Source organism: Rhizobium ruizarguesonis, from assembly GCF_012349115.1.
In the GTDB taxonomy this organism is placed as follows: domain Bacteria; phylum Pseudomonadota; class Alphaproteobacteria; order Rhizobiales; family Rhizobiaceae; genus Rhizobium; species Rhizobium ruizarguesonis.
Map to the genome: position 1 here is coordinate 114029 of NZ_PQIG01000002.1, position 54626 is coordinate 168654.

Genomic DNA, 54626 nt, shown 5'->3' on the forward strand with positions numbered 1-54626 from the left:
TTGCTTGGCGCCTTCGGCCCTGAGGATCTGCGCGTTGCGCGAGCCTTCGGCCTCCAGCACCTGCGCCCGCTTCTCGCGCTCGGCCTTCATCTGGCGGGCCATCGCATCGACGAGGTCGCGCGGCGGCTGGATATCCTTGATCTCGACGCGGGTGACCTTGATGCCCCAGGGATGCACGGCCTCGTCGACGACGCGCAGCAGCCGGTCGTTGATCGCATCGCGGTTGGAGAGCAGTTCGTCGAGATCCATCGAACCCATGACCGAGCGGATGTTGGTCATGGTCAGATTGAGGATGGCGTTTTCGAGGTTGGAGACCTGATAGGCAGCCTGGGCGGCGTTCAGCACCTGATAGAAGGAGACGGCATCGGCCGAAACCGAGGCATTATCCTTGGTTATCACCTCCTGGGTCGGCACGTTCAGCACTTGCTCCATCACGTTCAACTTGGCGCCGACGCGCTCGATGAAGGGGGTGATGAGGTTGAGGCCTGGCTCCAGCGTGCGAGTATAACGCCCGAAGCGCTCGATCGTATAGCGGTAGCCCTGCGGGACTGTCTTGATCCCGGCAAAGAGCACCAGGATGACGAAGATGACCAGCACGATCACGACGATGTCGAAGCCGCCGAACAGCATGAAAAATTCCTCCTATCGGCGCATGCGCGCCTGCCCAACTCATGTGGTGAGTTAGCACGTTCTTTGCGAGGAAGAAATGATGGCACAACCGGCTAGCCTCCAAGCGAAAAGGAGGTTCCGTTTCGTCTAAGTCATTGGGCTGTTTCCAGTTCCTCGTCCGATGCTGCTTTCTGAAGACGGTTTCTCAGACCCAGCCCTGCAATTCGCGGCGGACGACCTTTTCCAGCACCTTCATGCCGTCCTCGCCGTCGTTAAGGCAGGGAATATGCGCGAACTTCTCGCCGCCATTCTCGTGGAAGGAATGGGCGGCCTGTTCGGCAATCTCCTCCAGCGTTTCCAGACAGTCGGAGACGAAGCCGGGATTGATGACGGCGATGCGCTTGACGCCGTCCCTGGCGAGCTTCTCCACCGTCTTGTCGGTGTAGGGCTGCAGCCATTCCTCCGGCCCGAAGCGGGACTGGAAGGTGACCATGAAGTTTTCCGCGTTCAACCCGAGCCGCTCGCGCAGCAGCCGGCCGGTCTTCTGGCATTGACAGTAGTAGGGGTCGCCCTGCTTGAAATAGGACATCGGTATGCCGTGGAAGGAGGCAAGCAGCATCTCGGGCTTCCAGTCGAGGGTCGAAAGATGCCTTTCGACCGAGGCGGCGAGCGCCTCGATATAGGTCTCGTCGTCATGATAGGCGGGAACGGTGCGCAGCGCCGGCTGCCAGCGCATCGAGAGCAGCTTCTGGAAGGCCTTGTCGTTGACGGTGGCGGTCGTCGCCGCGGCATATTGCGGATAGAGTGGGAAGAGCACGATGCGGTCGCAGCCCTCTTCTTTCAGCGCGTCGATGCGCGAGGCGATCGACGGGGTGCCATAACGCATCGCCCAGTCGACCTTGACGTTATCAAGATCCTTCAGGCGCTCGGCCATCAGCTCCGACTGGTTGCGGGTATAGGTGCGCAGATAACTTTCGTTCCTCTCCTTGTTCCAGATCAGCTCGTAGGCCTTGCCGACCTTCTGCGGGCGGATGTTGAGCACGATGCCGAACAGGATCGGATACCACTTCCAGGGCGACCATTCGATGACGCGGCGATCGGTCAGGAATTCCCTGAGATAGCGGCGCATCGAGGTATAGTCGGTGCCGTCAGGCGTGCCGAGATTGACCAACAGGACACCGACCTTGCCTGACTTGACGACCGGATGGTCCGCCGGGCGGAGTGAAATATCTGCTGTCATTCTGGCCCCAACACTCTTTTGTCCCGTCGGCTCATACGCAGCCCCGAGATCGTGGTTCACCCTATAGAAAGAAAAACCGGCCCGGGAAACCCCGGACCGGCCAGTGGCATCGGGACAAATCGTCTTACTTGGCGGGGACCTCGATCTCCTTGCCGACCGTCAGGTGACGCGGGTTCGGCTTGCCATTGGCATCCGAAAGCTTCCGCCACATCGTGCCGTCGCCATAGAAGGTCACGGCGAGATCCCAGAAGGTGTCGCCCGCAGCGATGACATGGGTGGAAGGCGTCGTTGCGGCAGGTGCGGAGGCTGCCGGTGCCGGCGCTGGTTCAGTAGCGGGCGCCGGTGTTGCTGGTGCCGGGGCAGCGGGTGCCGGCTCGGTGGATGGAGCAGGAGCAGCGGGCGCGGGGCTGGGTTCGGTAGAGGGGGCCGGAGCAGCCGGTGCGGCAGGCGCCGGCTCGGAAGCGGAGGGAGCAGGCGCTGCCTGCGCCAGTTCGGTGACGCGGCCATCCGTATATGGCTTGTAGGGCGAATGCGCAGCGACATATTCGGCGGTCACGTCGGCAAGGTCCGGACCGTAATCATAGGCGTTCTTGCCTTCCTTAAAGATCGAATAGCCATCGCCGCCGGCTCGCATGAAATTGTTGGTGGCGACTTTGTAGGTCTTGGCGGGATCGATCGGAGCGAAATTGTCGCCTTCCTTCACCTGGACATCGCCGACGCGGCTGCCGACAGGCTTCGACTGGTCGAAGGCGAACTTCAGGCCGGCGACCTGCGGGAAGCGCCCAGCGCCCTGGTCGATCTGGCTGACGCCATTTTCGAGCGCTTTGACGACATCTGCGCCAGTCGTCTCAAACGTAGCGAGCGTGTTCTGGAAAGGCAGGACGGTGATGACCTCGCCCTGGGTGACCTCGCCGCCGTCGATCGAAGCGCGCAGGCCGCCGCCGTTCTGGACGGCGATGGTGACGCCCTGGTTCTTGGTGCGATCGAGCATGGCGTCGGCCACCAGATTGCCCATCGAGCATTCCTTGACGCGGCAGACCTTGCGGTCGCCTTCGATCGGGCTTTCGGAGGAGCCGATCACCTTCTTGCGCAGTTCTTCTATCGGCTTTGCGAGTTCGGCGATACGGGCAAGGACAGCCGGATCAGGCGCGAAGGTGGAATCGATCAGGATCGGATCGCCCTTGGCATCTTTGACGACGCCGCTATCGTCGAAATTGACGACGAGATCGCCGAGATACTTGCTGTAGGAGGCAGCCTGGACGACCGGCACTTTATAGCCGCCGGGATTGTCGACCATGGTCGGATAGGGGCCTTCGGCCTTGGGGTCGGTGTTGGAGAGCAGGCTATGGGAATGGCCGCCGACGACGACATCGACATCCGGGATCTTGGCGATCAGGGCGAGATCGCGGGGGTAACCGACATGGGTCAGCGCGATGATCTTGTTGACGCCCTTGCCCTTCAGATCCTGAACGGCCGCGGTAATGCTCTGGACGTCATCGGCGATCGTGACGTTCGGGCCGGGGGAGGAAAGCTCTGCCGTGTCATTGGTGACGGCGCCGACGATACCGATCTTCTGGCCGGCGACATCGAGCACCAGCGAGGGCTTTATGCGGTCGCCGAGCTTGGAGGCGGCTGTCGCCTTGACATTCGCCGTCACGACAGGGAACTGCACCTTGTCCAGGAAGGTCGCAAGCCCGTCCTCGCTGTCGTCGAATTCATGATTGCCGACGGTCATGGCGTCGAACTTCATCAGGTTCAGGAACTCGGCTTCGGCTGCTCCCTTGTAGGTCGTGTAGAAGAGCGAGCCCTGGAAATTGTCGCCGGCATTCATGAGGAGGACGTTCTTGCCGGATAGCGCCTGGCGGCGCTGATCGATCGCGGTCTTCAGGCGGGCAGCACCCCCGAAGCATTCCTTCTTGCCTTCCTCTTCGGCCGAGCAGGTGGAGTCGAACTTGTTGATCGATTCGATGCGCGAGTGGAAATCGTTGATATGAAGAATATTGAGTTCGTAATCTGCAAAGGCGGCGCCCGTGCTCAGCGCCAGCATGGACGCGGTCAAAAGACCGAAGCTGAAAGACTTCGTCATCCCTGTTCTCCTGATTGAGGCGAAAGATCCCCCTGATCCCTCGCCGATCCCTTACATCGTGTGCCGGGGCGGTTTCCCGGCCTGCGGATGTTCCATCAGACGATGCACGACCGCAAGAGAAAGCTGGGCCAGGCGGGACGCTTTCCAAGGGGGCAGGGCAAAAAAGCCGGGCTGCTTATCCCCGGCATTCGCCGTCGGCGGCGTTTCGGTAGAGTTCGTGCACGGCCTCCGCAATATTCGGGACCGTCGCGAGCGCAATGATCAAGCAGAGAAGGGAAACGAGGCGATGAAAGCGCCGGCCGGCCCGATGAGCAAGGAGCGCGCCTGCACCATAGATCAGGACTGCCGGCACGGCGAAGATCAGCACCTGCAGCGGCCCGTCGCAATCGGGAGCGGCGATGCCCTGGGCGCGATATTCGTTGGCCGGCGAAACGACCGCAATTGCCGCAAGCGGCATGGCGAGCAGCAGGACGAGGTAAAAGGCGAGGGCCCGCATGCTGTGCTCAGCCTACCGCCTCATCGTTCAGCCGCGGCGAGAAAGTGTGAACTGTGCGCCGGAATCGGAGGTGCAATTGAGCTGGCTCGGGTTGACGAGGGCGCAATTGACCTTGGACTGGGTCTTGCGCACCAGCGAGGTCATGTTGATCTCCACGAGGGTCGGTGAGGTATTGATATAGGTGCCCGAGGCAAGAAGCTGGTTGCTGTCGGTCGTGCGGGTGGTGAAAGTACCGCCCTGGAAGGTGGAAACGATGCCGTTCGGATCGCTCCAGTTGCCTTCCACGCCGGTGGCGGCGGGCGCGGTTGCAACCGGCAGGCGACGCGGCTCTGATGAAACGCAGGCGGCTAGAGCGGCCGCTGCACCGACAAGAACGAGACCAGTTCTGATTTTCATAAGGCTTCTCCCGGCGAATCGGCGCGGCGGACAGCCGCCAAGTTCGGGCAAAACATGGCGCGCGCCCGGCATGAAGGCAAGCCTTGGTGGGGCGGCGAACGGCATTTAGACAGCCGGCGTTACAAAAATGCCCGCCTTGCGGCGGGCATTGTCAAAGCCGTGCAGGCGTCCTCAGCGAACCAGAATGTTCCTGAACTGCCACGGATCCTTGGTGTCGATATCCTCGGGGAAGAGGCCCGGACGGCCGTCGAGCGGGGTCCAGTCGGTGTAGTGGCCCTCGACCGGGCCGAGATAGGGCATCTGCACTTCGAGGCAGCGCTTGTAATCGATCTCGTCGGCTTCGACGATGCCGGCATTCGGGTTTTCCAGCGCCCAGACCATGCCGGCGAGGACGGCTGATGTGACCTGCAGGCCGGTGGCGTTCTGGTAGGGCGCGATGCGGCGGGTTTCTTCCAGCGACAGGCGCGAGCCATACCAATAGGCATTCTTCTCATGGCCGTAGAGCAAGACGCCGAGTTCGTCGATGCCGTCCTCCAGCTCGTCCTCGTCGAGAACGTGATGGACCGGCTGCGGCGTGCCGCCATTGCCGAACATTTCATGCAGCGAGAGCACGGCGTCGTTGGCCGGATGGTAGGCATAGTGGCAGGTCGGGCGGAAGGTCACTTCGCCGTCCTTGTCGCGAACGGTGAAGAAATCGGCGATCGAGATCGACTCGTTGTGGGTGACGAGGAAGCCATATTGCGGGCCGGGAGTCGGGCACCAGGTGCGCACGCGGGTGTTGGCGCCCGGCTGCTCCAGGTAGATCGCCGCCTTGTTGCCCTTCTTGTGCTTCTTGGCGTTCTTCGGCATCCATTCTTCATGCGTGCCCCAGCCGAGTTCGGCTGGCTGCAAGCCTTCGGAAATGAAGCCTTCGACGGACCACGTGTTCCAGAAGACGTTGAGCGGCTTCGGATGCTTGGTGCGCTGGGTGTCGCGCTCGGCGATGTGGACGCCCTTGACGCCGAGCTTCTTCATGAGCTTTGCCCAGCCTTCGCGATCGTGCTGGTCCGGTTCGTCGAATTTGAGGCCGGTATCGTTGGCGAGGTTGACGAGCGCCTGCTTGACGAACCAGGAGACCATGCCCGGATTGGCGCCGCAGGTGGAGACGGCGGTAGCGCCGCCCGGGTTCTTCGCCTTTTCCTTGCGCATGGTTTCGCGCAGCGCATAGTTGGTGCGGTCGGCGTTGCTCATGCCCTTGTCGAAATAGAAGCCGAGCCAGGGTTCGACGACGGTGTCGATATAGGGAACGTCGAGTTTGCGGCAGAGCTTGATGATGTCGAGCGAGGAGGTGTCGACCGAGAGGTTGACGCAGAAGCCCTGGCCTTGGCCTTCGGTCAGCAGTGGCTTCAGCAGTTCCTTGTAATTGTCCTTGGTGACATGTTCCTTGACGTGACGAACGCCGTGCTTGCGCAGAATCTCCATGTCGGAGGGCTCTTCCCGCGGATCGATGACGACCATCCGGCTCTTGTCGAATTTGAAATGGCGCTCGATCAGGGGCAGGGTGCCGCGACCGATGGAGCCAAAGCCGATCATCACGATCGGACCGGTAATTTCGGCATATACCGGATAGTTTTGTTCCGTCATTCTTTTCTCCTGTGGAAGGCGACGAAGGCGTTCAGCCCGAAGAATTATTTTGAAATTGCCGCAGAGATTGCGAAGTGACCGGCTCTAACCATAAAATGGCGTCACAATAAAGGGCGTTGACAGGGAAAGGCCAAATATCGAGCGGTGATAGAGGCCGGCGAAGCTGTCCTGGGGACCGGCAGTCCGCGTGGATTCGAGCTCTTTCAGATGGGCTGCGAGATCATCCATGATCGGCTCCTCTAAATTCAGCCCTTCAGGATTTCCAGTCCGTCGACCGCCGTCGTGACGGCAAGCTCGGTGATTTCGTATTCGGCGACGCCATGGAGGGTGAAGGGATCGGCGGCGACATAGGCCTCAATCGCGGCGCGCTCGCCGATTGCGAGGATGACGCCGCCGGTACGCGGCACCTTGCGGCCGGAAGCCAGAAACCAGCCCTTGGCATAACCCTCTTTCACCCAGGCCATGTGTGGCTCCATGTGCCTGTCGGCTTCATCGTTGGGTTTCACATAGGTGAGCGAGAGAATGAACATGGTCAGCTCCTGACGAGGTTTGCGCGGATCAGGCCGCGCAGCGAGTTGCCGATATAAAACGTGCCGGCATCGAGATCGGCAAGCGTGATGCGGCCGACACGGGCCTGGCGCCGGCAGATGAGCTCGGTGCGCAGCACGCCGGCAAGCAGGCCGCAGGAGATGGGCGGGGTGCGCAGAATGCCGATTCCATCGTCCAGGAAGATCGAGGTGATGGTGCCCTCGCAGACTTCATCGCGTTCATTCAAAAGGATGACTTCGTCGGCCTCGGCGGTCGTATATTCGGCGCGTGCGGCCTCGTAGACGGCACGGCGCGTGGTCTTGACGCGCAGCAGTCTGTCGGCGGAATTCAGACGGGTGTCGGCGAGACGGACGATCCAGGTAGTATCGGGCGCCAGGGGCACAAAAGCGGCGCTCGTTACCTCGATACGGCCTTGCGCGTCGAAGGTCAGGCGGATGCGTAGCGGACCGGCAGCACCTGCAACGGCTTCGTCGAGCCTGGCCGCCGCCGCGATCGGTTGCGGGAAGCCAAGGCGACGTGCGGAGCGGGAAAGCCGGGCGAGATGCAGCCGCAGCCGGATGAAGCCCTCGCCGGGCTGCCAGCGCAGCGTCTCGATCAGCGAAAAATCGATCATCGCGCAATCCATTGGTCGCCGACAGCGAAGCGGGCCTTGAGCAGGCATTCCTCATATTCGGCCTCGGCGGTCGAATCGAAGACGATGCCGCCGCCGACATTGAAGACGGCCCTGCCGCCCTCAAAAAGCGTGATGGTGCGGATGGCGACGGAGAAACGCATGGCGCCGGTGGGCGAGATCATGCCGATCGCGCCGCAATAGGCGTCGCGCGGGGCATCCTCGAGCGCATGGAGGATTTCCATTGCCCGCATCTTTGGCGCGCCGGTGATCGAACCGCAGGGGAAGAGTGCGGAGAAGATGTCGCGGATCGAAAGATCGGGGCGGAGCCTTGCCTGGACATGGCTCACCATCTGGTGGACGGTCGGATAGGTCTCGATGTCGAAGAGCTTCGGGACGTCGAGCGTGCCGACCTCGGTGATGCGGGAGATATCGTTGCGCAGCAGATCGACGATCATGCGGTTTTCCGCCTGCGTCTTGATATCGCTGCGCATCGCCTCGATGATCTCGGCATCCTCGGCGGCAGTCGTGCCGCGTTTTGCCGTGCCCTTCATCGGATGGGTCTCGATCCAGCCCTGTTCATCGGTGCGGAAGAAAAGTTCGGGCGAACGCGAAAGGATAATCGGGCCGCCGAGATCGACCAGTGCGCCGTATTTAACCGGCTGGCGTTCGATCAGCGACCAGAAGGCGGCACGGGGATCGCCGTTCCAGCGGGCCTCGACCGGCATGGTGAGGTTCGCCTGATAGGCGTCGCCGAGCCGTAAGTGCTTGTGGAGGCGGTCGAAGCGCTCCTTATATATAGGGAAATCCCAGGCGGCTTTCGGAGCGGTGAGGAATTCCTCGTTTTCGAGGCGCTGTTTTGGCTGGGCAAGCGGATGCGTATCCGGCTGCGGAGCGTCGAAGACGCCGAAACAGATGAGCGGGGTGTCGCGATGTTCCCTGGCGAAGGGAGCGAGTTTTTCCTCGAAGAGGTATCCGGCCTCATAGGCCATGTAGCCGGCAAGCCATTTGCCTGCGGCCTTGGCCTGCTCCATCCGGGCAAGGCCTGCAAAGAACTCGGCGCGCGTCCTGGCAACGATGATCTCTGCCGGCTCGGCAAAGAGCATCACCTGTCCGGTCACGTCGTCGCGGAAGAGAATAGTGGGTTGGGTTTCGGCCATCGGCGGCGTCTTTTCTTGGAGCGCGATCCTTCGTCCGCCTGCCGGCGCCTCCCCCCGCTTGCGGGAAGAGGTTTGGCGTGGGGACAGGGCTGATCAGGCCGCTCTATCTAACGCTTCCAGCTCATCGATCAGCCCTTCGATCATCGACAGGCCCTGGCTCCAGAACGACGGATCGGTGGCGTCTAGGCCGAAAGGCTTCAGCAGTTCCGAGTGGTGCTTGGTGCCGCCGGCCCTCAGCAGTTCGAAATACTTCTCCTGGAAGCCTTTCTCGGCTTTCTGGTAGACCGCATAGAGCGAATTTACCAGGCAATCGCCGAAGGCATAGGCGTAGACATAAAAGGGCGAGTGGATGAAATGGGGGATATAGGCCCAGTAGGTCTCGTATCCCTCGGAAATGCTGATCGCCGGCCCGAGGCTTTCCGACTGGACGGAGAGCCAGAGTTCGCCGATGTCGTCAGCTGTGAGTTCTCCTGATTTGCGGGCGGTGTGGAGCTTGCGCTCGAATTCATAGAAGGCGATCTGGCGCACGACCGTGTTGATCATGTCCTCGACCTTCTGGGCAAGCATCGCCTTGCGCTCGCGTTTGTCGGTGGTCTTTTCCAGCAGCGCGCGGAAGGTCAGCATCTCGCCGAAGACAGACGCGGTTTCGGCAAGCGTCAGTGGCGTCTGGCACATCAGCGCCCCTTGTGCGCCGGCGAGAACCTGATGCACACCGTGCCCGAGTTCATGGGCAAGCGTCATCACATCGCGCGGCTTGCCCATGTAATTGACGAGCACATAGGGATGGGCCGAGGGAACCGTCGGATGGGCGAAGGCGCCTGGCGCCTTGCCGGGACGGACCGGGGCATCGATCCATTGTTCGTCGAAGAAGCGCCTGGCGATATCCGCCATCTCCGGGGCAAAATTGCCATAGGCCGACAGCACCGTATCCTTCGCCTCCGGCCAGGAGATGATGGCGCTGGAGGTTTCCGGAAGGGGCGCGTTGCGGTCCCAGAAATTCATCTGCTCCATACCGAGCCATTTCGCCTTCATCTTGTAATAGCGATGCGAAAGGCGGGGATAGGCTTCGCGGACGGCCGCGGCCAGCGCATCGACGACCTCGCGCTCGACACGGTTTGCCAGGTGGCGGCTGTCGGCGATGTCCTCGAAGCCGCGCCAGCGGTCGGCGATCTCCTTGTCCTTGGCAAGCGTGTTGGTGATCAGCGTGAAGGTGCGGATATTCGCCTTGAAGGTTTCAGCGAGCGCCATGGCCGCCTTGCGTCGCGCCTCAGGATCCTTTTCCTGCAGCCTGTTCAGCGCTACTTCGAGCGGCACTTTCTCGCCATCGATGTCGTAGCGAAGTTCCGCCATGGTTTCGTCGAAGAGGCGGTTGAAGGCGGCGGCCGATGTCATCGACTTCTCGAGGAAGAGCTGTTCCAGCCTGTCGTCGAGCTGGTAGGGCTTGTCCTTCCTGAGGTCGAGCAGCCAAGGGCGATAGTGTCCGGCGGCGGGATCATTCACCATGCAGGCGTCGATCACCGTGTCGTCGATGCGGTTCAGTTCCAGCGCGAAGAACAGGAGATGGCCGGAAAATTCGGTGATCTTGGCCTGCACGTCGCCATAGAGCTTGCCGTTTGTCGGGTTGGTGGTGTCGGAGAAATAGGTGAGGCCGGCAAAGGAGCCGAGGCGGCCGATGATGTCGTCCAACGCCTCATATTCCTTCAGGGCCGCGCCGATGCCCTCAGCGCCGGTCTTCGCTGCCGCCTCCGTGAGTTTGCCCTTCCACTTTTCTTCAAAGGCGATTGCGGCCTTGCCGGCCTTTTCCATGTCGGCGACAAAGGCGGTGGAGGTAGCGGAGGGATAAAGATCCTGCAGCTTCCAGACCGGCAGATCGCCGAGCGCCGGGTCGGCGGCCCCAGCTGGCACTGCTGGAGATAAAAGAAGGCCGGCGTGCGGGAGCTTGATTTTCATGGACGCAATTCCTCTCCACTTTCATAACAGGTCTGATTGTCTACCGCATCGGCCCGAAAATCGGAATCGATTTTCGGAAAGCACGATGCGTCGATTCAAAGTGTTACAGCGTCCTTTGCGCGTCTGAAAAGACGCGCGGCGCTGTAAGCGCGCTAACGCCTCGCATCAAGGGGTTTTCGGCGCATGAAAGGCGTCGCTTCGGCACCAAAATGACCCGTTCCAATCGTTAAAATGCAATTGTTTCTCAAAACTGGATGTTCAAGCCTTCCTGTCAGAGTGCGCTTTATGGTTTCGCATGAAGTGAGGCGACAATGACCGGTTACAATGAGCTCAAGGGAGCAGGGCAAATCCTCGTGGTCGAAGACGACCCCGTGCAGCGCCGTCTGCTCAAGAACGCAATCGAGCGTCACGGCCATGTCGTGCACCAGGCGGAAAACGGCCGCATCGGCCTGGAAATGGTCAAACGCGACAGCGGCCTTTTCAACGTCATCGTACTCGACCTGATGATGCCGGAGATGACCGGCCTCGAATTCCTCGATGCGCTTCACGAATTCGGCACGCAGATCCCCGTCATTGTGCAGACGGGGCAGGGCGGCATTGAAACGGTGGTGCAGGCAATGCGCGCCGGCGCCTTCGATTTCGTCGTCAAGCCGGTCTCGCCCGAACGCATCGCCACTTCGATCTCGAACGCGATGAAGCTCGACCAGCGCGAAGTCAAGGCGCGAGCCGGACGCCGCTCGCGCTCAGGTTCGGTTGGCTTCGACGATATCGTCTCGGCAAGCCCGGCGATGCTCCGCGTTATCGATCTCGCCCAGCGGGCGGCTCAGTCCAACATTCCCGTCGTGCTCGAAGGCGAATCCGGCGTCGGCAAGGAGCTGGTGGCGCGCGCCATCCAATCCGGCGGCGACCGCTCGAACAAGCCTTTCGTCACCGTCAATTGCGGGGCGATCCCGCATAATCTGGTCGAGAGCATTCTCTTCGGTCACGAGAAGGGTGCGTTTACCGGCGCGACCGAGCGCCACATCGGCAAATTCATGGAAGCCGATGGCGGCACCATCTTCCTCGACGAGATCGGCGATCTGCCGCTCGAAGTGCAGGTAAAGCTCTTGCGTGCCGTGCAGCAGGGCGAGATCGAGACCGTCGGTGCGCGCACCGCGCACAAGGTCAATGTCCGACTGATCTCGGCGACCAACAAGGATCTGATCGAGGAGGTCAAGAACGGCCATTTCCGTGAGGATCTCTATTATCGCCTCAACGTCTTCCCGATCACCATTCCGGCGCTGCGCAAACGCAAAGAAGACATTCCCAATCTGGTGCGCGTCTTTGCCGAGCGCTTCTCCAGCGAGCAGAAGAGTGGTCGCCGCATGACGGTGAATGCCGGCACGCTGGCGTTGCTGACCGCCTATGACTGGCCGGGCAATATCCGCCAGCTTGAAAACGCGATCTTCCGCGCGGTCGTTCTGGCCGAAGGGCCCGAGCTGACCGAAGCGGATTTCCCGCAGATCGCCGCCCAGCTTCCGGAATACGATGTGGTGGATCACCTGGCGCTCGTTGCCGACAATACCGGCCTCGATCCCGACGATGGCTATGGCGAGGACTTCAGGGCGTCGATGTCGGGAGAGGTGCACCACCGCCTGTCCGAGGCTTCGGAAAACGCGATCGCCAGCGTCAATCCTGCCGGAGACGTGCGCAGGCTTGCCGATGTCGAGGAGGAACTCATCCGATTCGCGCTCAAATTCTACCGTGGACAGATGAGTCAAGTAGCGCGCAAGCTTGGTATCGGCCGGTCCACACTTTATCGCAAGCTCAAGGACTACGGCATAGACCCTGACAATCCCCAGAAAGATGCGGCTTAAACGCTTTTTGTTAAGATTAAGGCAACCACGTTTTGTTACTAGTCATAAACCACTTGTTAGTGGCGCGTTCACTATGTAAAGAAAAGGTTGATCATGTGTGGCATTTTTGCCATCGTGTGACCGCATTTGACAGTCATCTGAGACAGTACGGGACATTGTCTGTCTGACGGGGATCGAGTTGCCGAATCTGAATGGGAATTCCAAGCCTTCGCGCTTGAGCTGGCGTTTGTTGTGCGCCGACATCTGCGGAAAGGCAATAAGGACGGTAGCGGCCGCCCTTCTTGCGCTCGCGGTTTCCTCACCGGTATTCGTTAGTACGCCTTCGCAGGCAGCGGGCGACACCCGCAGCCTCAAGCTCTATTTCATTCATACCGGCGAAAAAGCCGTCATCACCTACAAGCGTAATGGCAAGTTCGACCCCAAGGGTCTGGAGCAGCTGAATCGCTTCCTGCGCGACTGGCGCAAGAACCAGCCGACGAAAATGGACCCGCGGCTGTTCGACCTGATCTGGGAAGTCTATCGCCAGAGCGGTTCGAGGGACTACATCAACGTCGTCTGCGGTTTCCGTTCGCCGGGAACCAACGAGATGCTGCGTGGCCGCTCGCGCAATTCCGGCGTCGCCGAAAAGAGCCAGCATATGCTCGGCAAGGCGATGGACTTCTTCATTCCCGACGTCAAGCTGGCGACGCTGCGCGGCATCGGCATGAAGATGCAGGTCGGCGGCGTCGGCTTCTATCCGAAGTCGGGCTCGCCCTTCGTGCACATGGATGTCGGCGGCGTTCGCGCCTGGCCGCGCATGAGCCGCGACGAGCTGGTTCGGCTCTTCCCGAACGGCAATACCATCCATATTCCGGCCGACGGCAAGCCGCTGCCGGGCTACCAGCAGGCGATGGCCGACTATAAGCGCCGCGTCAGCGGCACGCAGATCCAGATCGCCAGCGCTTCCGAATCGGCGCCGAAGCACAAGACGCTGTTTGCCGCGCTCTTTGGCGGCGGAGCCGACGAGCAGGAAGACGAGACGGACGATTCCACCCCTGTTGCCGTTGCCAAGGCGACGCCGCCGAAGGCCGAGCCTGCCCCTGTCGAGCCGCAGCAGACCGAAGTCGCGGATGTGAACGCGCCGGTGCCGCAGGTTCGCCCGGCGTTCAGCAACCAGCCCGCCGGCAGCGAAGTGGCGAGCGCGCTCGTAGCGCCGCCTTCGGGTAATGCCGCACAGCAGGCTCTTGCGGCCGCCCTTCCGGTCGATCAGGTCCAGCCGCAGCAGTTCGCCGACCTCAGTGCCTACAGCATTCCGGTTCCCTCGCTTCTCGGCCAGCGCCGCGCGCCTGGTGACGCCGAGGTCGCGTCGACCGATCCCATGCTGACGGGCGCAAATGGGCTGCCGGTTCCGACGCCGGTCGAACGCCCTGCCGTTGCCGAGAACCTTCTTGCCGCGGCCGATGCCGATCCGGAGGCAGAAGCCGACGAAGCCGATCAGGACGCGCTGTCTCCTGCCGTGGCCGATGCACTCGACCAGCAGCGGAACGATAGGGAAAGCCAGATCGCGTCGAAGGCGCCGCCGCAGACGGTTGAGCAGGCGATCAACGCAGCGATGACGCAAAAGGCGCCTGCCGCAAAGCCGCCGCTCGAACTCGCAGCATTGGCGCCGATGACCAAATCGGCAAGCTTTGGCGATAGTTTCGACGAACCGGCCGCCGAAAGCGCCGTAGCGCAGGGGCTTCCTGCCAAGGGTGGTCGCCCGACGCAGAAGGAAGCCGCCGCAGCGGATGCCAGCCGCACGACGGTGCGCACCGAGCCGAAGCTGACGGAAAAGATGATCTCGCAGTGGGCGCTCACCAATGCCCGCCTGGAAATGGCCTCCAAGCAGGTCAAGGCGCCGCGGTTCGTCAGCCAGACGATGCGCGCCCAGCCGTCCGCCGTCTATGCCGAGGGCTTCAACGTCAAGACCGCTTCGGTCGACCCGGCCCGCTTCAGCGGCACGGCTGTGAATTTCATGGAAGTGCGCAAGTTCAATACGAACTGAGCCTGCCGATTATGGAAATATCGAAAACCGCCGGAGCGATCCGGCGGTTTTTCTTTGGCCGCTTCGACAGGGTAAGGTCACTGTTTAACCGGCGCGTTCTTCGCAAAAGAAAAGCCGCCGAAAGGCTCGGCGGCTTGTCGACATCGGCGATCGCGGCGGATCAGCCTTCCGGCGGGGCCTCGATCATGCCGAGCGCGTGCAGGTAGGTGTCGAGGATTGCTTCCTCTTCCATGCGCTCCTGCTCGTCCTTCTTGCGCAGCGCCACGACCTTCTTCAGGATCTTGGTATCGAAGCCCATTCCCTTGGCTTCGCCATAGACGTCCTTGATGTCGTCGGCGATGGTCTTCTTTTCTTCTTCCAGCCGTTCAATGCGCTCGATGAAAGCGCGAAGCTGATCGCGGGCGACGCCATGAGCATCAGACATCGTGTTCTCCTGGTTTTTCGATGATCGATTTTGGATGCCAGTGACTGCCGCGAAGCGGCGTCACGGTCAAGCCTGTTCGGGGCCAGCCGAGCTATTTGTGTGGGTTGTTCAGTTCAAAAGCAGCTTTTTGCACAGGTGAGGCCTCGTTCTGGTGAGGATTTTTCCAGTCCTCATAGGGCATGCCATAGACCATCTCGCGCGATTCGTCCCTGGTAACCGCGACACCTTCGGCCTCGGCGGCTTCGCGATACCAGTTCGACAGGCAGTTGCGGCAGAAGCCGGCCAGATTCATCAGATCGATGTTCTGAACGTCGCTGCGTTCGCGAAGATGTGCGACGAGGCGGCGAAAGGCGGCGGCCTCGAATTCGGTCTGTTGTTCCTTGTTGAGCGCGGTCATCTCGCTTCCTTTCGTTAAGTGGGGCCTTTCGTTCAATAGGGGCCGGTGCGTGACTGGTGAACGTCGTATTCGTGCAAGGCGGGATCGGCATTCATCGCCGCAAAGATCGGCGCCAGGCGTTCGGCCCATGCCGATATGCCGGTCTGGTCTCCGATCAGATCCTGGCGCACTTCGAGCAGTGCATGCGGAATGCCTGTGATCATGCAATGGCGGTACATGGTATCGCCCTTCAGCGCGCCGTCATAGGGTTCGTTTTCGCCAACGGCGAGATCGGGATCGGCGCGCAGCATGTCAAGCAGCGGGCCGACAGCGCGATGGTCGCTGTCCCAGAGGACGGCAGCGTGCCAGGGACGGGGAATGCCTTTCCAGGCCGGCGTGAAGGAGTGCAGCGACAGCACCAGCGGTGCCCTGCCAGTGGCAATCGCCACGCTGTCGATCGTTGTGGCCACGGCATGGTGATAGGGGCGATGGAAGGTTTCGACGCGGTAGTCCCACTCCTGCGGCGTAATTGGATGGTTGCCTGATATGACGGCGCCGTCGGAGATCTTCATGATCAGCGTCGGATCGTCTTCGCCGCGGTTCGGGTCGATCAGCAGGCGCGAAAAGCCGCCGAGCACGGCGGGAACGCCGAGCCTTGCCGAGAGCTGCCGCGTCAGGCCCTCGATGCCGATGTCATAGGCGATGTGGCGGGCGAAGGCCGCGTCGGGAAGTCCCAGCCGGCCATATCGCGCGGGAAGGCGGTTCATCGCGTGATCTGCGAGGATCACCATGCCTTTGTCATGTTTGCCGGATAGGATTTCGAAGGATTGGAAGTCGTCCATCAGGGAATTGCCGTTTGTCATTGCGCCGTCGGGGGCAGTGATCGCATGCGCCTGCGGCGGGTTCAAGCGCGGCAGGCGGGGAGAGGTTGAGCCGGACCCTCGACAGGTGGTTATGAAAGGAAATATAATCGATTAGCATTGCGTTGACTTTCGCTTGACGGCGGCGCAAGAAGACACGGATACGAATAACCGTGGAGCTATTTGGGAGCCGTGTTGATCCAAGCCGCGCCAAGTTTCCTCACGCGGTCCGGGCCGCTGGTCCGTCTCGCTCTGTTCGCTCTTGCAGCCGCCATGCCGTTTTTCATCGCAGATGCCGCACGCGCCGATTTTCGCGTCTGCAACGGAACACAGAATCTCGTCGGCGTCGCGATCGGATACCGGGCCAAGGATGGCTGGGTGACGGAGGGCTGGTGGCAGGTGCCGGCAACGACCTGCGCCACGCTGATCGAGGGAGAATTGCAGTCGCGTTATTATTACCTCTACGCAGAGGACGCCGCCCGGGGAGGACGATGGACGGGTGACGTGCAGATGTGCGTGGCGGAAAACGAATTCAAGATCACGGGTGTGCAGGATTGTTATGCCCGCGGTTACCAGAAGATGGGATTCAAGGAATATGATACGGGCCGCCAGGGTAGCTGGATGGTTCAGCTCTCCGACACCCCAGGGACGCAAGAAAGCCAGAATTGATGAAGCGTAATCGCAAAATTAAAATCCTCGCCACCCTCGGGCCAGCCTCCGCCGAGGAATCGATGATCGAGAAGCTGCATCAGGCTGGTGCCGATGTCTTCCGCATCAATATGAGCCATGCGAGCCACGACGTGATGCGGACGCTTATCCAGCGCATCCGCTCGGTCGAGGCGCGTTCCGGCCGGCCGATCGGCATTCTCGCCGACCTCCAGGGACCGAAACTGCGTGTGGGCAAGTTCGTCGACAGCAAGGTGGACCTGAAGCCCGGCCAGACCTTCACGCTCGACAACAACGAAGCGCTCGGCGACCAGAACCGCGTCTATCTGCCGCATCCCGAGATCCTGGAATCGGTGCAGCCCGGCCACCGCCTGCTGATTGACGACGGCAAGCTCGCCTTGCGCGCAGAAAAATGCGACGGCAAGAGCATCGTCACCACAGTTATTTCGGGCACGCGCATCTCCGACCGCAAGGGTGTCAGCCTTCCCGATACGCTGCTCGGCGTCGGCGCTCTGACGGACAAGGACCGTGCCGACCTCGATGCCGTGCTCGCCACCGACGATGTCGACTGGGTGGCGCTTTCCTTCGTCCAGCGTCCCGACGACCTTGCCGAAGTGCGCAAGATCGCCCGTGGCCGTGTCGGGTTGATGTCGAAGATCGAAAAGCCGCAGGCTCTCGAGCGCATCGAGGAAATCATCGAGCTCTCCGACGCATTGATGGTCGCCCGCGGCGATCTCGGCGTCGAAATGCCGCTCGAATCGGTTCCCGGCATCCAGAAGCAGCTGATCCGCGCCTGCCGCCGTTCGGGCAAGCCGGTGGTCGTTGCCACGCAGATGCTGGAATCGATGATCTCAGCGCCGGTGCCGACACGCGCCGAAGTTTCCGACGTCGCGACCGCCGTCTTCGAAGGTGCGGATGCCGTCATGCTCTCGGCCGAGTCGGCCTCGGGCGACTATCCCGTCGAAGCCGTCGCGACGATGGCGTCGATTGCCACTGCCATCGAGCGCGAGCCGCATTATCCCGGCATCATCTATGCCCAGCGTGCCCAACCGGAAGCGACCGGTGCCGATGCGATCTCGCTTGCCGCCCGCCAGATTGCCGAGACGCTGAAGCTGTCGGCGATCGTCTGTTACACCTCGTCGGGCACGACAGGCCTCCGCGCCTCGCGCGAGCGTCCGCAGGTACCGATCCTGGCGCTGTCGCCGATCATCAAGACGGCACGCCGCCTTGCCATCGTCTGGGGCCTGCATTGCGTTGTCACCCATGACGCGACCGATCTCGACGACATGGTCAACCGCGCCTGCCGCATCGTCGCGGACGAAGGCTTCGGCAAGCCGGGCGATCGCATCATCATCTCGGCCGGCGTGCCGCTCGGCACGCCCGGCGCCACCAACATGATCCGCATTGCCTATATCGGCTCGGACGGCCAGAGCGGCGTCTGATCCAACCGCATGCCTTCGAAAGCCCGCTGCCTGGAGAGGCGGCGGGCTTCTTCGTTGACGGACGGCATTGCCAAGCTTGGCGGCGCGTGCAAGTTTCGGTCGCTGGAGCAGGACATGCTCTGGGTTCGGAGGAGCATCATGGATATCGTCACGCTTCTGGCTTTTGCAGCCGTTTCCTTTGTCGGCATCGCGACGCCGGGGCCAACGGTGCTGCTGGCGCTGACCAACGGTTCTCGGCATGGCCTGCGCCGGGCAGTTGCCGGCATGATCGGCGCGGTGCTGTCCGATTTCGTGCTGATCGGCGCCGTCGCGATCGGGCTCGGTGCGCTGCTCGCCGCATCGGAATTCTGGTTCTCGATGCTGAAATGGGCGGGTGCCGCATATCTCGCGTTTCTCGGTATCATGCTGCTGCGCTCGAAGGGCACGATCGATGCGGCGTTGAAGTCCGGGGCGGCTGCGGGTGCGACATCGCCCTTCTCGATCGGACTGAAGAGCTTCATGGTCGCGGCGACCAATCCGAAGGGTTATCTGTTCTTCTCGGCTTTCCTGCCCCAGTTCATCCACCCGACCATGCCGCAGGCGACGCAATATATGCTGCTCGCCCTTGTCTTTGCCGCGCTCGATTTCCTCATCATGTTCGGCTACGCCTTCTTCGGCTCGCAGGCGGTGCGTTTCCTGAAAACCTCAGGCGCCATGTGGCTGGAGCGAGCCTGCGGTGGCGCGCTGCTGGCGCTTGCCGGCTCGCTGGCCTTCTATCGCCGGGCAACCGTCTGAGTTCAGGGTTGAGGCAGGGATAGGTGGCCGACGCGATAGGCCTGGGTGTGCTCGCCGATCTCGGGAATCTCTCGCCATAACCTGAAGCGTACCCTCGTCCAGCTCGTCGGTTCGAAGCCGGAAACGGAGGCGAGTGCGCCGCCTGTCGTCAGGTCTGCTTCGGCCGCCGCGCTTTCGGCGCGGCGAATATCGCCGAGCGGCGCGTAGGGCTGCGTCTGCAGGACATCGCGTGTGGCGAACCTGGCCGAGGCGATATCGCGCGAGATTTCTGCCTGCCAGACGATCCAGGTCCTCACCTGCGGCCAGCCGAAGGCGCCGGTCAGCGTCTCAAAGCCCGGACCGCAGAGGAAGTCGCTTGCCCCTTGCGGCCTCTGCCAGAGATAGAAGGGCGCATAGAGATTGTCGTGGCTGCCGAACTCTCCCTTGCGGGCGCTGAGATAGGCTTTGAAACCGAGATTGGGAAAGCCGTCGAGCAGCGGACCTTTGTCGCGGATGCGGCGGTCGATGACCGACATGTCGTAATCGGCGGGCAGGGCGAAGCTGTACTGCATGGTGATCATGACTGTCCCTCCACCGGCTGCAGCCATTCGACGATGCCGCCGTTTTCCACCGGTTGAATACTGATATAGCTGAAGGGGCTGTCACCGGCCGCGCCATGCCAGTGGCGCTCGCCGGGCGCAAACCAGACGGCATCGCCGGCACGCAATGTTTCGACCGGGCCGCCCTCGTTTTGCGCCAGCCCGTAGCCCGAAAGTACATAGAGCAGTTGGCCTCTGGGATGCGTGTGCCAGCGGGTGATGGTGCCGGGTTCGAGCGTGGCGCGCATTGCGGTGTTCTCGCCATCGGCGCCGCCTTCGAGCAACATCTCGACCCAGAAAGGCGAAGTTGCGACGCCCTCAGGCGAGCGGATTGCCCTGCCGGGGCGCTTGACAGTCATGGTCTTCGGGTTCGAAGCGCTCATTGTCGGCCTCCGACCGCACGAAGCCGCCAGTCTGCGTCGGTCATCTGGGCAATACCATTGCCGAAGGACCAGTCTTCCGGTGCGCTGGTGCTGATGACGATCATCACGTCCTCGGGCCGGAGGCCCGGCGATTGCGCCAGGAGATCGGCGAGCCGCCGATAGAGCGCTGCCTTCATCTCGCCGGTGCGAGGCCTGCCGATCGTGATCGAGATATAGACGAAATCGTCGGAGCGCGGGCCGGCAAGATAGCTGCGGTCGAAGATCAGCTCGTTCCCGTCATGCTGGTGGATGGTCTGGAAGCGGTCGTTTTCGGGCACGTCGAAGGTCTCGACCAGGGCGCGCTGGATGTTATCGGCCAGCGCCGCGAGGTAGTCCGGCGATTTGCCTTTGCGAAGGGAAATGCGAACGAAGGGCATCGGGATCTCCATGGTTCAGGCCGTCCGTCGGCCTTGACAGCAGAACCATCGCACGGCACGATGATACCGAAAATCAGAATTTTCTGGATTAATGATCCTGAAAAATGGGATTATAGAATGCGACGGACGATCTTTGATCTCGAGGTGCTTCGAACCTTTTCGACCGGCATGGAACTCGGCAATTTCGCCAAGGCGGCCGAGCGGCTCGGGCGCTCGACCTCGGCAGTGAGTGCGCAGCTGAAGAAGCTGGAGGAACAGGCGGGTACGCCGATTTTCCGCAAGGTGGGTCGCGGGCTGGCGCTGACCGATGCCGGCGAGACGATGCTCGGTTATGCCAGGCGACTGCTGGAGCTCAACGACGAGGCGGCTGCGGCCGTGCACAGCGTCGAGCTGGAAGGCTGGGTGCGGCTCGGCCTGCAGGAGGACTTCGGCGAGACCCTGCTGCCTGATGTGCTCGGCCGCTTTGCGCGTGCCCATCCGAAGGTCCGGATCGAAGCGCGGGTGGTGCGCAATGCCGAGCTGCTTGAGCGCGTCACATCGGGCAAGCTCGATCTGGCGCTTGCCTGGAGCGATGGCACGCTGACGGCGCATTGCGAGAGGATCGGCGAAGTGCCGATGCGCTGGATCGGACCTTCCGAGGGGCCGCCGGGCTGGCAAGCCGCAAGCGGCGAGCCGATGCCCCTCGCTTCGCTGGAGGCGCCATGCCTGCTGCGCAGCGCGGCGACCAAGGCGCTGGATGAGGCGGGCATTTCCTGGCGGCTCGCCTTCGTCAGTCCGAGCCTCGGCGGTCTCTGGGCCGCGACGGCGGCGGGCCTCGGCCTCACCATCCGCACGCCGATCGGCCTGCCGGCGAAGGTCCGGCCGCTGGCGCCGGGGACAATCGGCCTGCCTGATTTGCCGAAGCTCGGCCTGGTCCTGCATCGGGCGGAAGCCGAACCGCAACCGGCTGCGGCGCGGCTTGCCGAACTCGTGCTTCAGTCGGTGCATGGTGCGCTGCGCGAGGTGGTGGCCTGACATCTCGGCATTGACCCCTCGGGTGCAAGCCTGTAGCCTCGAACCGCTATGAAGACGTTCATCCTCAATATCGCTTCGGTCTTCTTCTTGAGCCTCTAAGGCTCTGCCTTCGGGCATCAGAAGATGCGGCCGCTGCCCAGCCTTTGCGGCTGGCGCGTTGCCGTGGACCGTAACGACCCTGCGTCTGGCCAAGGACAGAGCCGGCAGGATTGGCGATAGAGAGATATGTCATGACATCAGATGTTTATCCGGCGGCGCTGCGTGCCGCGCAGATCGAGCAATTCATCGAGGACGGTTTCGTCAGGATCGACGACGCTTTTCCCCGCGCATTGGCCGGGGAAGCTCGTGCCATCATGTGGCGCGACATTCCCTTCGATGCGGATGATCCAAGGACGTGGACGCAGCCAGTCGTGCGGCTTGCCGGCTATGGCGGCGGGCCGTTCGAGAAAGCCGTCAACACGCCGGTATTGCATTCGGCCTTTGATCAGCTCGTCGGCAAGGGGCGCTGGGAGCCGCGCAATGGACTTGGCAGTTTCCCGGTCCGCTTTCCCCATCCCGATGATCCCGGGGATGCCGGTTGGCATGTCGACCTCAGCTATCCCGGCGCGGATTCCAATCCGAATGAGCAGCGGGACTTTTCCGCCTGGCGGGTGAACATCACCTCTCGCGGGCGGGCGCTGCTGATGCTCTTCCTGTTCTCGGATGTCGGGGAGGAGGATGCACCGACCCGTATCCGCGTCGGCTCGCATCAGGATATCGCACGCCTTCTGGCGCCGGCGGGCGAAGCGGGGATGGGCCACCTTTGGCTGGAGCATGTCGGGGAAGAGCGGCCGCTGGCGTTGGCGACAGGCCCGGCGGGCACAGTCTATCTATGCCATCCATTCCTCATCCATGCAGCGCAGATGCATCGCGGCAAGGAGCCGCGTTTCATGGCGCAGCCCGGCCTTGCGCCTTCCGAACCTCTTCGGCTTGAACGGCAGGACGGCGCCTATTCGCCGGTCGAGATCGCAATCCGCCGGGCGCTTCAGGACGGTTAACGAGAACAGGATGCATCCTGCCGCCTACAGCGCCGCGCGTCTTTTCAGACGCGCAAAGGACGCTGTAGCACTTTGAATTGCTGCATAATTTTATCCTTAAATCGATTCCGATTTAAGGAATTATGCAGTAGGCAGGGTGCATCACATTTGCAATTCCTGTAGGGCTGCGCGCCGGATTGCCTGCGGCGGCTGGCCGAAGGCGCGCAGGAAGGCGCGGCGCATGCGCTCGCGATCGGCAAAACCGGTTTCGCGGGCAACGACATCGATCGGGTGGCGGCCCTGCTCCATCATCAGGCGGGCCGCTTCCAGCCGCAGGTTCTCGACGGCCTTGGCCGGCGATTGCCCGGTTTCGGCGCGGAAGGCGCGGCTGAACTGGCGGGGGCTGAGATGGGCGGCTTCCGCCAGCTCCTCCACCGAAAGCGCCGATTTCAGATTGCTGCGGGCGTGGGCGAGCGCATTCTGGATGCGGTCGGATTTGGGCTCCAGTTCCAGAAGGGCGGAAAATTGCGACTGGCCGCCGGCGCGGCGATGATAGACGACGAGCGTGCGGGAAACCGCGCGTGCCACATCGAAACCGTGATCCTTCTCGACCATCGCCAAAGCCAGATCGAGACCGGCCGTCATGCCGGCGGACGTCCAGACGGAACCGTCGATGATGAAGATCCGGTCCTCTTCTATCTTTATCTTGGGATAGCGGCTTTGCAGCTCGCGGGAGACATACCAGTGCGTCGTCGCGCGGCGGCCGTCGAGGATGCCCGCTTCGGCAAGAAAGAAGGCGCCGGTGCAGATCGACGCCAGGCGACGTGTGACGGGCAGGGCGGCGCGAACGAAGTTGGTTTCCGCCGCATTCGGCAGTCTGATACCGGGCGCTCCCGCCACGATCAGCGTGTCGAGGGCCGGGTCCCCAAAGGCCTCCGTCTCCATCACCATGCCAAGCGAATTGGCAATCGGCCCGCCGTGTTCGGAGAGATAGCGGACCTCGTAAACCTTTTCCTCGAGTTCGATATTGGCGAACTCGAAGGCCGAGACGGCAGCGAGGCTCATGATCTGGAAGCCGGGATAGAGAAGAAAGCCGATTTGCTGCATGACCATCGCGTCCTGAAAAGAGGATGTCCTTAAAGGTGGTATATATGACATTTAGGACATTCGCAATCGGGCGTAAGACTCTCCTCAAGCGCAAGGCATCGGGCCGGCGCATGCAAGGAGACAGATTATGACACAGGAACATAAGGGCACGGCGCTGGTAACCGGCGCATCCTCGGGCATCGGCGCAATTTATGCTCACAGGCTGGCAAAGCAGGGCTACGACCTCATCATCGTCGCCCGCAACGGCGATCGGCTGAAGGCGTTGGCAAGCCGGCTGACTGATGAGACAGGACGGACGGTCGAGACCGTCGTTGCCGATCTCGGCGACAGGGCAGACCTTGCCCGCATCGAAGGCATGCTGAAGGAAGACCGGAGCATCACGCTTCTCGTCAATAATGCCGGCGTCGGCGGAACGGCACCGCTGCTTGCCGCCGATGTCGACAAGATGCAAGAGATGATCGAGCTAAACGTCACAGCACTGATGCGGCTGACCTATGCCGCCGTTCCCGGCTTCGTCACGCGTGGCGGCGGCACGATCATCAATATTGCGTCCATTGCCGCGATCGCGCCGGAGCTCCTGAACGGCGTCTATGGCGGTACGAAAGCCTTCGTGCTCGCCTTCAGCCAGTCGGTGAAGCATGAGCTGGCGGAGAAGAACATCCGCATTCAGGCCGTGCTGCCTGGCGCTACTGCGACGGAATTCTGGGACATCGCCGGCACGCCGGTCGAGCATCTGCCGAATGAGATCGTGATGTCGGCGGAAAACATGGTCGATGCGTCGCTTGCAGGCCTCGAGCAGGGCGAGTTCGCGACGATTCCGTCGCTCGAAGATGCCGGCCAGCTTGCAGCTTACGAGCAGGCGCGCCAGGCACTGATGCCGAACCTATCTCGCACCGCGCCGGCGAAACGCTACAAGATCGCATAACGATCACAGATAGAAACCATCCGCGGCTCTGCTGCGGATGGTCGATGGCGTTCAATTGAACGATTTTCAGCTGAACCGTTCCAAAGCCATGGCGAAGATATCGGAATCGACATTGCCGCCCGAGGTGACGGCGATGACCGTGTCGCTTTCCAGGGCGTCGCCATGGAAGAGGGCGGCGGCGAGCGCCACCGCGCCGCCGGGCTCGACGACGATCTTCAACCGCGAGAAGGCGAGTGCCATGGCGCGCAGCGCCTCCTCGTCGGTGACGACGATGCCGGCGCCGGCGAGGCGCTTGAGGATCGGGAAGGTGATGTTACCCGGCTGCGGCGTAACGATCGCATCGCAGATCGAGCCCGATACCGCCGCGTTGCGTTCGATCCTGCCGGAGGCGAGCGAGCGGGCGGTGTCGTCGAAATCCCTGGGCTCGCAGGGACGCACGCGAAAGCCGGGAGAACTGGCTTCAAGGGCGAGCGCGATGCCGGAGGTCAATCCGCCGCCGCCGCACGGAACCAGGACTTCAGCTGATGTCACGCCTTCCTCTCCAGCCTGCTCGGAGATTTCAAGACCGGTCGTGCCCTGACCGGCGATGACAAGCGGTTCGTCGAAGGGCTTGATCAGCGTCAGGCCACGCTCGGCCGAAAGTCTCGCGCCGATCTCGTCGCGATCCTCGTTGACGCGGTCGTAAAGCACCACTTCGGCGCCGAAGGCGCGGGTGTTGGCGATCTTCAGCTTCGGCGCATCGCGCGGCATGATGATGACGGAGGGGACATTGTGCAGCTTGGCCGCAAGCGCAACACCCTGGGCGTGGTTGCCAGAGGAGAAGGCGATGACACCTTTGGAGCGCACGGCCAGATCGAGGCCGGAGACGGCCGACCAGCCGCCACGAAACTTGAACGAGCCGGAATGCTGCAGACATTCCGCCTTCACGAACAGGCGCCGGCCGGCGATCTCATTGAGGAAAGGGGAGGAGAGAAGCGGCGTACGCCTGATATGACCGCGCAGACGGGCGCGGGCTGCGACAATCATTTCAATGCTAGCCATTCGGGAATCTTTCTGCTTGCGGGTTCGCCCATGCATAGGGCGAGGCAAGCCAATTGTGAACGGCGACTTTGTCACGGTGACATGAATGGTGCCACCGCTGCTTCTTGAGCCGCGGTTGCGTTTCTACCGACTGTTTGACCAGGCGATCCCGAAGCGTCAGTAGCCGCTTGCCGAACCTTCCGCTGCGCGGCTGTCCATGGCGCCGTTGTAGCGGGCGCCGCCGCCTTTTTCGATGGCAGCAAGGCTTTTGCCGCCGACGAGGATGCCGGCGGCCTGGCCCCATTGCGGTGCATCATTGCCTCCATCGAAGCTGTAGCCCATAGCGGCGAGCGTCTTTTCCGTATCCGGCGAAAGTGCATAGGGTTCGAGAAAGACCTTGTCGGGCTGCCATTGGTGGTGGAGACGCGGGGCGTTGACCGCCTGGCTGATATCCATGCCGAAATCGACGACGTTGAGGATCGCCTCCAGCGTGATGGTGATGATGCGCGAGCCGCCGGGGCTGCCGATCACCATGAAGGGCTTACCGTCCCGGGTGACGATAGTCGGGCTCATTGAAGAGAGCGGCGTCTTCTTCGGGACAATCGCATTCGCCTCGCCCTGCACCAATCCGTAGAGGTTCGGCACGCCGGGCTTGGAGGTGAAATCATCCATCTCGTTGTTGAGCAGGACACCCGTGCCGGGTGCCACGACGCCGGCGCCGAAAGAGCCGTTCAGCGTATAGGTGACGGCAACCGCATTGCCCTCGTCGTCGATGATCGAATAATGCGTCGTCTCGGTGCTTTCCTTGCCGCCGAGCGGCTTCAGATTCGCCGAGGCGCCGGCCTTGTAGGGGTCGATCTTGGCGGCAATTTCCGAGGCATATTTCTTGTCGAGCAGTTTCTCGACCGGGTTCTCGACGAAATCGGGATCGCCGAGTGCCGCGTTGCGGTCGACATAGGCGTAGCGCATCGCCTCGACCATGATGTGCACCGTTTCGGCCGAGTTATAGCCGAGATAGGAGAGCGGGTAGCCTTCCAGAACGTTGAGGATCTCGCAGATGATGACGCCGCCGGAGGAGGGCGGAGGCGAGGAGATGATGTCGTAGCCGCGGTAATTGCACTCGATCGGCTTCAACTCGCGCACGGCATATTGCTCGAAATCTTCCTTGGCGAGGATGCCGCCCTTGGCCTGGCTCGCCTTGACGATCGCCTCGGCGGGCGCTGACTTATAAAAGGCGTCGGGGCCCTTTTCGGAGATGGCAGTCAGGACTACGGCAAGGTCCGGCTGCTGGAGTTTTTCGCCCGATGCATAGGGTTTGCCATCCGGTTTCAGGAAGATTTTCGCTGCCGCCTCATCCTTGGCGAGGCGCTTGGCGCCGCCGGCAAAGCTTGCGGCATCGCCCTGTTCCAGCGTGAAGCCCTCCTTGGCGAAGCGGAGCGCCGGTGCGATCAGTTCCTGGCGCGGTTTGGTGCCGTATTTCTCGCGTGCGGTCTCGAAGCCCATCACGGAGCCCGGCACGCCGACGGCGAGATAACCGTCGAGGCTGGCGCGCGGCACGACATCGCCCTTGGCATCGAGATACATGGTTTTTGTCGCGGCAAGCGGCGCGCGTTCGCGGAAATCGAGGAAGGTCTTCGTGCCGTCCTTCAGGCGGATGGTCATGAAGCCGCCGCCGCCGAGATTGCCGGCCGCGGGATAGACGACCGCCAGCGCATAACCGACCGCGACCGCCGCATCGACGGCATTGCCGCCGCTCTTCAGCACCTCGACGCCGACATCGGTCGCCAGATGCTGGGCGGTGACGACCATGCCGTGCTCGGCTTCGACGGGTGCAGGCGAGGCGGCGAAAGCCGAGGTCAGGCTCAGCGCGAGTGCTGATATGACGGAGATCGTCCCGATATGCAGGCGGCCCATGATTTCCCCTCCTATGGACAATGATGGAAAAACATATGGGACTGCGGCAGCCCGAGGCAATGCAAGGGGTCGGCTTTATGTGAGGAGCTCGGCGAGTTTCCTGTTGGTGTCGTCGTCATCGAGCGGGGTATAGACGATAAGCTTCATCTCCGGCCGGTTTGTCAGCGTCAGGCCGGTATGTTCGAAGGACATGCGGCCCTTGACGGGATGGTCGATCCGCTTGATGCCGGACAGCGGACTGATGACCTCGTGGCGCTGCCACCAGTCGCGAAATTCGTCGCTTGCCTGCTTCAGCAGCGCGATCAGCCGTTCGAAATCCGGATCGCCGGCATAACGCGCGCTGTCGGCGCGGAACATTGCCAGCGAGACGCGGGCAACCGATTCCCAATCGACGAGCAGCCGGCGATGCGCCGGGTCGGCGAAGAGACGATGCATGATGTTGCGTTCGTCGCGGTCGAGCGTGTCGTAACCACCGAACAGCACCTCGGCGGCGCGGTTCCAGGCGAGCACGTCCCACCGGCGGCCGAGCACATAGGCCGGTTGGTGGGTCAGGTTGGCGAGCATGCGTTGCAGCGGCTCGTCGACGCATTCGGGTGCGGACGATACAGCCTGCGGCACATGGCGATTGTTGAGGGTGAAGAGATGCCGGCGTTCGGCCTCGTCGAGGCGCAGTGCATCGGCAAGGGCGTTGAGCACCTGTGCGGAGGGCCTGATGTCGCGGCCCTGTTCCAGCCATGTGTACCAAGTGGTGCCGACGCCGGCGAGCATGGCGAGCTCCTCGCGCCGGAGACCCGGCGTGCGCCGACGAAAACCCTCCGGCAAGCCCACCTCGGACGGCGTCAGCCGCTCGCGGCGAGAGCGCAGAAAGGCTGCGAATTCACGGCGGCGGGCTTCGAATGTGTCGGCTCTCTGGTCCATGGCGGCGATCATATCAGTATCGATACCAGGATAAAACTGGAACTGTTTGCCGTTTCCAGGCCGCGCATGATGCCGGCGCCGCGGGTGGTTGAAACGCCCGCGGATTGATCAATTCAAGGAGCAGCATCATGTCTTTGCAGCATGTGGTCGTCATCGGCGGTTCTTCCGGCATCGGCCTCGCCACGGCAAAATCACTTTTGAAACAGGGATATACGGTCACCGTTGTGGGCCGCGACGGCGAAAAGCTTGCGGCGGCGAAGGCCTCGCTCGATGGCGATCTGCGTAGCCTCGTGCTTGATGCGACGGTGCTTTCCCGCCTCGGGGAGGCTTTTGCCGGGATCGGCGCATTCGGCCATCTCGTGCTGGCGATGGGCAGCGGTCACGGCGCCGGACCTTTTGCGACGCTCGACATGACGGATCTGCTTGCCGGTTTCCAGACCAAGCTCATTCCGCATGCCGCGGCTGCCCAGGCGGCTCTACCGCTGCTGCAGCCGGGCGGCAGCATCACCTTCGTTTCGGCGGTCAGCGCGCAGGCTGCGATGCCTGGCACGGCTGGGCTTGCGGCCGTCAATGCCGGCATTGAGGCGATGGTGCCGGTGCTTGCCGCCGAATTGAAGCCGCTGCGCGTCAACGGCGTTTCCCCTGGGGTCGTCGATACGCCGTGGTGGGGTTTCCTGCCGCCCGAGCAGCGCGGCAGCGTCTTTGCGGATTTCGCCGGCCGCACGCCGGTCGGCCGTGTCGGCAGACCGGAGGATATTGCAGAGGCGATTGTCTTCCTGATCGGAAACGGCTTCATGAGCGGCCATGTCGTCACTTGCGACGGCGGTGTGCGTCTCAGCGCCTAGAGCATGACGCCGAAAAGTGTGAGCGGTTTTCGGACAACATCATGATTTAACTATTTAATTCAACAGCGTTCAAACGGTCCCGCCGATGGTTGCGTCGGCGGGAAATTCCATGCCGGAGAGATCACGGTCCTTAAGTGCAGCCCATTTCAGCAGCGCATCGAGCGCCGGGCAGAGCGCCTGGCCCCAATCGGTCAGACAATATTCGACTTTGGGCGGCACCTGATGATGAACGATACGGCGGATGATGCCGTCCGCCTCCATCTGCCGGAGCTGCTGGATCAGCATCTTCTGCGAAATGGCCGGAATGGCGCGTTCTAGATCGGAGAAGCGCAGGGTCTTGCCGCCGAAGAGGTGGAAGAGAATGATCAGCTTCCAGCGTCCCTCCAGAATTTTCAGCACGTTTTCGACGCCGGTCGCGGCGGAATAGGGTGTCATCTGACCACCTTACTTTTTGGTAAGTACCATACTTTTTTGTAGGTTCTTGTTATTTCGTAAGCCTATCGCCATCCTCTTTCCAAGGCAAGAAGAGAGGATCTTTCATGACTATAGAACTCCCGAAACCGCTGGCGACCTATTTCACCGCGAAGAACCGCAAGGACATAAATGGCATGCTTTCGGCCTTTGGCGAGGACGCCCAGGTGCGCGACGAAGGCGAGGATCTGCGCGGCCATGCGGCGATCCGCGACTGGATGGAAAAGACGACACGCAAATACGGCGTGACGGTCGAGGTGACCGGTCTGGCCGGGACGGAGGCTCAGCCTATCGTCTCCGCCCTCGTCTCCGGTAATTTTCCAGGCAGCCCGGCAATACTGCGCTACCACTTCACACTCGACGACCGGTCCATCATCCGTCTGGAGATCGGCGCATGACGATCGCTCCTGCATTCCCCTTCGATCCGAACGAATTTTCCGGCAAGCGCATTCTCGTCACCGGCGGCACCAAGGGCATGGGCGAGGCGATCGTCGCCCGTCTTTTGGCCGCCGGCGGCCGAGTCGCGACGACGGCGCGTTCGCCACTGCCGGAGGGCCAGGCGCCTGACCTGTTCGTGCAGGCCGACATCAGCACCGCTGCCGGCGTTAAGACCCTCGTCCAACGGGTGTTCGAAGCATTCGGCGGGCTTGATATCCTTATCAACAATGTCGGCGGATCGTCGGCGCCGAGCGGCGGCTTTGCAGCCCTTGCCGACGAACATTGGCAGGCGGATATCGCCGCGAACCTGCTGGCGCCGGTGCGGCTCGACCGGGCCTTTCTACCCGGCATGATCGAGCGTGGCCATGGCGTCATCATCCATGTGTCGTCGATCCAGAGGCGGCTGCCGCTCTACGAGGCGACACTTGCCTATGCGGCGGCGAAAGCCGGGCTTTCGAATTACAGCAAGGGGCTCTCGAAGGAGGTTGGGCCGAAGGGCGTCAGAGTAAATACTGTCGCGCCGGGCTTTATCGAAACGACGGCAGCCACGGCGTTGATCCAGCGCATCGCCGACGAGGCGGGGACAGATGAGGAGGGCGGCCGGCAAATGTTGATGGGTTCGCTTGGCGGCATTCCGCTCGGCAAGCCAGGGCGCCCCGATGGCGTGGCCGAACTTGTTGCTTTTCTGGCATCGCCGCGTGCGGCCTTCATTCACGGCGCCGAATATACGATCGACGGCGGTACGGTTCCGACCGTCTGATCGCGTGAGGCGGCGGCAAGCCTCTCCTCGGCCCTGCGGGCGATCGCCTGCAGGTCGCGCGGCTTGCCTGATATCTTCTCCATGGCGGCGATGGCGACATCGGTTGCGAGATAATCCGGCTTATGGCCGACGCCGCTGACGGTGATGAGTTCGGAGCCTGATATATCGCGGGCAAGGCCGCGCGAGTGCAAGTGTTCCCAGACGATCTCGTCGCTGTCGCCTGTTATGATGACGGTCGGCGCGGTGATCTGCGAATAGCGCAGCGACTGCTCCTTCACATAGGCGAGCAGCCTTTTGAAATCGGCGGCGTTGTTATGGAAAGCGTTGGGTCGCAGCACCAGCGACGGCCCCGTTTTTTCGATGTAGTCGGCCGGGCGCGGATTGGGACGGAAGATATTCAGCGTGCCGCGCTCCAGCCGGCTCAGACCGAGGGGCACGACGATCGCGTGGTTGAAGAGCCAGCCGACGATCGGCACGGTTGCCACATGATAGTACCAGTCGATGCCGCCCGGCCATGGATGGGTGGCGGGCGCGAGGAAGAGCAAACCGACGGTCTTATCAGGATGGCGCAGGCCAAAGGCGGCGGTAATCGCGCCGCCGAAGGAATGGCCGACGATGATCGCCTTCTCGATGCCGCGCTTCTCCATCAGTCTGGCGATCGCATCGGCCTGGCCGGAGGGGACGGCGTTCTCAGCGCCGCCGCGCTCGGAATAGCCATGACCGGGGCGATCGACGAACAGCATTTCCGCCCGGCCTTCGAGTGCGGCGCGGAAGGCAACGACCTGGTCGAGCAAATTGCCGCTGGCGCCGTGAATGAAGACCAGTGCCGGCAGATCCGCATTTTCGGGACGCTCGATGTGGACGGCATTCATGCGGTAGCCGCCGACATCCGTCAGTTCGCCGATATTCGGATAGGCGTGTTCGAATTGCCGCGCCTTATAAGTGGAGTAGCCGATGGCGGCGGCGAGCGGGGCGAGAAGAGCGGAAACTTCTGCAAGCATGATCTCAACGAGCGATAATTGCGGGACGACCTGCTGGCGGACAACCGCCATATCGTTCCCTCCATATGCTAAAATTGCGCGGCGAAATCCGACGTCAAGATATCAGACCAGGAATCAGGTGCGGTTGCCGGCGAGTTTTTCCGCAAGCGTGTTGGCCTGTTCCTGCGCAGTGCGTTCGGCGGGATAGACATCGAGGAAACGCTCCCAAGCCTTCAAGGTCAGCTGATCGTTGCCGGAATTGCTGAGGATCGCCGCCATGCCGGAGAGCGCGCCGAAATGGCGCGGCTCGAGATCGAGCACACGTTCGATGTCGGACATCGACTTGCGATAATTGCCCATGACGAAATTCAGCGTGGCGCGGCGGTTCCAGCTTTCGGCATAATCGGGCTTCAGCGCGATCGCCTCATCGAGGAAATCGAGGGCCGCGGGGTTGCGCTTTTCCTCGATCGCCTTGTCGGCCCACTGCATCAGCAGATTGATGGTGGCGCTGCCGGAATCGTTCCATTCCATGCGGATTTCATTGGCGATGCCGCTGGCCTTTTCGGGATCGCGTTCACGCTTCAGCTGGCTGAAGAGCTGGTCGAGGTGTTGCTTCGGCGAACTGTTGGTATCCGCCTGCTCGACGATGACGTCCTTTTTCGCGGCGGCAGCGGGCTTTTCCGCGGCGGCGGCCGGAAAGGAGGCGGTGAGGAGAATGAGGGCGAGCGGCAGCGCCGCTGATGTCAAAGCAAAAAAGCGCATGGCGGACATATTAGCCCGCCAGCGCCGAAGATCAAACAAATTTGATGTGATCACCGCAGCGACCCACCGGATATATCTGCCGGCGCAAGCTCACGCGGCGAGGCAATCCGGACGCGCGAAATCAGCCCTGACGAGCCTTGAAGCGCGGGTTCAGCTTGTTGATGATGTAGATGCGGCCCTTGCGGCGAACCAGACGGTTGTCACGGTGACGAGCCTTGAGCGACTTGAGCGAATTCTTGATCTTCATTTTTCTGATCCGCGATCTCTATGGGGGAATTCACATTCGCCCGTATCTTTAACAATCAAAAGCGCGCCATCGGGCGCGCTGTTTAGGTGGGGAGCAAATACCTCTTCACCTTTTCGGTGTCAACCACATGAAGGTGCTTTTCCCAAGGCGCAAGGGTATTTTCTCAGGCCAAAACCGGCGATTTCGGCGTCAAGGTGGTGACATGGCCCATCTTGCGGCCGGGGCGCCAATCGGTCTTGCCATAGAGATGAACCAGCGTATCGGGGCGCCTCAGCCAGTCGGGAACGGCAAGGATATCGTCGCCGATCAGGTTCTGCATGATGCAGTCGGAATGGCGCTCGGCACTGCCAAGCGGCAGGCCAGCAACGGCGCGGATATGCTGCTCGAACTGGCTGACGACGCAGGCCGCTTCCGTCCAGTGACCGGAGTTGTGGACACGCGGCGCCATTTCGTTGGCAATCAGGCCGCCATCGGCAAGCACGAAGAATTCGATGCCGATGACGCCGACATAGTTCAACGCGGCAAGGATCTTTTCGGCCGATTGGCGCGCGGCGTCCGCCGTCGATGCAGAAATCGCGGCGGGAACCGTCGAGGTGTGAAGGATACCGTCGCGGTGCACATTCTCGGCGGGATCGAAACAGACGACCGCCCCGTCGGTGGCGCGCGCGGCGATGATCGAGACCTCGCGCTCGAAAGCGACGAAACTTTCGAGGATGAGCGGCACGCCGCCGAGTGCGGCATAGGCGCCATCCGGGCTGTCGGCCGCCGAGCGGAAAACCTTCTGGCCCTTGCCGTCATAACCGAGACGGCGGGTCTTCAGCACGCCCTGGCCGCCGAAATCCTTAAGTGCCGCCTCAAGGTCGGCCTGGCTATCGATCGCGTGGAAGCGGGTGGTTGATATGCCGCAGTCATTGAGAAAGCGCTTTTCGACGAGGCGATCCTGGGCGGCCTCCAGCGCCTTTGGCGGCGGAAAGACGGACACGCTCGCCGAGAGCCTTTCGGCGGCTGCGACGGGCACGTTCTCGAATTCGTAGGTGACGACGTCGCAGATATCGGCGAGTTCGGCCAGTGCCGCCGGATCGTCGTATGCGGCGGCAATCTGCCGGTTGGCGAGCTGGGCGGCCGGGCAGTCCGCCTGCGGCTCGAGGATGATCGTGCGAAAATTCAACCGGGCGGCGGCAATGGCCAGCATGCGGCCGAGCTGGCCGCCGCCGATAATGCCGATCGTTCTTGCCGTCATAGGTCGTCCATCGGGTATTCGGCGACGGCAGCACTCTGGCGCTCGCGCCATTCGTCGAGCCGGTCGGCGATTTCTTCGTCGGAAAGGGCGAGCACGGCGGCGGCGAGAAGCGCGGCGTTGACCGCGCCGGCCTTGCCGATGGCAAGCGTGCCCACAGGAATACCGGCCGGCATCTGCACGATGGAAAGAAGACTGTCCTGGCCGGACAGGGCTTTCGACTGGACCGGCACGCCGAAAACCGGCAGCGGTGTCATCGCGGCGGTCATGCCGGGCAGGTGGGCGGCGCCGCCGGCGCCGGCGATGATGACCTTGAAGCCCTCCGCGCGTGCGCCCTTGGCGAAATTGACCAGCCGGTCCACTGTGCGGTGCGCCGAAATTATGCGCGCGTCATAGGGAATTTCCAGCGCCTCCAGCGTGTCGGCGGCGTTTTTCATCGTCTCCCAGTCGGACTGGCTGCCCATGATGATGGCGACGGGTGGTCTGTCTGTCATCGTTGCTGCTATTCCCTCTCAGGCGATGATGTCAGGGATGATCTGATCTTCCAGCTTGGAGAGCCTGTCCTTGATGACGAGTTTTTTCTTTTTCATGCGCTGGATTCGCAGAGCATCGCATCCGGTCTGGATCATGGCGTTGATCGCGGCATCGAAATCCTCGTGCTCCTGACGCAGACGCGCCACCGTGAGCCTGATTTCCGCCTGTTCCTGATCGGCCATATGCATTCCCCGTTACCGTCCCTGGACCTTGTCCGATCTGGCGATGATTTCCGCAAGCTCCTATCACCAAATACAGGTAACGGCTAGTTAGTCTTGATCATGAAATTGCCATCCAGTCTTCATCTTTTGGCCTTCGACAAGCCTTCAAAAATATGTCACAGTCCGGCCGTTGACACCTTGATCCCCGACGATGTTGGCCGGGGAGGGTAAGAGGAAGGAAGGGTCATATGACTGTTCAAGCTCATCTTGAGTCACTCCAGAAAAAGCATGTTGCTCTCGAGGAGGAGTTGCACGCGCTCAGAACATCTCCCTCTATTTCCGATACGGAACTTGCCGAATGCAAGCGCCGGAAGCTGCGCATCAAGGACGAGATTCAGCGTCTTAAGTCATCCGTCCACTAATCTTCCCAAGGGTCGCCGGACGATCATCTTGCGCAACAAGGTAAAATCCATCCATTCCGCCAAGAATTAGCAAGAACCGGTGATTTGACACCAGATTTGCGCCAGTCCGATGCATCCGGCATCGCGGCTGGCGCTTTTGGGTCGCCACGTCTCACATGGCGTTCATATGATTTGCATGATATCCCTTGATCTCATGGGAACCTGCATCAGGCCCAGAACTGATCCAGCCACAAATTGAGCTTGTCGAAGCCGCGGTTGTTGACCGTGTAGATGCGTTTGGTGCCTTCTGAGGTCACGGAGACGAGATTGCTGTCGAGCAGCGCCTTCAAGTGTTGCGAGACAGCGGGGCGACTGATCGGCAGGCCTTCGGCGAGCTCATTGACCGTCCGTGGCGCGCGACGCAATTCCTCCAGCAGAAACCGCCGGTTCGGATCGGCAATCGCAGAGAAAGGGTCCGTGTTCGACATGACGGGAACGCTACGTCAAACCGGCCGCGCCAGCAAGGAAATTGTGCATTGCAGCGTGCCACGGTCTAAAGCGCGTCGCGAACCTTCGGATTCGCTCGTCGCGCTTTAGGTCTTTGTTTTTACGCATGTCGTTATCGCAAAACCGCTGCACAGTTTTGCGCGACATGCTCTAGCGGTTTCTACCAGCCAAGGCCCTCGCGCACGATCAGGAAGGCGGCGATCAGCGCCATCGCATACATGAAGGGATAGAAGATCTGTGGCTTCATGCGGCGCACGCACCAGGCGCCGGCAATGGTGGCGAGCGGGGCAAAGGGCAGAAGCGTCGCGGAGGTCGCAAGATTCTGGGTGCCGAGCTGGCCGAGCGCGAAATAGGGGATCAGCTTGATGGCGTTGAGGATCGCAAAGAAGCGCACGCTGGTGCCGGTATATTCGCGTGGCTGCAATTTGAGCGGCAGGGCATAGATCTGGAAGGGCGCACCGCCGGCATGAGCAACGAAGCTGCCGTAACCGGAAAATGTTCCCCAGAGGCTGGCGGCCACCGGTCGCTGGCCGCGCGGCGGGATCACCTTGCCGGCGCCCGGGCCGAAATTGTTCCAGAAATAGCGCAGGCAGAAGAGGATGGTCACCGCGCCGATGACGATGCGCAGCATGTTGCCCGGAACCAGCGCCGAGGTCGCCCAGCCCAGCGCAATGCCGAGGACGGCGCCCGGCAGCATGATCTTCAGCGTCGCCCAGTCGCCATGTTTGCGCCAGATGACCAGCGAGATCATGTCCATGAAGACCAGGATCGGCAGAAGGATCGCCGCCGCCTCGACCGGCGAGACGACGAGGGCGAGGAAGGGCAAGCCGATCAGCGACAAAGCGTCGCCCATGCCGCCCTTTGCGAGGCCTACCAGCAGAACGGCGGGCACGGCGGCGTAGTAGAATGACAAATCCTGCGGCATGCTTTCGACGTCCTCCTCTTGCAAGCCTCGTCTAACGGAACTACTCACACAAAACGAGTGCGGATCCCTCATTTCGAAGGGGAATTCGCAGGAAACGGAAAGACCTCATGACCGAACCGGAAAACCGCTGCCGCCTTGTGCTCATCGTACCTGATATCGCTGATGCCGATGAACAGGCAAAGGTCGTCGCCGACGCGCTGAAGGGCGGCGATGTCGCCTCGGTGATCGTGCCGCAATATGGGCTTGACGACGGCACCTTCCAGAAACATGCCGAAAAGCTGGTGCCATTGATCCAGGATGCTGGAGCAGCCGCGTTGATTGCAGGCGACAGCCGTGTCGCAGGCCGGGCCAAGGCCGATGGCCTGCATCTTTCCAGCAATGCAGAGGCGCTTTCGGAAGCGATCGACAAACATGCGCCGAAGCTGATCGTCGGCGGTGGCAACGCGGCCGACCGGCACCATGCGCTGGAAATCGGCGAAGTCAGGCCGGACTATATCTTCTTCGGCAAGCTCGACGGCGATATCAAGCCGGAGGCGCATCCGAAGAACCTTGCGCTCGGCGAATGGTGGGCCTCGATGATCGAGATCCCCTGCATCGTCATGGGTGGCACCGATCCGGCCTCGGCGCTCGCCGTCGCCGAGACCGGAGCGGAGTTCGTGGCGCTGCGGCTGGCGGTCTTCGGCGAGCCCGCCCGGGCGCCGTCGGTCGTCGCCGAGATCAATGCGTTGCTTGACGAAAAAGCGCCACGGTTTGAGGATTGAAATCGCGCTCATGCCGATCCCACCCGTCCGCCTTTTGAAATATCTCCTTGCCAGCACGGCCGTCCTCCTTGCGGCTGGACCCGATGTCGCTTTGGCGCAGGCGCCGGACAGCGTCATCAGCCAGCCGGGCACGGCGCCGGCTTCGACCTTCCGCACCGACCGGCCCTCCGCCTCGAGAGCGGGCCCCTCCGATGGTGTCGGCGTGTTCGACCGCATGGGTGCGAAGCTGCCGGATCTGCCGCCGGAGAAGGACTACAAGGGGCCGATCGACGAGGCTTACGGCGCCTTCCAGCGCGGTTATTATCTGACGGCAATGGACAAGGCGCTACCGCGCGCCCAACTCGGTGATCCGGCGGCGCAGACGCTGATCGGCGAAATCCTCTCGCAAGGCCTCGGCGTCAAGAAGGACGTGAAGAATGCTGCCTTCTGGTACGGCAAGGCGGCCGAAGGCGGCGATGCGGCGGCGATGTTCAAATATGCGTTGATCCTGATGGAAGGTGAGGGCGTGCCGCGTGACAAGGTCAAGGCCGACGACTACATGCGCAAGGCGGCCGAGGGCGGCAATCCTTCGGCGGAATTCAACTGGGCGCAGCTTCTCATCGCCGACAATCCCGGCGAGAAGGGACTGAAGCTTGCGCTGCCGTTCTACGAGAAATCGGCCGAGCAGGGAATTGCCGATTCGCAATATGCCGTGGCGCAGATCTATGCGACGCTGAAGGACCTGCCGGAGGAAAAGAAGCAGCTCGCGCGCGAATGGATGGCACGTGCGGCGCGCGCCGGCTTCGACACCGCCCAGCTCGATCTCGGCATCTGGCTGGTCAACGGCGTCGGTGGGCCGAAGGATTACGTCAAGGGCTTCGAATGGCTGAAACTTGCCGCCAATGGCGGCAATGTCGCCGCGCAGAACAAGCTCGCCCATCTCTATATCAATGCGATCGGCACGGCGCCCAATCCGATCGAGGCGGCGAAGTGGTACGTGCTGTCGCGCCGGGCCGGGCTCGCCGATCCGGCGCTTGAGGATTTCTATCTTGGCATCGAGGAGGATCAGCAGAAGGCGGCGATCGAGGCTGCCAACAAATTCCGGCGGCGATAGCGGCCGCTTGGCGATCCGGCCGACGACAGGCGAACGGCCCACTGCACAATTCCTTAAATCGGGATCGATTTAAGGATAAAATTATGCGGCAATTCAAAGTGCTACAGCGTCCTTTGCGCGTCTGAAGAGACGCGCGGCGCCGTAGCGTTCCAACCTAAAAAAGCGCGTCGGCGAAGAGGTCTTCATCGTTTTCGACTTTGGCGGCCTCGGCGGGGGCGGGAGTATTGTCCTCGCCCGCCGGGATGATATCGCGATGAATGTTGCGCTCCTGGACCATCGTATAGTGCTTGAAGATCTTGCGGTCGAGCGGCGCGATCATCTCGGCGAGATCGGAGATATCGGCGACCTCAGTGCCGGCGACGCCTTCGAGCAGATCGGCGCAGCCGGCAAGGACTTCGCCGAGATCATGCTGGAAATCGAGTTTGCCGATCAGCAGGCTGATCTTGGTGGCGACCTCGCGACCGTTCTCGGCGAGCACCTTCAACTCGTTTTCCATCACGTTGGCTGCAGAGCGAATGTTGCCGACGGCCGACGTCAGGCTTTCTCCCAGGCTGCCGGCTCCGGCATCCGTGGCGGGAGCAACGCGCCCGGCTGCGGCTTCGAGCGCGGGTAAGCCGGTGACGATGGCGTCGGCGGAATCGTCGAGCTTGCCGGCGAAGATGCGCAGCTCGGCGGTGACGACGTTGATCGACTTGCCTTCCTCGCCGAGGCGGCTGCAGCGCAGGTTGGTATTCAAAGCCATATAGTGAATGTCGGTCTTGACGGCGCGGATGTTGCCGATCGCTTCGGAGAGCTTGGCGGCCGTGCCGATCGTCGACTGGCTCACCTGATCGGCCTGGCGGCTTGCTGTGTCGACCTGCTTGACGATTTCGTGGGCGGCCGAAACGCTGGATTCCAGCGCGCGCATGAAGTTGCCGCCGGCCTCGCCGCTCTGACCGCTCATCTGATCACGCAGCTTGAGGATCTCTCGCATATCGTGGTCGAAACTCGCGATCGTCTTGACGACGTTCTCAGAATCCCGCTGGAAATTTGCGCACATGTCGTTCATCTGCGCTGCGGTCAGATGGTGAATGACGTTCTGGAGGCGCTGGCGCGCGCCGGCGTCGAGTCTGGCGCCATCCTCGCCGGCAAAGAAATCCTCAAGGAGCGAAAAGGTAGCCTGTACATGTTCGATGCGCTGGCGGGTGATATCGCCGATCTGCAAGGCAGACAGCGTCGAGGCGACCTTGCCCTGGACGGCGCGGGCAATCGCGCCGACTTCGCGGGCGATGACGCCGAGATCCTTGCGATGTTGGGCGATCTTGGCGGCATCGTCGCGCAGGGCTCCGGCGACGGCCGGAACTGTATCGGCATAACCTTTGGAAACGCTGGCGCCAAAGGAGGTGGCGAGCTTGACCTCCTTATCGAGACTGTCGAGATGCGTGGCGAAACGGTTGACCTCATCGGTGCCGGAATAGATGCGCTCCAGGATCTCCTGGGCGAAGCCGGCGAATTCGGCAAGGCCGGCACCGGTGATCTTCACGGTCACGGCAAAGGTTCTGAGATAACGCATCGTCTCCTGCATGTCGGAGACGTGCTTGCGCAGCTCCCTGCCGGTATGCGCCAGCGAGACGAGTGCCTGCTGGCGGTTTTCCTCGGTGACCGGCAGCGCCGTCAAGCTCTCCACCGTGGCGCGGAGATCGGCGCTGGTGTCGCTCGCATCCTTGTTGTCGAGCGTCGTGGTAACACTCTCGAGCGAGTTCAACAGACGGTTGAGGACATCCATCACCGACAGCAGCACGGTGCCGCCTTCGAGGAAACGTTCCTCGACCTGGCCGCGGGCGGATTCCAGGGTCTGGCTGATGTCCCGTCCTGATGTGTAGGCTGCAGCGTTCGGCGATACCAGAGCGTGTGCCACTTTTATACCTTTTCTTAAAATCCAGGCAATTCGACTCTATTTTTACGGGCAGGATGGAAACGTCCGGTAAACGCGCCGGACTCGCCAGCGTTGTGATTAACGAAAGATGTTGATGGCGTGTCGGTGAAAGCCCAACGCTTGACTTGATGATTCAACATATTGTTTTTATTTTATTTATTTCTAAATTTTGAGAAAAAAATACAACTTATCCCGGATGAGAATTGGGAGTCGCGGAACGCGCTAGACGGCAGTTTCCTACAACCGCTGTTTACCCCGCATTAACGCTGCCGTGAGAGTCCTTTTAGGGTCGTCAAGTATTTACTGGCCCAGGAGGCTGCATTGGATACTCAGAAACAATATTACGAATCTATAAATTTGCCAGACGTGCTCAGCATCCGTAACGTGACCGAACTATATTCCAAGTTTAATGATGGATTTCATAGCCATGATACAATCATCGTTAGCATTCCAGAAGGTGCGGAAGCGGATCTGAGTTTCATTCAACTCATCGAATCCTCGCGCCGTCAAGCAAAGACCAAGGGAAAGACATTCAAGCTTTCTTCTCCGGCCAATGGCTCGGTCTTGAAGGTACTTGAACGCGCAGGTTTCATCGAATCCTTCGATCAAGAAGACGCAGATTTCTGGTTGCATAAAGAGGTGACGTTATGAGTGCAAATATCCTGACTGTCGACGATTCCGCCAGCATTCGTCTGACCACCAAGGTCACGCTGACCAATGCCGGCTATAGCGTCACCGAGGCGGTCAATGGGGCAGAGGGCCTCGCGACCGCCAAGGGCAGCAGCTTCGATCTGATCGTGACCGATCTGAACATGCCTGTGATGGACGGGCTGACGATGATCGAGGAACTGCGCAAGCTGCCGGCGCAGGCCGGCGTTCCGATCATCTTCCTGACGACGGAATCGGACGCCGACCTCAAGGCGCGCGCCAAGGCTGCCGGCGCGACGGGCTGGCTGACCAAGCCGTTCGACCCGGAAAGTCTGGTGAAGATCGTGAAGAAGGTTCTCGGACGATGAGTACGCTCGATCCGGTCGCCGTATTCCGTACGGAAGCTGCCGAATGCCTCGAAGCGATCGAGGCCGGTCTTCTCGACCTGACCCACCAGCTCGACAACAGGGATCTCGTCGACGCCGTGTTCCGCGGGCTCCACACGCTCAAGGGCTCCGGCGCGATGTTCGGTTTCGAAGCGCTCGCCGCCTTCACCCATCATTGCGAAACAGCCTTCGACCGCGTCCGCAAGGGCGAGGTCGCGGCGACCAGTGAACTCGTCGCCGCCGTTCTCGCCGCCCAGGACCATATGCGTGCCCTCGTCGACCAGCCGGACGCCGATCACGGCGATACCGGGCATAAGCTTCTGGCGCAGCTGCAGGCTGCCGTCGGCGGCAAGCAAGCGGCGGCTGTAGCAGCGCCCGCCGCTGTTCCTACGACTGCGGCCGGGCGCGAGGCGCCGGCGAAGAAGAAGAAGAACAGCTGGCGCATCCGCTTCAGCCTGCCCGCCAATTCGATGGCCAACGGCACCAACCCGCTCGGCCTGCTGGACGAGTTGCGCGATCTCGGCGAATGCAGCGTGCGCGCCAACACCTCGGCCATTCCGCCCCTCGACGAACTGGCTCCGACGGAGCTCCACATTTCCTGGGACGTGACGCTGACCAGCGAGCAGGACCGTTCGGCGATCGACGACGTCTTCATCTTCGTGCTCGATGATATGGAACTCAGCGTCGAGGAGATCAGCGGTACGGCAGCGGCAACCGCCGATCCGGTCGAGGAAAAGGCTGCACCTGCCCCTGTCGTCGCAACATCGGCCGCCGCCGTCCCGGAATTCCGTCCTGTCGAGGCGGTTCCGGCCAAGCGCGAGGCGCCTGCCGCCGTCAGCCAGGCGAAGGCGGCCGAGAATGTCCGTGTTCCGGCCGAACGCCTGGACGAGCTGATGGACCGCGTCGGCGAGCTCGTCATCGCGCAATCGCGCCTCAGCCAGCTCGCCAGCGCCAGCACCGATATCGCGCTGCGCTCCGTTTCGGAAGAAATCGAACGCCTCTCCGGCGAATTGCGGGACACGATGATGGTGTTGCGCATGGTGCCGGTCGCCACCCTGTTCTCCCGTTTCCGCCGCCTCGTCCATGATCTCGCCCGCGAAACCGGCAAGGTGATCGAACTGGTGACGGAGGGCGAGAGCACCGAAGTCGACAAAACAGTCATCGAGCGTCTGGCCGATCCGCTGGTGCATCTGGTGCGCAACTCGATCGATCACGGCCTCGAAACGCCCGCCGAGCGCCTTGCCTCCGGCAAGATCGAAGCCGGCACGGTGACGCTTTCGGCCCGCCAGGCCGGCGGCGAAGTGATCATCTCGATCAAGGACGACGGCCGCGGTATCAATCGTGAACGGGTTCGCGCCAAGGCGGAATCCTCCGGCCTCATCCAGCCCGGCCAGCCGCTTTCCGACTCCGAGCTGCTGCAACTGATCTTCGCCCCTGGCTTCTCGACGGCTGCCGCGATCACCAATCTGTCCGGCCGCGGGGTCGGCATGGACGTGGTCAAGAAGACGGTCGAAGCGCTCCGCGGCGCGATCGACATTGTCAGCGTGCCGGGACAGGGTTCGGAAGTGTCGCTGCGCATCCCGCTGACGCTCGCCATCATCGACGGCCTACTGGTGCGCGTCGGTTCCGGCCGCTACGTCATCCCGCTCTCGGCAGTCGAGGAATGCCTCGAACTGTCGCTCGAGGAAGATCTCCGCTCGCGCGGCCGCAGCTTCATCTCGCTGCGCGACAGCCTGGTGCCGTTCCTGCGCCTGCGCGACCTCTTCCGCACCGGCACCAAGCCCGACGTGCACCAGAAGGTCGTCGTTATCTCGACCGGCACGGAGCGCGTCGGTCTCGTCGTCGACCAGATCATCGGTGACCACCAGACGGTCATCAAGTCGATGTCAAAACTGCACAATAACGTTGCGACATTCTCGGGCGCGACCATTCTCGGCGACGGCAGCGTCGCTCTCATTCTCGACGTCGGGCACCTGGTTGCCGCGGGTCAGCAACAGGAGGCGCAATTGCGGGTGGCAGGATGAGTGCAACAGCAGCAACAGCCGAACGATTCGACAATCACTGGAGCTATGCCGAGGAAGTCGAGGTCCTGACCTTCGATCTCAACGGCGAAACCTTCGCGCTGGAGGCGGTCATCGTCCAGGAAATCCTGGACCTGCTTCCCGAGACCGCTGTGCCGGGCAGCCAGCCCTTCGTCGCCAGCGTCATCAACTTTCGCGGCAAGGTCATTCCGCTCGCCGATCTGCGTCTCGCCTTCGGGATGGAAGCAGCTGAGGCGACGATCGACAGCCGCTTCATCGTCATCGAGATCGACCTGCAGGGCGAGCAGACGCTCGTCGGCCTCAGGACCGACAAGGTGAACGAGGTGACGACGCTTTCAAAGTCCGCCAGCGAGGCTCCGCCCAGCGTCGGCATGCGCTGGCGCGCCGATTACATCAACTGCCTGGTGAAGAGGGGCGGAGAATTCATCATTCTCCCCAATCTGCAGGCAATCTTTTCATCGAGGCACGATGCGGCAGGCGCCGTCAATTGACGCTGGATGAATTCAACGAGGGGTTTGGGGACCATGCGACTGACAATCAAGACGAAACTGGTGACCGCGTTCACCTTCATCATTGTAATGCTCGTGGGTACCGCCGTTTACGGTATCTTCAGCCTTGGATCGCTGAACGACACGATCGATAAGCTTCTCTCCGGCCCGGCAGCCCGCCTCGACCTGGCGCAACAGATCAATATTGCCCAGCTCGAGGCCATCCGCCAGCAGAAGAATCTGCTCACCGCCCGTGGCGCAGACGAAACGGCCGGGGCAATCGCCAAGGGCAATCAGGCCCGCAAGGAGTTCGCCGACGCCTTCAGCCAGGTGCTGGCGCTGGCAACGGAAGAAGGCAAGGCGCGCTGGGCGCGCATCGCTGAACTTTCCAAGACCTTCAATGGAGCCGACGATCAAATCCGAGAATATGTGAAGGCCGGCAATGCGGAAGGCGCAAATACCATCTCCGTTACGACGGCGCGGGCCGCTGCCAACGACATCGACTCGACGCTCAGCGAGATCCTGGCACTTGAAAAGCAGCGCATGAAGGCTGCGGACGACGGCGCCGAAGCGCAGTACACGACGACGCGCACAATGATGGTTGCGGTCGCCGCCGTCGCCCTGCTGATTGCTGCCTTCACCGCCTTCTGGATCGCCAGCACGATCAGCAAGGGCCTCAGCCGCGCCAACACCGTGGTTCGCGAGGTGTCGGAAGGCGATCTGACGAAGATGGCGGATATCACCAGCCATGACGAAATCGGCGAACTTCTGGGCAACGTCAATACGATGATCGAACGCCTGCGCGGCGTCGTCGCCGACGCGCTGTCGGCCGCCGACAACGTCTCCTCCGGCAGCCAGGAACTTTCGGCGAGCTCGGAACAGGTGTCGCAGGGCGCTACCGAACAGGCGGCTTCGGCCGAAGAGGCTTCCGCCTCGATGGAAGAGATGGCCGCCAACATCAAGCAGAACGCCGATAACGCCGCCCAGACGGAGAAGATCGCCCGCCAGTCGGCCAAGGATGCGGAGATGAGCGGTGAAGCGGTGACGCGCGCCGTCGACGCCATGCGCACGATCGCCCAGAAGATCGGCATCGTCCAGGAGATCGCCCGCCAGACCGATCTGCTCGCCTTGAATGCCGCCGTCGAAGCCGCTCGTGCGGGTGAACACGGCAAGGGTTTTGCGGTGGTCGCCTCGGAGGTGCGCAAGCTTGCCGAACGCAGTCAGTCGGCTGCAGCGGAAATCAGCTCGATGTCGAGCGACACGGTCAAGGCTGCCGCCGATGCCGGCGACATGCTCGGCCGGCTGGTGCCCGACATCCGCAAGACGGCGGAACTGGTCTCCGAGATCAGTGCGGCCTGCCGCGAACAGGATATCGGCGCCTCGCAGATCAACGAGGCGATCCAGCAGCTCGACAAGGTGACGCAGCAGAATGCCGGCGCCTCCGAGCAGATGTCGGCAACCTCCGAGGAGCTCGCCTCCCAGGCAGAGGAACTGCAGACCTCGATCGCCTTCTTCAAGGTCGATACGGCAGGCAGCGCGCGGCCTGGTGCCCACAAGACCCAGCCAAAAGCTTCGACCAAGGTGCTCAAGGCCCCGGCCGCTGTCCGCAAACCCGCCCCGCAGGCCCACAGCCAGGGCCGTGGCCAGACGGTTTCGGCCCAGCAGCAGCGTCTCAAGGGCTTTGCTCTCGATATGTCGATGGGCGGTCCAGACGCCAGCGACGACGATTTCAGGGAGAGCGCATAGGCGCTGTCCGGGGAGAGGCTAGCTCGCCCGGGGAAAGCGCCTGAGCGCCTTCGCCTCAAACCGATCCCTCGGGCTGCTCCGGTGGCCCGAGGTGGGAATATCCCCCAACGCATGTAGGCGTTGGCGCTGCGATCGATAGATGTCCGGCTGCCGGGAAGTGAATGTAGTCGCTTTCCCCCTTTTCAGACACATCACTTTCAAGCTCGACGCCCCGTTGACGGGACGTGTCTCTATCCATTCGTTTTGACCGCATAGGGGGTATCACATGCGTTTCACCATCAAGCTCAAATTGGGTCTTGCCTTCGGCATCATGACGCTGCTGCTGATCGGCATCGCGGTTTATGGAAGCCTGAGCCTCGGCACCTTGAATGAAGCAAGCGGCAATATGATCGACGGCCCGATGCGCCGCCTGGAACTGGCGCTGAACGCCAATGTTGCCGAAGTCAACGCCATCCGCGCCCAGAAGAACGCGCTGCTTTCCACGGATCCCGACGCGACTGCCGGTTTCTACAAGGAAGCCGACCAGAACTTGCAGGCCATGTTCGATGCTGTCGATGCCGGCCTTGCGATCGCCTCGCCCGAAGGCAAGCCCTATTGGGAAAAGTTGCTGACGATCGGTGCGAAATTCCGCGACAGATCCGCCGAACTGCAGCAGCTTGACGCCAGGGGCGATCAAGCCGGCGCCCTGGCGCTGTCGCTCGGCGACCTGCGCACGATGACCAACGACATGGGTGAGGCGATTGCCCCACTCATCGAGATCCAGCGCAAGGGCATGAAGGCGACCGATCAGTCGAACACTGATCTTTACAACTCGACGAAGCTGATCCTCGGCACCGCTTCCGGTATCGCCGTGCTCATAGCTCTCGGCGCTGCACTGTGGATCACGCTCGGCATCAACAACGGTCTGCGGAAGATCACGACTGTCGTAAACGCCGTCGCAATCGGCGACCTCAACCAGAAGGTCGATGTCAAGACCAATGACGAGATCAAGGATCTCATCAATACGGTCAATACCATGACTGCCAATCTGCGCGCCACGGCAGCACTTGCCGACCAGATCGCCATGGGCGACCTCAGCACCGATGCCAAGCCGCTTTCGGACAAGGATTCGCTCGGCATCGCGATGCAGAGCATGATCTCCAACCTGCGGACCACCGCCGGCATCGCCGATCAGATCGCAAACGGCGACCTGACGGTGTCTCCGAAGCCGCTCTCCGATAAGGATGCGCTGGGCATCGCGCTCGAACAGATGGTCGAGCGCCTGCGCGGCGTCGTCGCCGACGCGATCTCCGCTGCCGAAAACGTCTCTTCCGGCAGCCAGGAACTTTCGGCAAGCTCGGAACAGGTATCGCAAGGCGCAACCGAACAGGCGGCGTCGGCCGAAGAGGCGTCCGCCTCGATGGAGGAGATGGCCTCCAACATCAAGCAGAACGCCGACAACGCCGCCCAGACGGAAAAAATCGCCCGTCAGTCGGCCAAGGATGCGGAAGCCAGCGGCGAGGCCGTCTCCCGTGCCGTCGATGCCATGCGCACGATTGCCCAGAAGATCGGTATCGTCCAGGAGATCGCCCGCCAGACCGACCTTCTCGCCCTTAACGCCGCCGTCGAAGCCGCTCGTGCGGGTGAACACGGCAAGGGTTTTGCGGTCGTCGCCTCCGAGGTGCGCAAGCTTGCCGAACGCAGCCAGTCGGCCGCCGCCGAGATCAGCTCGATGTCGGGCGATACGGTCAAGGCGGCCCAGGAAGCCGGCGACATGCTCGGCCGGCTGGTGCCCGATATCCGCAAGACGGCGGAGCTGGTCTCCGAGATCAGTGCCGCCTGCCGCGAACAGGATATCGGGGCTGCCCAGATCAACGAAGCGATCCAACAGCTCGACAAGGTGACGCAGCAGAATGCCGGCGCCTCCGAGCAGATGTCGGCAACCTCCGAGGAGCTTGCCTCCCAGGCGGAGGAACTGCAGACCTCGATTGCCTTCTTCAAGGTCGATACGGCAGGCGGGCGCCGCGAGCGCGCGCCGGCGGCAAAACTCACCGCCCGCAGCCGGACTCAGGCTGCACCGCGCAAACCGGTCGGCAAGGCGCCGGTGAATACGGTCGCCGGCCAGCAGGCCCGCGTGAAGGGGTTTGCCCTCGACCTGTCGATGGGCGGTCCCGACACGGCCGATGACGAGTTTAGGGAGAGCGCATAGCGCTCGCCTGGGGAAGCGCATAACCGCTCCCCGTTCGCAATTGTCGTGGGCCAGTCAGCATGGCCCGCGACGCACGCTTCGCCTACCGGAATTTCTTTGCTGCATGATGCCGCGCCCCTTGGTCCACATTAATTGCTTCGCTCTCGGAGAGGTATATTGAGATGCGTATTACGATCAAACTTAAGCTCGCAGCCGCATTCGGCTTTGTCATATTGTTGCTGGTGGGCAGCGCGGTCTATGGAATCATCAGCCTCAGTTCCCTGAACGATGCTGTCGGCAACCTTGTTTCTGGTCCGGCAAAGAGGCTGGAACTGGCTCTGGAGGCAAAGACTGCGGAGCTTAATGCCGTTCGCTGGCAGAAGAATGCCCTTCTGGAAATGGATCCCGAAGTGGCCAGGAAGGACTACCAGAACTCGGCGAAGAGCCTGGATGACATGGTGGTCTTCGCCACAGGCGGCCAACAGCTCGCAACAGCCGAGGGCAAGCCCACCTGGGACAGGCTGGTCGAGTTGGCCAAACGCTTCAGTGAGGGCTCCAACAAAGTCGCCTCTATCCAGAAAAGCGGCGACAGGGCAGCGGCAGCGGCGCTTTCGTCGGGAGAGGTCCGCGGCCTCGTCATGGAACTGGAAGAGGTTTTCGAGACGCTCGTCACGCTTCAGCAGAAGTCGATGGCGCAAGCCGATAACGACACCGAGGTTCTTTATAGTTCGACGAAGAACATGCTGATTGGTATCGCGATCGGGGCTTCCGTCATCGCTTTCGCCGCTGCGCTGTGGATCGCGCTCGGCGTCAACAGCGGCCTGCGCAAGATTATGAACGTTGCCAGCGCCGTCGCCATCGGTGACCTCAACCAGAAGATCGAGATCAAGAGCAACGACGAGATCAAGGATCTGGTCAACACGATCAACGTCATGACGGACAATCTTCGCAACACCGCCGAGATTGCCAATCAGATCGCGAATGGCGACCTGACGGTGTCCCCGAAGCCATTGTCGGAGAAGGACATGCTCGGCATTGCGCTCGAACAGATGGTCGAGCGCCTGCGCGGCGTCGTCACCGATGCGGCTGCAGCCGCAGAAAATGTTTCGGCCGGCAGCCAGGAACTTTCCTCGAGCTCGGAACAGGTGTCGCAGGGCGCTACCGAACAAGCCGCGTCGGCCGAAGAGGCTTCCGCCTCGATGGAAGAAATGGCCGCGAACATCAAGCAGAACGCCGATAACGCCGCCCAGACGGAAAAAATCGCCCGCCAGTCGGCCAAGGATGCGGAAGCCAGTGGTGACGCGGTGACGCGCGCCGTCCAGGCGATGCGGACCATTGCCGAGAAGATCGGCATCGTCCAGGAAATCGCCCGCCAGACCGATCTGTTGGCGCTCAACGCTGCCGTCGAAGCCGCTCGTGCGGGTGAACACGGCAAGGGGTTTGCGGTGGTCGCATCTGAAGTGCGCAAGCTTGCCGAACGCAGTCAGTCGGCCGCTGCCGAAATCAGCTCGATGTCGGGCGATACGGTCAAGGCCGCTCAGGAAGCCGGCGACATGCTCGGCCGGCTGGTGCCCGATATCCGCAAGACGGCCGAATTGGTCTCCGAGATCAGCGCCGCATGCCGCGAACAGGATGTCGGCGCTTCGCAGATCAATGAAGCGATCCAGCAGCTCGACAAGGTGACGCAGCAGAATGCCGGTGCTTCCGAGCAGATGTCGGCGACCTCCGAAGAGCTCGCGACCCAAGCGGAAGAGTTGCAGGCCTCGATTGCCTTCTTCAAGGTCGATACGGCAAGCAATCGCCAGTCCCGCATGCCGGCCGCCAAGGTCACGGTCCGCAGACCGGCTTCCGTCGCCGGCCGCAAGCCTACGCCCAAGAAGCCGGCTGCCAACAACGTCGCCAGCCAGCAGGCGCGGGTGAAAGGCTTCGCTCTCGATCTCTCCATGGGCGGTCCCGATGATGGGGACGTCGAATTCAAGGAAAGCGCATGATCATGGCCACGACATCTTTGGAAGCGCAATTCGTGACCTTCAGCCTCGGCGAGGAGATCTTCGCCGTGCCGGTTGAGGTTGTACGGGAAATCCTCGATTATGCGGAAGCTTTCAAGATTCCGAATGGTCCCGACTATCTGCTCGGCCTGCGTGACGTACGCGGGCAGGGCGTGCCGACAATCGATCTTCGATTGAAGCTCGGCATGACGAAGACTGTGCCGACCCCGCACACGCGCGTGCTCGTCCTCGACGTGCCAATGGAAAGCCGGCTGCTGACCCTTGGCCTCGTTGCCGACCGCGTCTTCGAGGTCACGCCATTCCGGCGCGAGCAGATCGAGGCGGCGCCTGATATCGGCGTGCGCTGGCGCTCGGACTATATCGCCGGCGTCGTTCGTCGTGAAAACGGCTTCGTCGTCATCATCGATCTTGCACGGTTGCTGTCGCGCGAGGACGCCTCGGCACTGCAATCGGCGGCCTGACCCGCGCATCAACTCGGAGTACTGCGTTCTATGAGTATGGCAGCAGCGGTGGAAACCCAATTGCCGGGCGACCGGATCAGCAAGCGCAATTTCGACAAGCTTGCCCGGTTCATCTACGATTACAGCGGCATCAAGATGCCGCCGACCAAGCTGACGATGCTCGAAGGGCGGCTGAGGCGCCGCCTGCGCGCAACCAACCATGCGACCTTCGACGATTATTGCGACTTCCTGTTCAATCACGACGGGCTCGACCAAGAAACCGTCTACCTGATCGACGTGGTGACGACGAATAAGACCGACTTCTTCCGCGAAGCCAAGCATTTCGACTATCTGCAGACGGTAGCGCTGCCGGCGATCGCCAGCAGCGGCGTGCGGACGATCCGCACCTGGAGTTCGGCCTGCTCGACGGGGGCGGAACCCTACACGATGGCGATGGTGCTGGCTGAATTCACCGAAGGCCGCAACGACGTCTCCTACAGCGTTCTGGCCACCGACCTTTCCACCGACGTGCTGCAGACGGCGCGCCGGGGCATCTACCCGGAAGACCTCATCGCGCCCGTGCCGCGCGATCTACAGCGCAAATACGTGCTGACGGCCAAGCAGCCGGATCGGCGGGAGGTGCGCATCACGCCGAAACTGCGCAGCAAGATTGGTTTTGCCCGTATGAATCTGATGGACGAAAAATACCAGATCGGCGAGGCGATGAACGTCATCTTCTGCCGCAACGTGCTAATCTACTTCGACAAGCAGACTCAGGCCGGCGTGCTCAACCGCCTCTGCGACTGCCTGGCGAAGGGCGGCTACATGTTCATCGGCCATTCTGAATCGATCACCGGCTTCGATCTGCCGTTGAAGCAGGTCTCGAATACGGTGTTTCAGCGTATCTAAAGCGCATCGCGTCATCCCAAAACCGCTGCGCGCTTCCGGACGGCATGCATTAGGGGCATTCATGGCTAAGAAAATCCGCGTTCTCATCATCGACGATTCCGCCAGCGTCCGCCAGACGCTGACCCATGTGCTGGAGCAGGATCCCGATATCGAGATCATGGCGGTCGCATCCGACCCCTTCATGGCGGCGCGGAAGCTGCAGGAGGAGATCCCCGATGTCATCACGCTCGACGTGGAGATGCCGCGCATGGATGGCATTACCTTCCTGCGCAAGCTGATGGCGCAGCGGCCGATCCCTGTCGTGATGTGCTCGTCGCTGACGGAAGCGGGTTCGGAGACCCTGATCCAGGCGCTGGAGGCCGGTGCCGTCGACGTCATTCTGAAATCGAAGATCGGGGCCGCCGACAGCCTAGCCGACGATGCGATGCGTATCCGCGAAGTCGTCAAGAGCGCTTCGCATGCGCGGCTTTCCAATGTCCGCCGTGCCGCCGGAACCATCCGCTCGGCTTCGGCGGAGGGGCCGGCCAAGAAACTGACGGCGGATGTGATGCTGCCGCCCCCGACGGGGCGAGCCATGGCGAAGACGACGGAGATGGTCGTCTGCGTCGGCGCCTCCACCGGCGGCACCGAAGCACTGCGCGAGTTCCTCGAGGAACTGCCGGCCAATGCGCCTGGCATGGTGATCGTCCAGCATATGCCGGAGAAATTCACCGCCGCCTTCGCCAAACGGCTGAACGGGCTCTGCGAGGTCGAGGTCAAGGAAGCAGTCGATGGCGATCCGGTGCTGCGCGGTCATGTCTTGATCGCGCCTGGTGACAAACACATGCTGCTCGAGCGCCAGGGTGCGCGCTATTATGTGAGCGTCAAGACCGGGCCGCTGGTGTCGCGACACCGGCCTTCCGTCGACGTGCTCTTCCGCTCGGCGGCGCGCTCGGCCGGCTCGAACGCCATGGGGATCATCATGACCGGCATGGGCGACGACGGTGCTCGCGGGATGCTGGAAATGCATCAGGCCGGCGCCTATACGGTGGCGCAGGACGAGGCGAGTTCCGTTGTTTTCGGCATGCCGAAGGAGGCGATCGCCAAAGGCGGCGTCGATCGGATCCTGCCGCTCGATCAGATCGCTCGCGAAGTGCTGATGACGCAACAGAAGTTTTAGGATCTGTTTGAACCGGACCGGATCGAAGCCGGCGGTATCGCAGGATGCCGCCGACTTTTATTGTAACCCTCTAGGTTCTGCATTCAGGCGAGATAACCGCCGTCGATCGTCAGGCTGGCGCCGGTGACGAAGGCGGCCTCGGCACTGGCGAGATAGGCGGCGAGGCCGGCAATCTCGCGGTCCTCACCCAGGCGGCCAAGCGCCATCAGCGGCTTGAGGCGCTCATGATCGTCCTCATTGGGGTTCATGTCGGTCGCCGTCGGGCCGGGCTGGATGTTGTTGACGGTGATGCCGCGTGGGCCGAGATCGCGGGCGAGGCCGCGGGTCATCGAGGCGATCGCGCCCTTCGTCATACTATAGACCGCGGAGGTCGGAAAGCCGCTGCGATCGGCGGTGACGCTGCCGATGGTGATGACGCGGCCGCCTTCCTTCATGTGTCTTGCCGCTGCCTGGATGCCGACGAAGGCAGCGCGGACGTTGACGGCGAACATCCGGTCGAAATCTTCGAGCGAATAGTCGTCGAGCGGGTTGAGGATGAGAATGCCGGCATTGCTGACGAGAATGTCGAGACCGCCAAAATGCCCGGCTGTCAACGCGATGGCATCCTGTACGGCCTTCGCATCGGCGCTGTCGGCCCGGATTGCCAGCGCCCTGCCGCCAGCAGCCTCCAGCTCGGCGACGATCGCCTTCGCCTTGTGCTCCGAGCTGGAATAGGTGAAGGCGACGGCGGCGCCGTCAGCGGCGAGCCTGCGGACGATGGCGGCACCGATGCCGCGCGAGCCGCCGGTGACGAGGGCGATCTTGGTGGAAAGGGGTTGAGACATTTATGCTTCCTTTGTTTTTGGATTGATCAGTCTAGAATTGTCCATGGAAAGGCCGGTTCGGAGTTATCCCTTCGTCAGCGGAGGCTTCTGATTGCCATGCGTGCGATACCGCGGAGCGTCTCGGGTGGGGCGCCGTTTCGGGCGCTAACTTTCATGCCCGACAAAGCAGCGCCGAGAAACGGGATGGCGTCGGCGATATCGATATCTGTTGCGAGTTCTCCGGTCCTGCGAGCCTCAGCGAGAAGGCTCTCGATCGCCGCGTGAAGCGCGTGGCCGGCGCTGTCGGCAAGGGCTGCGATCTCGGCATCGGTGCGGCCGAATTCACAGATGGCGCTGACACCGAGGCAGCAGCGCCGTGCCTCGGCAGCGGGACGCGAGGCGAAGGCGACGAGAGCGCCTTCCAGAGCCTCGATCGGCCGGTCTTCGCGGCGAAGATCAGCGATGATCTTGTCGATGCTCTCCACATTGTAGCGCTTCAGCGCTTCCAGATAGAGGCCGCGCTTGTCGCCGAAGGTATCGTACATGCTTTGCCGGCTGATCTTCATCGCCGTCAGCAATTCCTCGGTCGAGGTGCCCTCATAGCCGTGCTCGGAAAATACGCCGATGGCGGCATGAAGGGCGGTCTCGCGATCGAATTCCTTGTGTCGTGCCATGACCAGGCTTCTACTCTTATTGGACTGATCTGTCCAGAATAAAATTAGTGGCTTCCGGCATCGCAGGGCAGCCATGCGCGCCTCCCCTTGAAATTTCCCTGATTTTGTGGTCTTGAGGCCGCCAATCTTCGCAGCGCTGCCTGTCATGCATGTTCAGGGACACTTCCCGCCCCTGGCAGCGCGCGCGCCCCGTATCAGTCCCAAGGAAAAATGCGCCGATGGCCCGTTCAGCTCTTCTCAATGTCATGGTTCAGGCTGCCCTCAAGGCAGGAAAATCGCTGGGACGTGATTTCGGCGAAGTGCAGAACCTGCAGGTTTCCGTGAAAGGACCGGGCGATTTCGTTTCCACCGCCGATCGCAAGGCCGAAAAAATCGTCAAGGAAGAGTTGCTCAAGGCGCGTCCGACCTATGGCTTCCTCGGCGAGGAAAGCGAGGAAATCAAGGGTACGGACGGCGCGCATCGCTGGATTGTCGACCCGCTCGACGGCACGACGAACTTCCTGCACGGCATCCCGGCCTTTGCTGTCTCGATCGCGCTCGAACGCAACGGCGAGATCGTTGCCGCCGTCGTTTTCAATCCGGCAACCGACGAGCTCTATACCGCCGAGCGCGGTGGCGGTGCCTTCCTCAATGACCGACGCCTGCGCGTCGCTGCGCGCCGGGCGCTGTCGGATTGCGTCATCGGCT

The 54626-nt window shown here is 61.9% G+C and carries 58 protein-coding genes (2 of these 58 running past the window's edge); 25 read left to right on the forward strand and 33 right to left on the reverse strand.

Annotated features, from left to right (window positions below; all coding sequences use genetic code 11):
• The 11 genes from C3Y91_RS01925 to C3Y91_RS01975 form a co-directional block, all read right to left on the reverse strand.
• Nucleotides 1-630 carry the 5' portion of an SPFH domain-containing protein gene (locus C3Y91_RS01925; protein ID WP_011653489.1) on the reverse strand. 411 nt of this gene lie to the left of the window's left edge, so 630 of the gene's 1041 nt are visible here — the first part of the coding sequence; its start codon is at nt 628-630; its stop codon lies beyond the left edge, outside the window.
• 184 nt (nt 631-814) lie between these two features.
• Nucleotides 815-1849 carry a ferrochelatase gene (gene hemH / locus C3Y91_RS01930; RefSeq protein ID WP_075224403.1) on the reverse strand — a complete coding sequence of 345 codons (1035 nt, stop codon included), beginning with the start codon at nt 1847-1849 and terminating at the stop codon, nt 815-817.
• A gap of 124 nt (nt 1850-1973) precedes the next feature.
• Nucleotides 1974-3935 carry a bifunctional metallophosphatase/5'-nucleotidase gene (locus C3Y91_RS01935; protein ID WP_168574914.1) on the reverse strand — a complete coding sequence of 654 codons (1962 nt, stop codon included), beginning with the start codon at nt 3933-3935 and terminating at the stop codon, nt 1974-1976.
• 175 nt (nt 3936-4110) lie between these two features.
• A complete protein-coding gene (locus C3Y91_RS01940; protein ID WP_075224401.1) occupies nt 4111-4431 on the reverse strand; it encodes a hypothetical protein in 321 nt (106 codons plus the stop codon).
• 27 nt (nt 4432-4458) lie between these two features.
• Nucleotides 4459-4827, reverse strand: coding sequence for an outer membrane lipoprotein Omp10 (gene omp10 / locus C3Y91_RS01945; RefSeq protein WP_018243526.1), 369 nt, complete (start codon nt 4825-4827; stop codon nt 4459-4461).
• 171 nt (nt 4828-4998) lie between these two features.
• Nucleotides 4999-6450 (reverse strand): homospermidine synthase, encoded by a 1452-nt coding sequence (locus tag C3Y91_RS01950; RefSeq protein ID WP_075224400.1) that lies wholly within the window; start codon nt 6448-6450, stop codon nt 4999-5001.
• Nucleotides 6451-6534: 84 nt separating this feature from the next.
• Entirely contained in the window at nt 6535-6678 is a 144-nt protein-coding gene (locus C3Y91_RS01955; RefSeq protein WP_018072828.1) for a hypothetical protein, read from the reverse strand.
• A 17-nt stretch (nt 6679-6695) separates the two neighbouring features.
• Nucleotides 6696-6980: a YciI family protein gene (locus C3Y91_RS01960; RefSeq protein ID WP_018072829.1), complete on the reverse strand. Its 285-nt coding sequence runs from the start codon at nt 6978-6980 to the stop codon at nt 6696-6698.
• A 2-nt stretch (nt 6981-6982) separates the two neighbouring features.
• Nucleotides 6983-7612: an aminotransferase class IV family protein gene (locus C3Y91_RS01965; protein WP_075224478.1), complete on the reverse strand. Its 630-nt coding sequence runs from the start codon at nt 7610-7612 to the stop codon at nt 6983-6985.
• Nucleotides 7609-8769 (reverse strand): aminodeoxychorismate synthase component I, encoded by a 1161-nt coding sequence (locus tag C3Y91_RS01970; RefSeq protein WP_075224399.1) that lies wholly within the window; start codon nt 8767-8769, stop codon nt 7609-7611. Before C3Y91_RS01970 ends, C3Y91_RS01965 begins: the two co-directional genes overlap by 4 nt.
• A gap of 93 nt (nt 8770-8862) precedes the next feature.
• Nucleotides 8863-10719 carry a M3 family oligoendopeptidase gene (locus C3Y91_RS01975; RefSeq protein WP_130682480.1) on the reverse strand — a complete coding sequence of 619 codons (1857 nt, stop codon included), beginning with the start codon at nt 10717-10719 and terminating at the stop codon, nt 8863-8865.
• 311 nt (nt 10720-11030) lie between these two features.
• Here C3Y91_RS01975 and C3Y91_RS01980 point away from each other — a divergent pair, with 311 nt between their 5' ends.
• Together C3Y91_RS01980 and C3Y91_RS01985 are read left to right on the forward strand one after the other, a co-directional pair.
• Complete coding sequence (locus tag C3Y91_RS01980) at nt 11031-12575, forward strand: sigma-54-dependent transcriptional regulator (protein ID WP_130656214.1); 1545 nt, start codon at nt 11031-11033, stop codon at nt 12573-12575.
• 178 nt (nt 12576-12753) lie between these two features.
• Nucleotides 12754-14598: a peptidoglycan L,D-endopeptidase MepK gene (locus tag C3Y91_RS01985; protein ID WP_168574915.1), complete on the forward strand. Its 1845-nt coding sequence runs from the start codon at nt 12754-12756 to the stop codon at nt 14596-14598.
• A gap of 160 nt (nt 14599-14758) precedes the next feature.
• Here the strand turns inward: C3Y91_RS01985 and C3Y91_RS01990 are convergent, their stop codons facing one another.
• The 3 genes from C3Y91_RS01990 to C3Y91_RS02000 form a co-directional block, all read right to left on the reverse strand.
• Complete coding sequence (locus C3Y91_RS01990) at nt 14759-15022, reverse strand: DUF2312 domain-containing protein (protein WP_008533181.1); 264 nt, start codon at nt 15020-15022, stop codon at nt 14759-14761.
• A gap of 91 nt (nt 15023-15113) precedes the next feature.
• Nucleotides 15114-15419: a DUF1244 domain-containing protein gene (locus C3Y91_RS01995; RefSeq protein WP_168574916.1), complete on the reverse strand. Its 306-nt coding sequence runs from the start codon at nt 15417-15419 to the stop codon at nt 15114-15116.
• A gap of 32 nt (nt 15420-15451) precedes the next feature.
• On the reverse strand, nt 15452-16240 hold the full coding sequence (locus C3Y91_RS02000; RefSeq protein WP_168574924.1) for an N-formylglutamate amidohydrolase: 789 nt from the start codon (nt 16238-16240) through the stop codon (nt 15452-15454).
• Nucleotides 16241-16441: 201 nt separating this feature from the next.
• On the opposite strand from C3Y91_RS02000, the gene C3Y91_RS02005 reads away from it, so the two are divergent.
• The 3 genes from C3Y91_RS02005 (at nt 16442) to C3Y91_RS02015 (ending at nt 19140) form a co-directional block, all read left to right on the forward strand.
• On the forward strand, nt 16442-16927 hold the full coding sequence (locus C3Y91_RS02005) for a DUF1036 domain-containing protein (RefSeq protein ID WP_017967841.1): 486 nt from the start codon (nt 16442-16444) through the stop codon (nt 16925-16927).
• Nucleotides 16927-18366: a pyruvate kinase gene (pyk, locus tag C3Y91_RS02010; protein ID WP_018072837.1), complete on the forward strand. Its 1440-nt coding sequence runs from the start codon at nt 16927-16929 to the stop codon at nt 18364-18366. Before C3Y91_RS02005 ends, pyk begins: the two co-directional genes overlap by 1 nt.
• 138 nt (nt 18367-18504) lie before the next feature.
• Nucleotides 18505-19140, forward strand: coding sequence for a LysE family translocator (locus C3Y91_RS02015; RefSeq protein WP_026170957.1), 636 nt, complete (start codon nt 18505-18507; stop codon nt 19138-19140).
• Between the two features lie 2 nt (nt 19141-19142).
• On the opposite strand, the gene C3Y91_RS02020 is transcribed toward C3Y91_RS02015, so the two are convergent.
• The 3 genes from C3Y91_RS02020 to C3Y91_RS02030 are packed head-to-tail and all read right to left on the reverse strand — an operon-like array spanning nt 19143 to nt 20517.
• Complete coding sequence (locus C3Y91_RS02020; RefSeq protein ID WP_130772740.1) at nt 19143-19700, reverse strand: DUF4865 family protein; 558 nt, start codon at nt 19698-19700, stop codon at nt 19143-19145.
• Nucleotides 19697-20101 carry a cupin domain-containing protein gene (locus C3Y91_RS02025; RefSeq protein WP_130772738.1) on the reverse strand — a complete coding sequence of 135 codons (405 nt, stop codon included), beginning with the start codon at nt 20099-20101 and terminating at the stop codon, nt 19697-19699. The genes C3Y91_RS02020 and C3Y91_RS02025 overlap by 4 nt, the downstream gene beginning before the upstream one ends.
• On the reverse strand, nt 20098-20517 hold the full coding sequence (locus C3Y91_RS02030; protein WP_024322359.1) for a tautomerase family protein: 420 nt from the start codon (nt 20515-20517) through the stop codon (nt 20098-20100). The genes C3Y91_RS02025 and C3Y91_RS02030 overlap by 4 nt, the downstream gene beginning before the upstream one ends.
• Before the next feature lie 117 nt (nt 20518-20634).
• On the opposite strand from C3Y91_RS02030, the gene C3Y91_RS02035 reads away from it, so the two are divergent.
• Together C3Y91_RS02035 and C3Y91_RS02040 are read left to right on the forward strand one after the other, a co-directional pair.
• A complete protein-coding gene (locus C3Y91_RS02035; RefSeq protein ID WP_075224392.1) occupies nt 20635-21531 on the forward strand; it encodes a LysR substrate-binding domain-containing protein in 897 nt (298 codons plus the stop codon).
• A 230-nt stretch (nt 21532-21761) separates the two neighbouring features.
• Nucleotides 21762-22568, forward strand: coding sequence for a phytanoyl-CoA dioxygenase family protein (locus C3Y91_RS02040; RefSeq protein ID WP_130822504.1), 807 nt, complete (start codon nt 21762-21764; stop codon nt 22566-22568).
• A 141-nt stretch (nt 22569-22709) separates the two neighbouring features.
• On the opposite strand, the gene C3Y91_RS02045 is transcribed toward C3Y91_RS02040, so the two are convergent.
• Complete coding sequence (locus C3Y91_RS02045; protein ID WP_130772734.1) at nt 22710-23654, reverse strand: GlxA family transcriptional regulator; 945 nt, start codon at nt 23652-23654, stop codon at nt 22710-22712.
• Between the two features lie 127 nt (nt 23655-23781).
• Here C3Y91_RS02045 and C3Y91_RS02050 point away from each other — a divergent pair, with 127 nt between their 5' ends.
• Nucleotides 23782-24579, forward strand: coding sequence for an SDR family NAD(P)-dependent oxidoreductase (locus C3Y91_RS02050; RefSeq protein WP_130762425.1), 798 nt, complete (start codon nt 23782-23784; stop codon nt 24577-24579).
• A gap of 66 nt (nt 24580-24645) precedes the next feature.
• Here C3Y91_RS02050 and C3Y91_RS02055 read toward each other — a convergent pair whose 3' ends face one another.
• From C3Y91_RS02055 to C3Y91_RS02065, 3 genes are all read right to left on the reverse strand, one after another.
• Nucleotides 24646-25620, reverse strand: a complete 975-nt coding sequence (locus C3Y91_RS02055; RefSeq protein ID WP_075224389.1) for a threonine ammonia-lyase — start codon at nt 25618-25620, stop codon at nt 24646-24648.
• 156 nt (nt 25621-25776) lie between these two features.
• A complete protein-coding gene (gene ggt / locus C3Y91_RS02060) occupies nt 25777-27513 on the reverse strand; it encodes a gamma-glutamyltransferase (protein ID WP_075224388.1) in 1737 nt (578 codons plus the stop codon).
• A gap of 75 nt (nt 27514-27588) precedes the next feature.
• Entirely contained in the window at nt 27589-28443 is an 855-nt protein-coding gene (locus C3Y91_RS02065; protein WP_130686796.1) for a helix-turn-helix transcriptional regulator, read from the reverse strand.
• A 116-nt stretch (nt 28444-28559) separates the two neighbouring features.
• On the opposite strand from C3Y91_RS02065, the gene C3Y91_RS02070 reads away from it, so the two are divergent.
• Nucleotides 28560-29276: an SDR family oxidoreductase gene (locus tag C3Y91_RS02070; protein ID WP_168574917.1), complete on the forward strand. Its 717-nt coding sequence runs from the start codon at nt 28560-28562 to the stop codon at nt 29274-29276.
• 69 nt (nt 29277-29345) lie between these two features.
• Here the strand turns inward: C3Y91_RS02070 and C3Y91_RS02075 are convergent, their stop codons facing one another.
• A complete protein-coding gene (locus C3Y91_RS02075; RefSeq protein WP_130686794.1) occupies nt 29346-29711 on the reverse strand; it encodes a winged helix-turn-helix transcriptional regulator in 366 nt (121 codons plus the stop codon).
• Nucleotides 29712-29815: 104 nt separating this feature from the next.
• Between C3Y91_RS02075 and C3Y91_RS02080 the strand changes: the two genes are divergently transcribed.
• A complete protein-coding gene (locus tag C3Y91_RS02080) occupies nt 29816-30145 on the forward strand; it encodes a nuclear transport factor 2 family protein (RefSeq protein WP_130762423.1) in 330 nt (109 codons plus the stop codon).
• Nucleotides 30142-30945 carry an SDR family oxidoreductase gene (locus C3Y91_RS02085; protein WP_130760995.1) on the forward strand — a complete coding sequence of 268 codons (804 nt, stop codon included), beginning with the start codon at nt 30142-30144 and terminating at the stop codon, nt 30943-30945. Before C3Y91_RS02080 ends, C3Y91_RS02085 begins: the two co-directional genes overlap by 4 nt.
• Here the strand turns inward: C3Y91_RS02085 and C3Y91_RS02090 are convergent.
• The 6 genes from C3Y91_RS02090 to C3Y91_RS02115 all read right to left on the reverse strand — a co-directional run bounded on the left by C3Y91_RS02090 (nt 30897) and on the right by C3Y91_RS02115 (nt 34887).
• Entirely contained in the window at nt 30897-31946 is a 1050-nt protein-coding gene (locus tag C3Y91_RS02090) for an alpha/beta fold hydrolase (protein WP_130687151.1), read from the reverse strand. The genes C3Y91_RS02085 and C3Y91_RS02090 overlap by 49 nt on opposite strands.
• A gap of 114 nt (nt 31947-32060) precedes the next feature.
• Complete coding sequence (locus tag C3Y91_RS02095; protein WP_130665082.1) at nt 32061-32696, reverse strand: tetratricopeptide repeat protein; 636 nt, start codon at nt 32694-32696, stop codon at nt 32061-32063.
• Nucleotides 32697-32808: 112 nt separating this feature from the next.
• Complete coding sequence (gene ykgO, locus C3Y91_RS02100; RefSeq protein WP_003566454.1) at nt 32809-32934, reverse strand: type B 50S ribosomal protein L36; 126 nt, start codon at nt 32932-32934, stop codon at nt 32809-32811.
• Nucleotides 32935-33097: 163 nt separating this feature from the next.
• Nucleotides 33098-34174: a 5-(carboxyamino)imidazole ribonucleotide synthase gene (locus tag C3Y91_RS02105; RefSeq protein WP_130760994.1), complete on the reverse strand. Its 1077-nt coding sequence runs from the start codon at nt 34172-34174 to the stop codon at nt 33098-33100.
• On the reverse strand, nt 34171-34665 hold the full coding sequence (purE, locus tag C3Y91_RS02110) for a 5-(carboxyamino)imidazole ribonucleotide mutase (protein WP_011653459.1): 495 nt from the start codon (nt 34663-34665) through the stop codon (nt 34171-34173). Before purE ends, C3Y91_RS02105 begins: the two co-directional genes overlap by 4 nt.
• A gap of 18 nt (nt 34666-34683) precedes the next feature.
• Nucleotides 34684-34887 (reverse strand): YdcH family protein, encoded by a 204-nt coding sequence (locus C3Y91_RS02115; protein ID WP_017968168.1) that lies wholly within the window; start codon nt 34885-34887, stop codon nt 34684-34686.
• A gap of 227 nt (nt 34888-35114) precedes the next feature.
• On the opposite strand from C3Y91_RS02115, the gene C3Y91_RS02120 reads away from it, so the two are divergent.
• The gene (locus C3Y91_RS02120; protein ID WP_003542831.1) at nt 35115-35288 is read left to right on the forward strand and encodes a YdcH family protein; all 174 of its coding nucleotides are present in this window, start codon (nt 35115-35117) and stop codon (nt 35286-35288) included.
• A gap of 206 nt (nt 35289-35494) precedes the next feature.
• Here C3Y91_RS02120 and C3Y91_RS02125 read toward each other — a convergent pair whose 3' ends face one another.
• Both C3Y91_RS02125 and C3Y91_RS02130 read right to left on the reverse strand, forming a co-directional pair.
• A complete protein-coding gene (locus C3Y91_RS02125; RefSeq protein WP_003542830.1) occupies nt 35495-35755 on the reverse strand; it encodes an ArsR/SmtB family transcription factor in 261 nt (86 codons plus the stop codon).
• Between the two features lie 179 nt (nt 35756-35934).
• Entirely contained in the window at nt 35935-36699 is a 765-nt protein-coding gene (locus C3Y91_RS02130; protein WP_130686790.1) for a sulfite exporter TauE/SafE family protein, read from the reverse strand.
• Nucleotides 36700-36806: 107 nt separating this feature from the next.
• Between C3Y91_RS02130 and C3Y91_RS02135 the strand changes: the two genes are divergently transcribed.
• Together C3Y91_RS02135 and C3Y91_RS02140 are read left to right on the forward strand one after the other, a co-directional pair.
• Nucleotides 36807-37460 carry a thiamine phosphate synthase gene (locus tag C3Y91_RS02135; protein WP_130665079.1) on the forward strand — a complete coding sequence of 218 codons (654 nt, stop codon included), beginning with the start codon at nt 36807-36809 and terminating at the stop codon, nt 37458-37460.
• 10 nt (nt 37461-37470) lie between these two features.
• Entirely contained in the window at nt 37471-38553 is a 1083-nt protein-coding gene (locus C3Y91_RS02140; protein ID WP_168574918.1) for a tetratricopeptide repeat protein, read from the forward strand.
• A gap of 154 nt (nt 38554-38707) precedes the next feature.
• On the opposite strand, the gene C3Y91_RS02145 is transcribed toward C3Y91_RS02140, so the two are convergent.
• Nucleotides 38708-40450: a methyl-accepting chemotaxis protein gene (locus C3Y91_RS02145; protein ID WP_168574919.1), complete on the reverse strand. Its 1743-nt coding sequence runs from the start codon at nt 40448-40450 to the stop codon at nt 38708-38710.
• Between the two features lie 339 nt (nt 40451-40789).
• Between C3Y91_RS02145 and C3Y91_RS02150 the strand changes: the two genes are divergently transcribed.
• The 10 genes from C3Y91_RS02150 (at nt 40790) to C3Y91_RS02195 (ending at nt 52462) form a co-directional block, all read left to right on the forward strand.
• Nucleotides 40790-41119 carry an STAS domain-containing protein gene (locus tag C3Y91_RS02150; protein WP_168574920.1) on the forward strand — a complete coding sequence of 110 codons (330 nt, stop codon included), beginning with the start codon at nt 40790-40792 and terminating at the stop codon, nt 41117-41119.
• A complete protein-coding gene (locus C3Y91_RS02155; protein WP_003552634.1) occupies nt 41116-41484 on the forward strand; it encodes a response regulator in 369 nt (122 codons plus the stop codon). The genes C3Y91_RS02150 and C3Y91_RS02155 overlap by 4 nt, the downstream gene beginning before the upstream one ends.
• Nucleotides 41481-43526, forward strand: a complete 2046-nt coding sequence (locus tag C3Y91_RS02160) for a chemotaxis protein CheA (protein WP_168574921.1) — start codon at nt 41481-41483, stop codon at nt 43524-43526. The genes C3Y91_RS02155 and C3Y91_RS02160 overlap by 4 nt, the downstream gene beginning before the upstream one ends.
• Nucleotides 43523-44035: a chemotaxis protein CheW gene (locus C3Y91_RS02165; protein ID WP_018072862.1), complete on the forward strand. Its 513-nt coding sequence runs from the start codon at nt 43523-43525 to the stop codon at nt 44033-44035. The genes C3Y91_RS02160 and C3Y91_RS02165 overlap by 4 nt, the downstream gene beginning before the upstream one ends.
• A 33-nt stretch (nt 44036-44068) precedes the next feature.
• Entirely contained in the window at nt 44069-45778 is a 1710-nt protein-coding gene (locus C3Y91_RS02170) for a methyl-accepting chemotaxis protein (protein WP_130656195.1), read from the forward strand.
• Between the two features lie 265 nt (nt 45779-46043).
• Complete coding sequence (locus tag C3Y91_RS02175; RefSeq protein ID WP_130656194.1) at nt 46044-47966, forward strand: HAMP domain-containing methyl-accepting chemotaxis protein; 1923 nt, start codon at nt 46044-46046, stop codon at nt 47964-47966.
• A 161-nt stretch (nt 47967-48127) separates the two neighbouring features.
• A complete protein-coding gene (locus C3Y91_RS02180; RefSeq protein ID WP_130662192.1) occupies nt 48128-49936 on the forward strand; it encodes a methyl-accepting chemotaxis protein in 1809 nt (602 codons plus the stop codon).
• A complete protein-coding gene (locus C3Y91_RS02185) occupies nt 49933-50415 on the forward strand; it encodes a chemotaxis protein CheW (protein WP_018072866.1) in 483 nt (160 codons plus the stop codon). Before C3Y91_RS02180 ends, C3Y91_RS02185 begins: the two co-directional genes overlap by 4 nt.
• A 30-nt stretch (nt 50416-50445) precedes the next feature.
• The gene (locus C3Y91_RS02190; RefSeq protein WP_105007310.1) at nt 50446-51303 is read left to right on the forward strand and encodes a CheR family methyltransferase; all 858 of its coding nucleotides are present in this window, start codon (nt 50446-50448) and stop codon (nt 51301-51303) included.
• A gap of 61 nt (nt 51304-51364) precedes the next feature.
• Nucleotides 51365-52462, forward strand: a complete 1098-nt coding sequence (locus C3Y91_RS02195; RefSeq protein WP_168574922.1) for a protein-glutamate methylesterase/protein-glutamine glutaminase — start codon at nt 51365-51367, stop codon at nt 52460-52462.
• An 83-nt stretch (nt 52463-52545) separates the two neighbouring features.
• Here C3Y91_RS02195 and C3Y91_RS02200 read toward each other — a convergent pair whose 3' ends face one another.
• Both C3Y91_RS02200 and C3Y91_RS02205 read right to left on the reverse strand, forming a co-directional pair.
• Complete coding sequence (locus C3Y91_RS02200) at nt 52546-53286, reverse strand: 3-oxoacyl-ACP reductase family protein (protein ID WP_130662190.1); 741 nt, start codon at nt 53284-53286, stop codon at nt 52546-52548.
• 74 nt (nt 53287-53360) lie between these two features.
• A complete protein-coding gene (locus C3Y91_RS02205; RefSeq protein ID WP_168574923.1) occupies nt 53361-53939 on the reverse strand; it encodes a TetR/AcrR family transcriptional regulator in 579 nt (192 codons plus the stop codon).
• A gap of 218 nt (nt 53940-54157) precedes the next feature.
• On the opposite strand from C3Y91_RS02205, the gene C3Y91_RS02210 reads away from it, so the two are divergent.
• Nucleotides 54158-54626: the 5' portion of an inositol monophosphatase family protein gene (locus C3Y91_RS02210; protein WP_029871935.1), read on the forward strand. Its footprint extends 332 nt past the window's final position; only the first 469 of its 801 coding nucleotides appear in the window; its start codon is at nt 54158-54160; its stop codon lies off the right edge, out of view.

Bases quoted from the DNA above. Each gene is read 5' to 3' on its own strand.
- C3Y91_RS02070 (WP_168574917.1), top strand. From the start codon at position 28,560: ATGTCTTTGCAGCATGTGGTCGTCATCGGCGGTTCTTCCGGCATCGGC.
- C3Y91_RS02200 (WP_130662190.1), bottom strand. From the start codon at position 53,286: ATGTCTCAACCCCTTTCCACCAAGATCGCCCTCGTCACCGGCGGCTCG.
- C3Y91_RS01975 (WP_130682480.1), bottom strand. From the start codon at position 10,719: ATGAAAATCAAGCTCCCGCACGCCGGCCTTCTTTTATCTCCAGCAGTG.
- C3Y91_RS02140 (WP_168574918.1), top strand. From the start codon at position 37,471: ATGCCGATCCCACCCGTCCGCCTTTTGAAATATCTCCTTGCCAGCACG.
- C3Y91_RS02160 (WP_168574921.1), top strand. From the start codon at position 41,481: ATGAGTACGCTCGATCCGGTCGCCGTATTCCGTACGGAAGCTGCCGAA.
- pyk (WP_018072837.1), top strand. From the start codon at position 16,927: ATGAAGCGTAATCGCAAAATTAAAATCCTCGCCACCCTCGGGCCAGCC.
- C3Y91_RS01960 (WP_018072829.1), bottom strand. From the start codon at position 6,980: ATGTTCATTCTCTCGCTCACCTATGTGAAACCCAACGATGAAGCCGAC.
- C3Y91_RS02135 (WP_130665079.1), top strand. From the start codon at position 36,807: ATGACCGAACCGGAAAACCGCTGCCGCCTTGTGCTCATCGTACCTGAT.
- ggt (WP_075224388.1), bottom strand. From the start codon at position 27,513: ATGGGCCGCCTGCATATCGGGACGATCTCCGTCATATCAGCACTCGCG.
- omp10 (WP_018243526.1), bottom strand. From the start codon at position 4,827: ATGAAAATCAGAACTGGTCTCGTTCTTGTCGGTGCAGCGGCCGCTCTA.
- C3Y91_RS01995 (WP_168574916.1), bottom strand. From the start codon at position 15,419: ATGACCGCGCTCAACAAGGAACAACAGACCGAATTCGAGGCCGCCGCC.
- C3Y91_RS02190 (WP_105007310.1), top strand. From the start codon at position 50,446: ATGAGTATGGCAGCAGCGGTGGAAACCCAATTGCCGGGCGACCGGATC.
- C3Y91_RS01970 (WP_075224399.1), bottom strand. From the start codon at position 8,769: ATGGCCGAAACCCAACCCACTATTCTCTTCCGCGACGACGTGACCGGA.
- C3Y91_RS02035 (WP_075224392.1), top strand. From the start codon at position 20,635: ATGCGACGGACGATCTTTGATCTCGAGGTGCTTCGAACCTTTTCGACC.
- C3Y91_RS02170 (WP_130656195.1), top strand. From the start codon at position 44,069: ATGCGACTGACAATCAAGACGAAACTGGTGACCGCGTTCACCTTCATC.
- C3Y91_RS02050 (WP_130762425.1), top strand. From the start codon at position 23,782: ATGACACAGGAACATAAGGGCACGGCGCTGGTAACCGGCGCATCCTCG.
- C3Y91_RS02090 (WP_130687151.1), bottom strand. From the start codon at position 31,946: ATGCTTGCAGAAGTTTCCGCTCTTCTCGCCCCGCTCGCCGCCGCCATC.
- C3Y91_RS02045 (WP_130772734.1), bottom strand. From the start codon at position 23,654: ATGCAGCAAATCGGCTTTCTTCTCTATCCCGGCTTCCAGATCATGAGC.
- C3Y91_RS02155 (WP_003552634.1), top strand. From the start codon at position 41,116: ATGAGTGCAAATATCCTGACTGTCGACGATTCCGCCAGCATTCGTCTG.
- ykgO (WP_003566454.1), bottom strand. From the start codon at position 32,934: ATGAAGATCAAGAATTCGCTCAAGTCGCTCAAGGCTCGTCACCGTGAC.
- C3Y91_RS02025 (WP_130772738.1), bottom strand. From the start codon at position 20,101: ATGAGCGCTTCGAACCCGAAGACCATGACTGTCAAGCGCCCCGGCAGG.
- C3Y91_RS01965 (WP_075224478.1), bottom strand. From the start codon at position 7,612: ATGATCGATTTTTCGCTGATCGAGACGCTGCGCTGGCAGCCCGGCGAG.
- C3Y91_RS02040 (WP_130822504.1), top strand. From the start codon at position 21,762: ATGACATCAGATGTTTATCCGGCGGCGCTGCGTGCCGCGCAGATCGAG.
- C3Y91_RS02180 (WP_130662192.1), top strand. From the start codon at position 48,128: ATGCGTATTACGATCAAACTTAAGCTCGCAGCCGCATTCGGCTTTGTC.
- C3Y91_RS02130 (WP_130686790.1), bottom strand. From the start codon at position 36,699: ATGCCGCAGGATTTGTCATTCTACTACGCCGCCGTGCCCGCCGTTCTG.
- C3Y91_RS01955 (WP_018072828.1), bottom strand. From the start codon at position 6,678: ATGGATGATCTCGCAGCCCATCTGAAAGAGCTCGAATCCACGCGGACT.
- hemH (WP_075224403.1), bottom strand. From the start codon at position 1,849: ATGACAGCAGATATTTCACTCCGCCCGGCGGACCATCCGGTCGTCAAG.
- C3Y91_RS01935 (WP_168574914.1), bottom strand. From the start codon at position 3,935: ATGACGAAGTCTTTCAGCTTCGGTCTTTTGACCGCGTCCATGCTGGCG.
- C3Y91_RS01950 (WP_075224400.1), bottom strand. From the start codon at position 6,450: ATGACGGAACAAAACTATCCGGTATATGCCGAAATTACCGGTCCGATC.
- C3Y91_RS02195 (WP_168574922.1), top strand. From the start codon at position 51,365: ATGGCTAAGAAAATCCGCGTTCTCATCATCGACGATTCCGCCAGCGTC.
- C3Y91_RS02065 (WP_130686796.1), bottom strand. From the start codon at position 28,443: ATGATCGCCGCCATGGACCAGAGAGCCGACACATTCGAAGCCCGCCGC.
- C3Y91_RS02095 (WP_130665082.1), bottom strand. From the start codon at position 32,696: ATGTCCGCCATGCGCTTTTTTGCTTTGACATCAGCGGCGCTGCCGCTC.
- C3Y91_RS02080 (WP_130762423.1), top strand. From the start codon at position 29,816: ATGACTATAGAACTCCCGAAACCGCTGGCGACCTATTTCACCGCGAAG.
- C3Y91_RS01990 (WP_008533181.1), bottom strand. From the start codon at position 15,022: ATGTCTGATGCTCATGGCGTCGCCCGCGATCAGCTTCGCGCTTTCATC.
- C3Y91_RS02015 (WP_026170957.1), top strand. From the start codon at position 18,505: ATGGATATCGTCACGCTTCTGGCTTTTGCAGCCGTTTCCTTTGTCGGC.
- C3Y91_RS02165 (WP_018072862.1), top strand. From the start codon at position 43,523: ATGAGTGCAACAGCAGCAACAGCCGAACGATTCGACAATCACTGGAGC.
- C3Y91_RS02205 (WP_168574923.1), bottom strand. From the start codon at position 53,939: ATGGCACGACACAAGGAATTCGATCGCGAGACCGCCCTTCATGCCGCC.
- C3Y91_RS02175 (WP_130656194.1), top strand. From the start codon at position 46,044: ATGCGTTTCACCATCAAGCTCAAATTGGGTCTTGCCTTCGGCATCATG.
- C3Y91_RS02020 (WP_130772740.1), bottom strand. From the start codon at position 19,700: ATGATCACCATGCAGTACAGCTTCGCCCTGCCCGCCGATTACGACATG.
- purE (WP_011653459.1), bottom strand. From the start codon at position 34,665: ATGACAGACAGACCACCCGTCGCCATCATCATGGGCAGCCAGTCCGAC.
- C3Y91_RS02185 (WP_018072866.1), top strand. From the start codon at position 49,933: ATGATCATGGCCACGACATCTTTGGAAGCGCAATTCGTGACCTTCAGC.
- C3Y91_RS02115 (WP_017968168.1), bottom strand. From the start codon at position 34,887: ATGGCCGATCAGGAACAGGCGGAAATCAGGCTCACGGTGGCGCGTCTG.
- C3Y91_RS02030 (WP_024322359.1), bottom strand. From the start codon at position 20,517: ATGCCCTTCGTTCGCATTTCCCTTCGCAAAGGCAAATCGCCGGACTAC.
- C3Y91_RS02125 (WP_003542830.1), bottom strand. From the start codon at position 35,755: ATGTCGAACACGGACCCTTTCTCTGCGATTGCCGATCCGAACCGGCGG.
- C3Y91_RS01940 (WP_075224401.1), bottom strand. From the start codon at position 4,431: ATGCGGGCCCTCGCCTTTTACCTCGTCCTGCTGCTCGCCATGCCGCTT.
- C3Y91_RS02055 (WP_075224389.1), bottom strand. From the start codon at position 25,620: ATGGCTAGCATTGAAATGATTGTCGCAGCCCGCGCCCGTCTGCGCGGT.
- C3Y91_RS02105 (WP_130760994.1), bottom strand. From the start codon at position 34,174: ATGACGGCAAGAACGATCGGCATTATCGGCGGCGGCCAGCTCGGCCGC.
- C3Y91_RS02120 (WP_003542831.1), top strand. From the start codon at position 35,115: ATGACTGTTCAAGCTCATCTTGAGTCACTCCAGAAAAAGCATGTTGCT.
- C3Y91_RS02075 (WP_130686794.1), bottom strand. From the start codon at position 29,711: ATGACACCCTATTCCGCCGCGACCGGCGTCGAAAACGTGCTGAAAATT.
- C3Y91_RS02000 (WP_168574924.1), bottom strand. From the start codon at position 16,240: ATGGACGACTTCCAATCCTTCGAAATCCTATCCGGCAAACATGACAAA.
- C3Y91_RS02085 (WP_130760995.1), top strand. From the start codon at position 30,142: ATGACGATCGCTCCTGCATTCCCCTTCGATCCGAACGAATTTTCCGGC.
- C3Y91_RS01980 (WP_130656214.1), top strand. From the start codon at position 11,031: ATGACCGGTTACAATGAGCTCAAGGGAGCAGGGCAAATCCTCGTGGTC.